At 72.9% G+C, this 57,145-nt stretch carries 49 protein-coding genes and 1 riboswitch; of the genes, 26 read left to right on the top strand and 23 right to left on the bottom strand.

Going from position 1 to position 57,145, the window contains the following annotated elements; translation table 11 throughout:
* Positions 1–2 precede the first annotated feature (2 nt).
* The 5 genes from ACGF5T_RS19865 (at position 3) to ACGF5T_RS19845 (ending at position 5,283) form a co-directional block, all read left to right on the top strand.
* Positions 3–317: a small secreted hydrophilic protein gene (locus ACGF5T_RS19865; RefSeq protein ID WP_356610603.1), complete on the top strand. Its 315-nt coding sequence runs from the start codon at positions 3–5 to the stop codon at positions 315–317.
* Complete coding sequence (locus tag ACGF5T_RS19860; RefSeq protein ID WP_392888617.1) at positions 238–1,728, top strand: ATP-binding protein; 1,491 nt, start codon at positions 238–240, stop codon at positions 1,726–1,728. Before ACGF5T_RS19865 ends, ACGF5T_RS19860 begins: the two co-directional genes overlap by 80 nt.
* 20 nt (positions 1,729–1,748) lie before the next feature.
* Positions 1,749–2,411 (top strand): response regulator transcription factor, encoded by a 663-nt coding sequence (locus ACGF5T_RS19855; RefSeq protein ID WP_121746593.1) that lies wholly within the window; start codon positions 1,749–1,751, stop codon positions 2,409–2,411.
* Positions 2,412–2,509: 98 nt separating this feature from the next.
* A complete protein-coding gene (locus ACGF5T_RS19850; protein WP_356610604.1) occupies positions 2,510–3,925 on the top strand; it encodes an SLC13 family permease in 1,416 nt (471 codons plus the stop codon).
* 131 nt (positions 3,926–4,056) lie between these two features.
* On the top strand, positions 4,057–5,283 hold the full coding sequence (locus ACGF5T_RS19845) for a glycerate kinase (RefSeq protein WP_356610683.1): 1,227 nt from the start codon (positions 4,057–4,059) through the stop codon (positions 5,281–5,283).
* Here ACGF5T_RS19845 and ACGF5T_RS19840 read toward each other — a convergent pair.
* From ACGF5T_RS19840 to ACGF5T_RS19815, 6 genes are all read right to left on the bottom strand, one after another.
* Entirely contained in the window at positions 5,217–6,605 is a 1,389-nt protein-coding gene (locus ACGF5T_RS19840) for an aminotransferase class V-fold PLP-dependent enzyme (RefSeq protein ID WP_361011611.1), read from the bottom strand. The genes ACGF5T_RS19845 and ACGF5T_RS19840 overlap by 67 nt on opposite strands.
* A 183-nt stretch (positions 6,606–6,788) precedes the next feature.
* A riboswitch (SAM riboswitch) is annotated at positions 6,789–6,905 on the bottom strand.
* 80 nt (positions 6,906–6,985) lie between these two features.
* The gene (trpD, locus tag ACGF5T_RS19835; RefSeq protein WP_366767890.1) at positions 6,986–8,050 is read right to left on the bottom strand and encodes an anthranilate phosphoribosyltransferase; all 1,065 of its coding nucleotides are present in this window, start codon (positions 8,048–8,050) and stop codon (positions 6,986–6,988) included.
* Between the two features lie 130 nt (positions 8,051–8,180).
* A complete protein-coding gene (locus tag ACGF5T_RS19830) occupies positions 8,181–9,818 on the bottom strand; it encodes a ubiquinol-cytochrome c reductase cytochrome b subunit (RefSeq protein WP_356610607.1) in 1,638 nt (545 codons plus the stop codon).
* Complete coding sequence (locus ACGF5T_RS19825) at positions 9,815–10,873, bottom strand: Rieske 2Fe-2S domain-containing protein (protein WP_356610608.1); 1,059 nt, start codon at positions 10,871–10,873, stop codon at positions 9,815–9,817. Before ACGF5T_RS19825 ends, ACGF5T_RS19830 begins: the two co-directional genes overlap by 4 nt.
* Entirely contained in the window at positions 10,870–11,679 is an 810-nt protein-coding gene (locus tag ACGF5T_RS19820; RefSeq protein WP_356610609.1) for a c-type cytochrome, read from the bottom strand. The genes ACGF5T_RS19825 and ACGF5T_RS19820 overlap by 4 nt, the downstream gene beginning before the upstream one ends.
* A gap of 65 nt (positions 11,680–11,744) precedes the next feature.
* A complete protein-coding gene (locus ACGF5T_RS19815) occupies positions 11,745–12,365 on the bottom strand; it encodes a heme-copper oxidase subunit III (RefSeq protein ID WP_029393865.1) in 621 nt (206 codons plus the stop codon).
* Positions 12,366–12,573: 208 nt separating this feature from the next.
* Between ACGF5T_RS19815 and ACGF5T_RS19810 the strand changes: the two genes are divergently transcribed.
* Positions 12,574–12,975 carry a hypothetical protein gene (locus tag ACGF5T_RS19810; RefSeq protein WP_356610610.1) on the top strand — a complete coding sequence of 134 codons (402 nt, stop codon included), beginning with the start codon at positions 12,574–12,576 and terminating at the stop codon, positions 12,973–12,975.
* A 70-nt stretch (positions 12,976–13,045) separates the two neighbouring features.
* Here the strand turns inward: ACGF5T_RS19810 and ACGF5T_RS19805 are convergent, their stop codons facing one another.
* The 4 genes from ACGF5T_RS19805 to coxB form a co-directional block, all read right to left on the bottom strand.
* On the bottom strand, positions 13,046–14,323 hold the full coding sequence (locus tag ACGF5T_RS19805; protein WP_361011605.1) for an Ig-like domain-containing protein: 1,278 nt from the start codon (positions 14,321–14,323) through the stop codon (positions 13,046–13,048).
* Between the two features lie 130 nt (positions 14,324–14,453).
* Entirely contained in the window at positions 14,454–14,852 is a 399-nt protein-coding gene (locus tag ACGF5T_RS19800) for a cytochrome c oxidase subunit 4 (protein WP_356610612.1), read from the bottom strand.
* On the bottom strand, positions 14,849–16,582 hold the full coding sequence (gene ctaD / locus ACGF5T_RS19795) for a cytochrome c oxidase subunit I (protein ID WP_356610613.1): 1,734 nt from the start codon (positions 16,580–16,582) through the stop codon (positions 14,849–14,851). The genes ACGF5T_RS19800 and ctaD overlap by 4 nt, the downstream gene beginning before the upstream one ends.
* A complete protein-coding gene (gene coxB / locus ACGF5T_RS19790; protein WP_053129593.1) occupies positions 16,579–17,538 on the bottom strand; it encodes a cytochrome c oxidase subunit II in 960 nt (319 codons plus the stop codon). Before coxB ends, ctaD begins: the two co-directional genes overlap by 4 nt.
* Positions 17,539–17,838: 300 nt before the next feature.
* Here coxB and ACGF5T_RS19785 point away from each other — a divergent pair, with 300 nt between their 5' ends.
* Positions 17,839–19,221, top strand: coding sequence for an aminotransferase class V-fold PLP-dependent enzyme (locus ACGF5T_RS19785; protein ID WP_366767889.1), 1,383 nt, complete (start codon positions 17,839–17,841; stop codon positions 19,219–19,221).
* A gap of 423 nt (positions 19,222–19,644) precedes the next feature.
* Here ACGF5T_RS19785 and ACGF5T_RS19780 read toward each other — a convergent pair whose 3' ends face one another.
* On the bottom strand, positions 19,645–20,619 hold the full coding sequence (locus tag ACGF5T_RS19780; RefSeq protein ID WP_361011597.1) for a carbohydrate kinase family protein: 975 nt from the start codon (positions 20,617–20,619) through the stop codon (positions 19,645–19,647).
* A gap of 135 nt (positions 20,620–20,754) precedes the next feature.
* On the opposite strand from ACGF5T_RS19780, the gene ACGF5T_RS19775 reads away from it, so the two are divergent.
* Together ACGF5T_RS19775 and ACGF5T_RS19770 are read left to right on the top strand one after the other, a co-directional pair.
* A complete protein-coding gene (locus ACGF5T_RS19775; RefSeq protein WP_356610616.1) occupies positions 20,755–20,964 on the top strand; it encodes a hypothetical protein in 210 nt (69 codons plus the stop codon).
* 94 nt (positions 20,965–21,058) lie between these two features.
* The gene (locus tag ACGF5T_RS19770) at positions 21,059–22,573 is read left to right on the top strand and encodes a hypothetical protein (protein WP_366767888.1); all 1,515 of its coding nucleotides are present in this window, start codon (positions 21,059–21,061) and stop codon (positions 22,571–22,573) included.
* Between the two features lie 94 nt (positions 22,574–22,667).
* On the opposite strand, the gene ACGF5T_RS19765 is transcribed toward ACGF5T_RS19770, so the two are convergent.
* Entirely contained in the window at positions 22,668–23,024 is a 357-nt protein-coding gene (locus ACGF5T_RS19765) for an iron-sulfur cluster assembly accessory protein (RefSeq protein ID WP_053129615.1), read from the bottom strand.
* Between the two features lie 265 nt (positions 23,025–23,289).
* Between ACGF5T_RS19765 and nadA the strand changes: the two genes are divergently transcribed.
* Positions 23,290–24,474: a quinolinate synthase NadA gene (gene nadA, locus ACGF5T_RS19760; RefSeq protein WP_366767887.1), complete on the top strand. Its 1,185-nt coding sequence runs from the start codon at positions 23,290–23,292 to the stop codon at positions 24,472–24,474.
* Between the two features lie 90 nt (positions 24,475–24,564).
* Here nadA and ACGF5T_RS19755 read toward each other — a convergent pair whose 3' ends face one another.
* From ACGF5T_RS19755 to ACGF5T_RS19735, 5 genes are all read right to left on the bottom strand, one after another.
* The gene (locus ACGF5T_RS19755) at positions 24,565–27,684 is read right to left on the bottom strand and encodes an efflux RND transporter permease subunit (protein WP_366767886.1); all 3,120 of its coding nucleotides are present in this window, start codon (positions 27,682–27,684) and stop codon (positions 24,565–24,567) included.
* 188 nt (positions 27,685–27,872) lie between these two features.
* Positions 27,873–28,556, bottom strand: a complete 684-nt coding sequence (locus tag ACGF5T_RS19750) for a response regulator transcription factor (RefSeq protein ID WP_356610620.1) — start codon at positions 28,554–28,556, stop codon at positions 27,873–27,875.
* Positions 28,553–29,797, bottom strand: coding sequence for a histidine kinase (locus tag ACGF5T_RS19745; RefSeq protein ID WP_366767885.1), 1,245 nt, complete (start codon positions 29,795–29,797; stop codon positions 28,553–28,555). Before ACGF5T_RS19745 ends, ACGF5T_RS19750 begins: the two co-directional genes overlap by 4 nt.
* 148 nt (positions 29,798–29,945) lie before the next feature.
* Positions 29,946–30,230 (bottom strand): hypothetical protein, encoded by a 285-nt coding sequence (locus ACGF5T_RS19740; RefSeq protein WP_356610622.1) that lies wholly within the window; start codon positions 30,228–30,230, stop codon positions 29,946–29,948.
* Positions 30,231–30,250: 20 nt separating this feature from the next.
* A complete protein-coding gene (locus ACGF5T_RS19735; RefSeq protein WP_356610623.1) occupies positions 30,251–31,042 on the bottom strand; it encodes a PspA/IM30 family protein in 792 nt (263 codons plus the stop codon).
* A gap of 271 nt (positions 31,043–31,313) precedes the next feature.
* On the opposite strand from ACGF5T_RS19735, the gene ACGF5T_RS19730 reads away from it, so the two are divergent.
* The 3 genes from ACGF5T_RS19730 (at position 31,314) to ACGF5T_RS19720 (ending at position 34,369) form a co-directional block, all read left to right on the top strand.
* A complete protein-coding gene (locus ACGF5T_RS19730) occupies positions 31,314–31,952 on the top strand; it encodes a DUF3043 domain-containing protein (protein ID WP_356610684.1) in 639 nt (212 codons plus the stop codon).
* Positions 31,953–32,035: 83 nt separating this feature from the next.
* Positions 32,036–32,773 (top strand): methyltransferase domain-containing protein, encoded by a 738-nt coding sequence (locus tag ACGF5T_RS19725; protein WP_356610685.1) that lies wholly within the window; start codon positions 32,036–32,038, stop codon positions 32,771–32,773.
* A gap of 528 nt (positions 32,774–33,301) precedes the next feature.
* A complete protein-coding gene (locus ACGF5T_RS19720) occupies positions 33,302–34,369 on the top strand; it encodes a trypsin-like peptidase domain-containing protein (RefSeq protein ID WP_356610624.1) in 1,068 nt (355 codons plus the stop codon).
* 42 nt (positions 34,370–34,411) lie between these two features.
* Here the strand turns inward: ACGF5T_RS19720 and ACGF5T_RS19715 are convergent, their stop codons facing one another.
* Positions 34,412–34,630, bottom strand: coding sequence for a hypothetical protein (locus ACGF5T_RS19715; RefSeq protein WP_053129646.1), 219 nt, complete (start codon positions 34,628–34,630; stop codon positions 34,412–34,414).
* Positions 34,631–34,813: 183 nt separating this feature from the next.
* Between ACGF5T_RS19715 and ACGF5T_RS19710 the strand changes: the two genes are divergently transcribed.
* Complete coding sequence (locus ACGF5T_RS19710) at positions 34,814–36,013, top strand: bifunctional adenosylcobinamide kinase/adenosylcobinamide-phosphate guanylyltransferase (RefSeq protein WP_366767884.1); 1,200 nt, start codon at positions 34,814–34,816, stop codon at positions 36,011–36,013.
* On the opposite strand, the gene ACGF5T_RS19705 is transcribed toward ACGF5T_RS19710, so the two are convergent.
* Positions 36,002–36,781, bottom strand: coding sequence for a class I SAM-dependent methyltransferase (locus ACGF5T_RS19705; protein WP_361011581.1), 780 nt, complete (start codon positions 36,779–36,781; stop codon positions 36,002–36,004). The two genes, ACGF5T_RS19710 and ACGF5T_RS19705, sit on opposite strands and share 12 nt — an antisense overlap.
* A gap of 147 nt (positions 36,782–36,928) precedes the next feature.
* Here ACGF5T_RS19705 and cobT point away from each other — a divergent pair, with 147 nt between their 5' ends.
* Entirely contained in the window at positions 36,929–38,026 is a 1,098-nt protein-coding gene (gene cobT / locus ACGF5T_RS19700) for a nicotinate-nucleotide--dimethylbenzimidazole phosphoribosyltransferase (RefSeq protein ID WP_361011578.1), read from the top strand.
* A 67-nt stretch (positions 38,027–38,093) separates the two neighbouring features.
* Here the strand turns inward: cobT and ACGF5T_RS19695 are convergent, their stop codons facing one another.
* The gene (locus tag ACGF5T_RS19695; RefSeq protein ID WP_361011576.1) at positions 38,094–38,846 is read right to left on the bottom strand and encodes a hypothetical protein; all 753 of its coding nucleotides are present in this window, start codon (positions 38,844–38,846) and stop codon (positions 38,094–38,096) included.
* A 60-nt stretch (positions 38,847–38,906) separates the two neighbouring features.
* On the opposite strand from ACGF5T_RS19695, the gene ACGF5T_RS19690 reads away from it, so the two are divergent.
* The gene (locus ACGF5T_RS19690; protein WP_361011573.1) at positions 38,907–39,692 is read left to right on the top strand and encodes an adenosylcobinamide-GDP ribazoletransferase; all 786 of its coding nucleotides are present in this window, start codon (positions 38,907–38,909) and stop codon (positions 39,690–39,692) included.
* 19 nt (positions 39,693–39,711) lie between these two features.
* Here the strand turns inward: ACGF5T_RS19690 and ACGF5T_RS19685 are convergent, their stop codons facing one another.
* Positions 39,712–40,494 carry an endo alpha-1,4 polygalactosaminidase gene (locus ACGF5T_RS19685; RefSeq protein WP_356610630.1) on the bottom strand — a complete coding sequence of 261 codons (783 nt, stop codon included), beginning with the start codon at positions 40,492–40,494 and terminating at the stop codon, positions 39,712–39,714.
* A 249-nt stretch (positions 40,495–40,743) separates the two neighbouring features.
* Between ACGF5T_RS19685 and ACGF5T_RS19680 the strand changes: the two genes are divergently transcribed.
* The 7 genes from ACGF5T_RS19680 (at position 40,744) to ACGF5T_RS19650 (ending at position 51,447) form a co-directional block, all read left to right on the top strand.
* The gene (locus tag ACGF5T_RS19680; RefSeq protein ID WP_361011570.1) at positions 40,744–42,282 is read left to right on the top strand and encodes a leucyl aminopeptidase; all 1,539 of its coding nucleotides are present in this window, start codon (positions 40,744–40,746) and stop codon (positions 42,280–42,282) included.
* Positions 42,283–42,581: 299 nt separating this feature from the next.
* A complete protein-coding gene (gene lpdA / locus ACGF5T_RS19675) occupies positions 42,582–43,970 on the top strand; it encodes a dihydrolipoyl dehydrogenase (protein ID WP_361011567.1) in 1,389 nt (462 codons plus the stop codon).
* A gap of 64 nt (positions 43,971–44,034) precedes the next feature.
* The gene (sucB, locus tag ACGF5T_RS19670) at positions 44,035–45,858 is read left to right on the top strand and encodes a 2-oxoglutarate dehydrogenase, E2 component, dihydrolipoamide succinyltransferase (RefSeq protein ID WP_366767883.1); all 1,824 of its coding nucleotides are present in this window, start codon (positions 44,035–44,037) and stop codon (positions 45,856–45,858) included.
* 208 nt (positions 45,859–46,066) lie between these two features.
* Positions 46,067–46,690 (top strand): GntR family transcriptional regulator, encoded by a 624-nt coding sequence (locus ACGF5T_RS19665; RefSeq protein WP_356610634.1) that lies wholly within the window; start codon positions 46,067–46,069, stop codon positions 46,688–46,690.
* Between the two features lie 404 nt (positions 46,691–47,094).
* On the top strand, positions 47,095–49,797 hold the full coding sequence (aceE, locus tag ACGF5T_RS19660; protein ID WP_356610635.1) for a pyruvate dehydrogenase (acetyl-transferring), homodimeric type: 2,703 nt from the start codon (positions 47,095–47,097) through the stop codon (positions 49,795–49,797).
* Between the two features lie 70 nt (positions 49,798–49,867).
* On the top strand, positions 49,868–50,869 hold the full coding sequence (locus ACGF5T_RS19655) for a WYL domain-containing protein (RefSeq protein ID WP_361011558.1): 1,002 nt from the start codon (positions 49,868–49,870) through the stop codon (positions 50,867–50,869).
* 56 nt (positions 50,870–50,925) lie between these two features.
* The gene (locus ACGF5T_RS19650; protein ID WP_356610686.1) at positions 50,926–51,447 is read left to right on the top strand and encodes a DUF4240 domain-containing protein; all 522 of its coding nucleotides are present in this window, start codon (positions 50,926–50,928) and stop codon (positions 51,445–51,447) included.
* A gap of 99 nt (positions 51,448–51,546) precedes the next feature.
* Here ACGF5T_RS19650 and ACGF5T_RS19645 read toward each other — a convergent pair whose 3' ends face one another.
* Positions 51,547–52,410, bottom strand: a complete 864-nt coding sequence (locus ACGF5T_RS19645) for a peptidoglycan recognition protein (RefSeq protein WP_392888593.1) — start codon at positions 52,408–52,410, stop codon at positions 51,547–51,549.
* 203 nt (positions 52,411–52,613) lie between these two features.
* Here ACGF5T_RS19645 and ACGF5T_RS19640 point away from each other — a divergent pair, with 203 nt between their 5' ends.
* Positions 52,614–53,798: a MarP family serine protease gene (locus tag ACGF5T_RS19640; protein ID WP_356610638.1), complete on the top strand. Its 1,185-nt coding sequence runs from the start codon at positions 52,614–52,616 to the stop codon at positions 53,796–53,798.
* On the opposite strand, the gene ACGF5T_RS19635 is transcribed toward ACGF5T_RS19640, so the two are convergent.
* Complete coding sequence (locus ACGF5T_RS19635) at positions 53,788–54,294, bottom strand: GNAT family N-acetyltransferase (protein ID WP_356610639.1); 507 nt, start codon at positions 54,292–54,294, stop codon at positions 53,788–53,790. The genes ACGF5T_RS19640 and ACGF5T_RS19635 overlap by 11 nt on opposite strands.
* Positions 54,295–54,365: 71 nt before the next feature.
* Here ACGF5T_RS19635 and ACGF5T_RS19630 point away from each other — a divergent pair, with 71 nt between their 5' ends.
* Both ACGF5T_RS19630 and ACGF5T_RS19625 read left to right on the top strand, forming a co-directional pair.
* A complete protein-coding gene (locus tag ACGF5T_RS19630; RefSeq protein ID WP_366769412.1) occupies positions 54,366–55,289 on the top strand; it encodes a TIGR01777 family oxidoreductase in 924 nt (307 codons plus the stop codon).
* Between the two features lie 320 nt (positions 55,290–55,609).
* Positions 55,610–57,013, top strand: a complete 1,404-nt coding sequence (locus ACGF5T_RS19625) for an NAD(P)/FAD-dependent oxidoreductase (protein WP_366769413.1) — start codon at positions 55,610–55,612, stop codon at positions 57,011–57,013.
* The last annotated feature ends 132 nt before the right edge of the window (positions 57,014–57,145 follow it).

Below are 57,145 nucleotides of genomic sequence, written 5' to 3'. Positions count from 1 at the left end.
ACATGGTCTTCTCACGCCGGATGGCGGCCCTGGCGGCCGTCGTCCTGATCCCGCTCGGCATCGCCGCGACCAGCTTCGCCCTCACCGACAGCCCGCGGGAGCCCAAGGTCCCGGCCAAGGTGGAGCTGGAGAGCGGCTCCCCCACCCCGTCGCCCACCTCCTCCTCGCCCCAGCCGACGCCCAGCGACCAGGTGGTGACCCGGCCACCGGTGACCGACAGCCCTCCGGATGACGACGATGACGACGACCGAGGCCAGGACACCGACGACGGAGCCACCGGCCCGGCCGCCGACGACGGACCCGGCGACGACGGCTGACCGCGAGCGCCGCCGGATCTCGGCCCGTGTCCGCATCCTGCTCTGGCTGCTGCTCGTGATGGCCGTCGCCCTCGCCTCGGTGGCCGCGACCACCCGCTCGATCCTGCTGCGCGACACCGACCAGCGGATCAACGGCCTGCTCGCGCAGGAGGCCGGCGAGTTCGCCAACTTCGAGGAGCAGGGCTTCGACCCGGAGACCGGCCGGCCCTTCACCGACCCCGGGCGGCTGCTGCGCGTCTTCCTGGAGAGGCAGTACGCCGACCTGGACGAGGAACTGATCGGTCTGGTCGGCGAGGTGGGCAGCAGGCCGACGCAGATCATCCAGCAGCGGGAGATCCCGGTCGCCCTGCCGCTGCACGAGGACGCCGACGCGCGGCGCCGCATCTACGCCTCGCCCGACGCCACCGGCACCCTGGAGCGGCCGGAGGGCGAGATCCGCTGGGCCAAGGTCACCGTGGCCCGGTACGGCGGCGAACCGGCGGCCGCGTTCGTGGTCGCCTTCCACCCGGGGCGCGAACAGGCCCGGGCCGACGAGGTGTTCCGCGTGCTGCTCGCCATCTCCGGCGTCGCGCTGCTGATGACGACCGGCATCGCCTGGGTGGTCGCCGGCCGCATCCTCAAGCCGGTGCGGCTGGTGCGCGCCACGGCCGCGCAGCTCACCGAGCAGGACCTGACCCGGCGCATCCCGGTGCACGGCCACGACGACGTGGCGGCCCTGGCCGAGACGTTCAACGCCATGCTCGACCGGCTGGAACGCGCCTTCGCCGTCCAGCGCCGGTTCGTCGACGACGCGGGCCACGAGCTGCGCACCCCGATCACCATCGTGCGCGGCCACCTGGAGCTGATGGGCGACGACCCGGCGGAGCGCGAGGAGACCGTCCGCCTGGTCACCGACGAGCTGGACCGGATGAGCCGCATCGTCGAGGACCTGCTGCTGCTCGCCAAGACCGAACGCCCCGACTTCGTCACCCCCGAGCCGGTGCAGCTGGCCGAGCTCACCGCCGACGTCTACGTCAAGGCCCGCACCCTCGGCGACCGCGACTGGGTGCTGGCCGAGGTCGCCGACCGGGAGGCCCACCTCGATCCCCAGCGGATCACCCAGGCCATGGTGCAGCTCGCGCAGAACGCCGTGCAGCACACCACCGCCGGCCAGACCATCCGCATCGGCTCCCGCGCCGACGGGACCCGCGTCGAGCTGTACGTCGCCGACTCCGGGCCCGGGGTGCAGCCGCAGGACGCCGAGGTGATCTTCGAGCGGTTCCGGCGCGGCACGGCCCGGCGCGGGGTGCGCGGGACCGGCGCCGGGCTCGGGCTGTCGATCGTCAAGGCCATCGCGGAGGGCCACGGCGGGCGGGTCGCCCTGCGCACCACCGAGGGTGGCGGCGCCACCTTCGTCCTGACACTGGACTGATTTCCGGAAGAGGCACGTCCATGAACCGCATCCTCATCGTCGAGGACGAGGAGCGCATCGCCTCCTTCGTCGAGAAGGGCCTGCGCGCCAACGGCTTCACCACCACCGCCGTCGCCGACGGCGACGCCGCCTACGAGTACGCGCTCACCGGCGGCTTCGACCTGGTCGTCCTGGACATCGGTCTGCCCGGCCGGGACGGTTTCACGGTCCTGCGCGAGCTGCGCGAGTCCCGGGTGACGACCCCGGTGATCGTGCTGACCGCCCGGGACTCCGTACGGGACACGGTGGCCGGCCTGGAGGGCGGCGCCGACGACTGGATGACCAAGCCGTTCCGCTTCGAGGAACTGCTCGCGCGAGTGCGGCTCCGGCTGCGTACGGCGGCCCGGGCGCCGGAGGTGACGGTGCTCAGGTCCGGCGACCTCTCACTGGACCTGCGCACCCGCCGGGCCCGGGCGGCGGAGCGGACGGTGGACCTGACGGCCCGTGAGTTCGTGCTGCTCGAGCTGTTCCTGCGGCATCCGGGGCAGGTCCTCTCCCGGGAGCAGATCCTCTCCCACGTGTGGGGCTACGACTTCGACCCCGGCTCGAACATCGTGGACGTGTACGTGCGGGCGCTGCGCAAGAAGCTGGGGGCGCAGCGGGTGGAGACGGTGCGGGGCATGGGGTACCGGCTGCCGGGCTGACGCACGTCCCGGTGGGGAGCGGTTGACCGGCTTTTGTGTGAAGTTTCCTTCATGTCAGGCTCATTGGGGACTCACCGCCCGGGAGAACCCTCGATGACGTGACGTTGAACCTCCGCCTCGCGGCGGCCCTGTGCGTGGCGCTGTCCCTGTGCGCGCTGCTGGCGGTCCCCGCCACCTTCCCGGCCCTCGGCGGCGACGCGCGCCTCACCCTCGCCGTGTTCGCGCTGGCCACCTGCGCCTGGATCGGTACGCCGATCGACGACACGTACATCGCGCTGGGCGCCGGTCTCGCGCTGACCGCGACGGGCGTGATCAGCAGCGACACCCTGTTCGGCACCCTCGGGGACGACACGGTGTGGCTGCTGATCTGCGCCTTCGTGCTGGCGGCGGCGGTGGCCCGGACCGGGCTCGCCGGGCGGGCGGCGGTGTTCCTGGTCGGCGGGGCGCGCAGCGTACGGCAGTTGGTGCACCTGACGACGGCCGCGCTGGTCGTGACCGCGTTCGCGGTGCCGGCCACCTCGGGCCGGGCGGCGCTCGCCCTGCCGGTGTTCCTCGCCCTCGCCAAGGCCCTCGCCGACCGGAAACGACTGGTCGTGATGCTGGCGCTGCTGTTCCCGACCGTGATCCTTCTGTCGGCGGTGGCGACCCTGATCGGAGCGGGGGCGCATCTGATCACGGTGTCGGTGCTGTGGGAGTCGACCGGCGACCGGATCGGCTTCACCCAGTGGCTGCTGCTCGGGCTGCCGCTGGCGGTGGCCTCCTCGCACCTGGCCGCCGAGACCGTCCTGCTGACGACGACCCGGCGCGCGGACCGCCGGGGCCCGGTCCACATCACCGCCGAGGAGATACAGCGGCACACCGAGAGCCCGGTCACCGGCCCCTGGACGCAGGCGGAGAAGCGCTGCGCCCTGCTGCTGGCCACGGTGGTGGCCCTGTGGTGCAGCGAGCCCGTGCACCACGTCTCCCCGGCGGTGGTGGCGCTGATCGGCGCGGTCGTCGCCTCCTCCCCCGCGCTCGGCACCGTACGGCTCAAGGACGCCCTGAAGACGGTGCCGTGGTCGCTCCTGCTCTTCATGGCGGCGACCATGGCGATGGGTGTCGCCCTCTCCGACTCCGGTGCGGCGAGGTGGCTGGTGTCGGGGCTGCCCGCGGACGTCACGCCGGGCGTCTTCCTCGGGGTCGTGGTCGCGGTGAGCACGGCCGCCCACCTGGTCCTCCAGTCCCGCTCGGCCCGCTCCTCCGTCCTGGTCCCGCTGGTGATCGCCGCGGCGGTGGGCGCCGGGGTCAACCCGGTCGCCGCCGCGCTCGCCTCCACCGCCGCGGCCGGCTTCTGCCACACGCTGCCGGCCTCCGCCAAGCCGGTCACGCTCTTCTCCGACCTCCCCGGCACCCCCACCTACACCCCGCGCGACCTGCTGCGGCTGTCCGCCGTCCTGGCACCGCTGACCGCCGCCCTCGTGCTGTTCTTCGCCGCCGCCGTGTGGCCGCTGCTCGGCGTACCCGTGACCCGATGAAGGAGCCCTCCATGCCCTCCCTGCCCGCCCTGTCCTCCGCGCCCGCCGCGATCCCCGCGGCCTCGGTGTCCTCCCGCGCTGCCTCCGCGGCTTCCGCGGCCTCCGTGTCCGCCGTGCCCGCCGTGCCCGCCGTGCTGCACCGTGTCGTCGTCGCCCCCAGCGGCTTCAAGGAGTCCCTGTCCGCGCAGGCCGCCGCCGACGCCATCGCGGCGGGGGTGCGCCGGGTGCTGCCGACCGCCGAGATCGACAGCATCCCGCTGGTCGACGGCGGCGAGGGCACGGCCGTGGCGCTGGCGGCGGCGACCGGGGGGCGGCTGGTGGCGCTGCCCGCCACGGGGCCGGTCGGGGAGCCCGTCGGCACCCACTTCGCGCTGCTCGGCGCCCAGGACACGGCGGTCGTGGAGATGGCGGCCGTCGCGGGACTGTCCCTGGTCCCGCGGGCCCTGCGCGACCCGGGTGCCACGACCACGTACGGCGTCGGTGAGCTGCTCCGCGCCGCGCTCGACACCGGGGTCCGGCGGATCCTGGTCGGCTGCGGCGACTCGGGCACCTCGGACGGAGGCGCGGGCGCGCTCCAGGCGCTCGGCGCGCGGCTGCTGGACGCCGACGGCTTCGAACTGCCGCCCGGCGGACGGGAGCTGACCCGTCTCGCCCGCATCGACCCGACCGGCCTCGACCCCCGACTGGGGGACACCGAACTGCTGGTGGCCTGCAACCCCTTCAACGTGCTGTGCGGCGAGCGGGGCGTCGCCCGGGTCTTCGGTCCGCAGAAGGGGGCGACGCCCGCGCAGGTGGAGCAGTTGTCGGCCGGCCTGGAGAACTGGGCGCGCGTCCTCACCCGCGACCTCGGTGTCACCGGCACCGACCTGCGCACCGGCCCCGGCACCGGCGCCTCCGGCGGGCTGGGCGCCGGGCTGGCCGCCGTCGGCGCCCGGCTGCTGCCCCGCTTCGAGGTGCTGCTGGACCACGTCGACCTGGACGCCCGCCTCGCCCGCGCCGACCTGGTGCTCACCGCCGAGGGCGCCCTGGACCACCAGACGCCGCGCGGCAAGGTCCCCGCGGAGGTGGCCCGGCGTGCCAAGCTCTCCGGCCGTCCCGTCCTCGCCCTGGCCGGCACGCTCGGCGAGGGCGCCCACGAGGTACCGGGGGTGGACGCCTGCCACGGGATCATGCCGGCCCCGATGGCGCTGGCCGACGCACTGCTGCGCGCCGCGGAACTCCTCACGGACGCCACGGAGCGGGCGCTGCGGATGATCCTGCTGGGGTCGCGGCTGCCTGCGGGCCGGACCACTCAGGCCGCGGGGGCCTCGGCGGCGGAGGTGGTGTCGGGGACGCACCGCCCGTCCTCGGTGCGGTAGTTCCACCGGGCGCCGTCGCTCACCAGCTCCTTGACGGCGTTCACGAACCGCTCGACGTGCTCGTCCGGCGTGCCCGCGCCGAAGCTCACCCGGATGGCGTTGAGGGACTTCTCCCCGGGCGCGGCCTCCGGGGCACCGCACTCGCCCTGCGTCTGCGGGTCGCTGCCCAGCAGGGTGCGGACCAGCGGGTGGGCGCAGAACAGGCCGTCGCGCACGCCGATGCCGTACTCGGCGGAGAGCGCGGCGGCGAAGTGCGAGCTGTTCCACCCCTCGACGACGAAGGAGAGCACGCCGACCCGGGGCGCGTCGTCGCCGAAGAGGGACAGCACCCGCACCTCGGGCACCTCGGCGAGGCCCTCGCGCACCTTGCCCACGAGGTACCGCTCGCGGGCGACCAGCGTGTCGAACCCGGCCTCCTCCAGCGCCTTGCAGGCGGAGGCGACGGCGTAGGCGCCGATGACGTTGGGCGACCCGGCCTCGTGGCGGGCGGCGCTGTCGTGCCACTGGACGTCCACGCCGCCGTCGGCGCGCCGGGAGACGCTGCGGCTGGCGCCGCCGCCGGCCAGGTACGGCTCGGCCTCGCGCAGCCAGTCGGCACGCCCCGCCAGCACGCCGGTGCCGAAGGGGGCGTACAGCTTGTGCCCGGAGAAGGCGACCCAGTCGACGTCCAGGTCGGCCACCGAGACGGGGTGGTGCGGGGCGAGCTGGGCGGCGTCCAGCACGATCCGGGCGCCGTGCGCGTGGGCGGCGGCGGCCAGTTCGCGCACCGGCCACAGCTCGCCGGTGACGTTGGAGGCGCCGGTGACGCAGACCAGGGCGGGCCCGTACGGCTCGCGGGCCGCGAGGGCGCGCTCCAGGGTCTCGACGGCCTGGGCCGGGGTGCGCGGGGCGTCGAGGTACGTCACCTCCGCGTCGCGCCAGGGCAGCAGCGAGGCGTGGTGCTCGGTCTCGAAGACGAAGACCCGGCAGCCGGCCGGCAGCGCGGCGGCGAGCAGGTTGAGGGAGTCGGTGGTGGACCGGGTGAAGACGACCTGGTCGGTGTCCCGGCAGCCGAGGAAGCCGGCGACGGTCGCGCGGGCGTTCTCGAACAGGTCCGTCGACAGCTGCGACAGGTACCCGGCGCCCCGGTGCACGCTGCCGTAGTACGGGGCGTAGGCCGCCACGTCGTCCCAGACCCGCTGGAGTGCGGGGGCGCTGGCGGCGTAGTCGAGGGCGGCGTAGGTGACCTCGCCGCCGGTGACGAGCGGAACGGTGACGTCCCGGCCCAGGACGGGCAGCGGGGCACAGACGGAGGGGTCGACGGCGACGGCGGAGACGGACATGGGTTCACTCCCGTGAAGGCATACGGCATCACCACGCGAACCACGGCGGGTCCGGGCAGGGGAAGGCCGGAACGGCGGAGAAGGGGGAAGAGGCGCTGCGGAGGCGGGGCTCTGCGGCCCTATCGCATTCGCTGATTCACGGGAGACTCCCTCGAACGACCCAGGACCCCTGGTTCCGCGAGGGGTCCGCGCTTGCCGAGGACCTTGCTGTCCACGACCTGGTCTTCACCCGGGGCACCCCGCCACGGACGGAGGGTTGCCGGACAGTCGGCCGGGGCCTCATGACTGTCACTCATGACCTGTCGAGAAATCTAGGGGAAGTGATCGGCGCCCCGCAACCCGGGTCCGGATCGCGGGACGCACGTCACACGAGCAGGCGGCTACGCGTTGCTGGCGGCCACCCAGCGCTCCAGCGCGCGGCGCGCGGCACCCGAGTCGATCGCCTCGGCGGCCCGGTCCATGCCGGCCCGGATCTGCGCGGTCAGCGGTGCGTCACCCGGCTCCAGGGCGACCAGGGCCGCCGCCGAGTTCAGCAGGACCGCGTCCCGCACCGGGCCCGTCTCACCGTTCAGCAGGCGGCGGGCGACGTCGGCGTTGTAGGAGGCGTCGGCGCCGCGCAGCGCCTCGACCGGCACCAGGTCGAGGCCGACGTCGCGCGGGTCGAAGGTCTCCTCGCTCACCCGGCCGTCCCGCACCACCCAGACCCGGGAGGTGGCGGTGGTGGTCAGCTCGTCGAGGCCGTCGTCGCCGCGGAAGACCAGCGACGAGTGGCCGCGTTCGGCGAAGACCCCGGCGATGATCGGCGCCATCCGGGCGTGGGCCACCCCGATCGCCTGGGACGTGACCCGGGCGGGGTTGGTCAGCGGGCCCAGGAAGTTGAACACCGTGCGGATGCCCAGCTGGCCGCGGGCCGCGGCCACGTGGCGCAGGGCGGGGTGGAACTTCACGGCGAAGCAGAAGGTGATGCCGGCCTCCTCGGCGACCTCAGCCACCCGCTTCGGCGTCAGCTCCAGGTTCACCCCGAGCCTCTCCAGGACGTCGGAGGCGCCGGACGCCGAGGAGGCCGCCCGGTTGCCGTGCTTGACGACCTTCGCGCCCGTGCCGGCCACGACGATCGCCGACATGGTGGAGATGTTGACCGTCTTGGCGCCGTCGCCTCCGGTGCCGACGATGTCAACCGTCTCGCCGGGCACCTCGATCACGTTGGCGTGGGCGTACATGGTGCGGACCAGGCCGGAGATCTCCTCGACGGTCTCGCCCTTGGACCTGAGGGCCACCGCGAAGCCGGCGATCTGCGCGTCGGTCGCCTCGCCGCGCATGATCACGTCCAGCGCCCAGGCGGTGTCGTCCGCGGACAGGTCCTGGCCGTCCAGCAGTCCGTTCAGCAGGGCGGGCCAGGAGCGGCCCGCCGCGTTGTCGCCTCCAGCGGGGGTCACAGCGCTCATGAGCCGCTCCTGTGTCGTGTGTGCTGCGGGAAGAAGTGCGCTCCCACCCTATCCAGCCCCGGGCACGGCGAAGGGCCCCGTCCGCGGAACGGACGGGGCCCTTCGACCGTGGTGTGGCGACGCTGGAGGGTCAGTGGTGGCCGTGGCCGCTCGTGATCTCCTTGTACTCCTCGACGGTCGGCTTCGGAATCTGCGACTCCTCGCCGTAGTACGACTTGCTGAGCTTGGCGCGGAGCTTCTCGGTGCTCTTCACCTTGCGCTCGACGCCGTTCTCGTCGACCGTCGGGCCGATCTCGGCCGGCTTGTACTGCTCGTGGGCCGTGAGGGTGTGCAGCTGCTCCTGGCTGAGCGGCTCGTGGACCTCGATGAACTCACCGTGCGGCAGGCGCTTGATGATGCCGGACTCGCGGCCGTGCAGCACCTTGTCCCTGTCCCGGCGCTGGAGGCCGAGGCAGATCCGCTTGGTGACGATGAACGCGATGACCGGGCCGACGAAGAACGCGATGCGGACGAACCAGGTGATCGCGTTGATCGACAGGTGGAAGTGCGTGGCCCAGATGTCGTTGCCGCCACCGATGAGCAGGATGAAGTACTCGGTGATCCAGGCGACACCGAACGCGGTCCGGGTCGGGGCGTTGCGCGGGCGGTCCAGGATGTGGTGCTCGCGCTTGTCGCCGGTGACCCAGGACTCGATGAACGGGTAGACCGCGATCGCGACCAGGACCAGCGGGAAGATCATCAGCGGGACGAACACGCCCAGGACCAGCGTGTGGCCCCAGAAGTTGATCTCCCAGCCGGGCATCACACGGATCAGGCCCTCGGAGAAGCCCATGTACCAGTCCGGCTGGGCGCCGGTGGAGACCATGTCCGGCCGGTAGGGGCCGATGGACCAGATCGGGTTGATCGTGGCGATCGCCGAGATGGCGGCGATCACGCCGAAGACCAGGAAGAAGAAGCCTCCGGCCTTCGCCATGTACACCGGCAGCAGCGGCATGCCGACGACGTTCTTGTTGGTCTTGCCGGGGCCCGCGAACTGCGTGTGCTTGTGGTAGAAGACCAGGATCAGGTGGCCGACCACCAGGCCGAGCATGATGCCCGGCAGCAGCAGGATGTGGACCGAGTAGAACCGGGCCACGAAGTCGTGGCCGGGGAACTCCCCGCCGAAGAGGAAGAACGACAGGTACGTGCCGACGATCGGCACGGACAGGATCGCGCCCTCCATGAAGCGGATGCCGGTGCCCGAGAGCAGGTCGTCCGGGAGCGAGTAACCGGTGAAGCCGGTGAACATGCCGAGGACGAAGAGCAGGAAGCCGAACAGCCAGTTGATCTCACGCGGCTTGCGGAACGCGCCGGTGAAGAAGACGCGCATCATGTGCACGAACATGCCGGCGAGGAAGATCAGCGCCGCCCAGTGGTGGATCTGCCGGATGAGCAGACCACCGCGGACGTCGAAGCTGATGTCCAGCGTCGAGGCGTACGCCTCGCTCATCAGCTGGCCCTGCAGCGGCACGTACGAGCCGTGGTACGTGACCTCGTTCATCGACGGGTGGAAGAACAGCGTCAGGTACACACCCGTGAGGATGATGATGATGAAGCTGTAGAGGCAGATCTCACCCAGCATGAACGACCAGTGGTCGGGGAAGATCTTGCGCATGTTGGCCTTGGCCAGGGAGTAGATCCCCAGCCGGCCGTCGGCCCAGTCGGCGACGCGCTCGCCGGCCGGTGCCTTCCCGCGAGAGCGGGGGGCTTCGTTCGCTGTAGTGCTCATCCGCGCTCCCAGAAGGCAGGACCGACGGGCTCTTCGAAGTCGCCGAGCGCTTCGAGGTAACCCTCGTCGTTCACGCCGATGCGCAGCTGCGGCAGGGCGTGACCGGCGGGACCGAAGATCACCCGGGCGCCGTCGGCAAGGTCGAAGGTGGACTGGTGGCAGGGGCAGAGCGCGTGGTGCGTCTGCTGCTCGTACAGGGAGATCGGGCAACCGACGTGGGTGCAGATCTTCGAGTACGCCACGATGCCCTCGTGCGACCACTCGAGCTCGCGCTTGTCCTTGATGGCCTCCGGCTCCAGCCGGATGATCATCAGGGCCGCCTTGGCGATCTCGGTCATGAACTCCTCGTCGTGCTCCTCCAGGCCCTCGGGCATGGCGAAGGTGAGGGAGCCCACCGCGACGTCGGAGGGACGCAGCGGCTCGTGGGTGTTCATGTTGACCAGCAGCTTGCCCTTGGACCACAGGGTGTGGCGGAGCTTGGTCTCGGGCAGCGGGCCGAGGTCGCGCAGCAGGACGACACCGGAGAGCGGGACCAGGGTCAGCGCGCCGAACATCGTGTTGCGGATCAGCTTGCGGCGCCCGATGACGGACTCCTTGGCACCCTGCTTGAAGTCCGCGTGGACCTTGGCACGGAGCTCGGGGTCGGCCTCGATCGGGTGGCGCTCGTCGGCGATCTCCTCGTCGGACATCAGGGTGCGGGCCCAGTGGACCGCGCCCGCGCCGATCGCGAACAGCGCGACGCCGAGCGTCATGCCGAGCGCGAAGTTCAGCGCACTGATGTGGCCGATCGGGAAGATGTAGACCGACTGGTCGACCGGGATCGTCACGAAGGCGGCGATGAAGCCCACGGTGGCCAGCATCGACAGCGTGAACAGCAGGGCGACCGTGCGCTCGGACCGCTTGGCGGCCCGCTCGTCGATGTCCTGGACACGGTGCTCGTGGGGCGGCAGCCCCGGGTCGGCGAACGGGTTCTTGTCGTCCGCGACCTTCACCGCGCCGTGCGCGGTGCCCTGCTCAGCGGGCAGGTTCTCTTCTGGAATGTCTTGGCTACTCATGACTTCTTGGCCTTTGCGGTCCGAGCGGCGACCCAGACGGCGACCGCGATCAGCGCGCCCAGTCCGAAGACCCACGCGAACAGACCCTCACTCACCGGGCCCAGCCCGCCGAGGCTGAGGCCGCCGGGGTTCTCGGTGTCGTCGCTGTTGACCGCGTGCAGGTAGGCGATGATGTCCTTCTTGTTCTGCTCGGACATCGTGGTGTCGGGGAAGGAGGGCATGTTCTGCGGGCCGGTCTGCATGGCCTCGTAGATGTGCTTGGGGTCGACATCCTCGAGGCTCGGCGCGTACTTGCCGTGCGTCAGCGCGCCGCCCTTGCCGGTGAAGTTGTGGCACTGCGCGCAGTTGTTGCGGAACAGCTCACCGCCCTTGGCGATGTCCGCGCCCTCCGGGCCGTACTTCTCCTCCGACGGGACGGCCGGACCGGCGCCCAGCGACGCCACGAAGGCGGCCAGCTGGTCGATCTCGGCCTGCGAGTAGATGTTCGGCTTGTCCGGGACCTGCGCGCCCGGCTGCTGGGCCGGCATACGGCCGGTGCCCACCTGGAAGTCGACGGCCGCGGCGCCGACGCCGACCAGGCTCGGACCGTCGGTGGTGCCCTGACCGCCGGTGCCGTGGCAGCTGGCACAGCCGACGGCGTAGAGCTTCTTGCCCTCCTCGATGGCGAGGGACTGGGCGGTTTCATCGGCCTGCGCCTTGCTCGCGGGTGCGAACGCGGCGTACAGCCCCCCTGTGCATGCCAGCGCGAGGAGTAGGACGACGAGCGCCGCCAGCGGGTGGCGTCGTCGTGCGGAGAGCTTTTTCACGGATTACCCCGGTGTCAGGATCTTCTGCGTCGATGCTTCTGGTATTGGGCGGGTGCGTGCCGCGACTACTTGATCATGTAGATCGTGGCGAAGAGGCCGATCCAGACGACATCGACGAAGTGCCAGTAATAGGACACGACAATGGCCGCGGTCGCCTGCTCGTGGGTGAACCTCCGGGCCGCGTAGGTGCGGCCGAGGACCAGCAGGAAGGCGATGAGGCCGCCCGTCACGTGCAGTCCGTGGAAGCCGGTGGTCAGGTAGAACACCGAGCCGTACGGGTCCGACGAGAGCGAGAGGCCCTCGTGCTTGACCAGTTCGGTGTACTCGAACACCTGACCGCCGATGAAGATCGCACCCATCACGAAGGTGACGATGAACCACATCCGGAGCTTCTTCACGTCACCGCGCTCGGCCGCGAACACGCCGAGCTGACAGGTGAGGGAGGAGAGCACCAGGATCGTGGTGTTCGTCGCGGAGAACGGGAAGTTCAACGCGTCGGCCTTCTCGGACCAGAAGTCCGGGCCGGTCACCGATCGCAGGGTGAAGTACATCGCGAAGAGGGCCGCGAAGAACATCAGCTCGGAACTCAACCAGATGATGGTTCCGACGCTGGTGAGGTTCGGCCGGTTGACCGACGGGTGCGCGTGCCCGGTTTCTACTGTCGTTGCTGTCGCCACGACCGACATTATGTCGGTCGCTTATCCCGCCCTCACCCCGGGGGGTGCCGTTCGGAGTGTCCGCCCCGTCTGGACTGCCCGTATGGCCCATCGAACGGCCCGTCGAAGCCCTGTCCGAACCAGTGTTGACGGGCGGGGCGAGGGAGTAGCATCCGGCGCACGGGCTACGACAGTCCTCAACGGGCTTCATCGGTCTTCACCGCGTATCGGAGGAAGCATGCAGGCGACCGCCACGGTGCTGGTCTACAGCGACGACTCCAACACCCGCGAGCAGGTGCGGCTGGCGACCGGCCGCCGGCCGGCTCCGGACGTGCCCGTGGTCGAGTTCGTGGAGTGCGCCACCCCGGCCGCCGTGATCAAGGAGCTGGACAAGGGCGGCATCGACGTCTGCGTCCTGGACGGCGAGGCCGTTCCCATGGGCGGCATGGGGCTGTGCCGGCAGATCAAGGACGAGGTCTTCCACTGTCCTCCGGTGCTGCTGCTCATCGCCCGGCCGCAGGACGCGTGGCTGGCGACGTGGAGCCGCGCCGAGGCGGCTGTGACGCTCCCGGTGGAGCCCGTCGAGTTCGCGGGCGCGCTGGCCTCACTGCTGCGGCAGAAGAGGCTGCAGGGCGTCTAGGGACGCGTGCGGGGCCCGGGCCAGGGGTTGCCCGGGGCCGGTGCGGCGTGCACCGGCCCCGGGGACGTCCTCACACGCCCTGCGGGCGCAGCCGGGCCTGCTCGGCCGTACCGCCGGCCTCCGGCGCGCCGCCCGTCAGGGCGCTTCCCGTGCGCCACCTGTTCCAGTCCAGGTTCCAGTCGCCGAAGCCGTTGCCGAAGGACTCCATCGTCTCGCCGCCGGAGTTGACCACCTCGACGAGGTCCCCCTCCTGGACGGCGCCGAAGAACCACTCCGCGTTGGCGGTGCTCATCCCGACGCAGCCGTGGCTGACGTTGGCGGAGCCCTGGGAGCCGACGGACCAGGGGGCCGCGTGCACGTACTCGCCGCTCCAGGTGACCCGGGTGGCGAAGTACACCGGCAGGTCGTACGACTCCGAGGAGCCCTCGGCGATGCCGACGGTGCTGCTGCGCATGCGTACGAAGGGTTCCTTGCCCAGGACGACCTTGACGCCGTTGCGGGTCTCGAAGCCGGGCTTTCCGGTGGTGACGGGGATCTGCCTGACCTCCCGCCCGTCCTGGAACAGCGTCAGCGTGTGCGTGGCGGCGTCGGTGACGGCCACCACGTGGTCCTCCGTGGTGATCCGCAGGGGCTTGGCGGCGCCGCCCCACATGCGGTCGCCGATCTTGATGCCCTCGAGGGCGCTGCTGACCTCGATCGTGGCGTGGGCGGGCCAGTACTCCCTGGGCCGGTAGTGGAGCTTCTTGTCGTCCACCCAGTGCCAGGCGCCCTCCACGGCGGGGGTGGACCGCACCTTCAGGGCGCGCTCCACTATGGCCCGCTGGGCTTTGTCCCGGACCGGCTGGTTCAGTTCCGCCGTGAGGGGCTGTCCGACGCCGTACGCGCCCGCCTCGGGGCCGAAGGCGACGTCCAGGGTCTTCTTGGCGCTGGGCCGTCCGGTCTCGAACGTGAGGACCTTGCGGCCGGGCGCGCCGTCGCCGTCCTCGGTGCTGACCCGCACGGTGTAGCGGGCGGCGGCGGCCAGCGGGGAGGTGCTGTGCCAGCGGGCCCCGTCGGCGGAGAGTTCGCCCGCCACGTAGCGGCCCGCCGCGTCCACGGCCGTGACGTCCGTGATGCGGCCGTCGGCGCCCTCCGCGACGACCTCCAGGGGTTTGTCGGGGTCGGCCTTCTTCCCGGCGTCCGTGGGGCCGTTGAAGGAGATCTGGCCGGCCGCGTCGTACGGCGCGGCCGTCAGCGGGTTGTCGTCGTCGCCGGTGCAGGCGGTGACGCTCGCGCCGAGGGCGATCACCAGCAGGGTGCAGCCGACGACCGTACGCCCCCGCGCCTGGAAGTGAACCGTGTTGCTCATGACCTCACGCTAGGGAGCGACGTCAAGGGCGGCACGGCGGGTAACCCGGACGAGTGAGGGCGGGTGCGGCAGACGAAGGGGCCCGGACGCTCCTGACGGAGTGTCCGGGCCCCTCGGCGTCCGACGTGTGCTACTGGGTGCGGTTCTCACCGCGGTAGTACTCGAAGACCCATCCGAACAGGCCCACGAGGATGACCGGCGCGGAGAAGTACATGATCCACCAGCCGACGGCCACGCCCAGGAAGGCGAGCGCGCCACCGAGCCCGAGCGCCAGCGGCTGCCAGCTGTGCGGGCTGAAGAAGCCGACCTCGCCGGCCTCGTCCGCGACGTCCGCTTCCTTGTTGTCCTGGGCCCCGGCGTCGACCCGCTTGGCCGTGAAGGCCAGGTAGAAGCCGATCATGAGGGCCAGGCCGAAGGCCAGGAAGAGGGCCGTGGTGCCGGCCGGCTCCATCGACCAGTAGCCGTAGACGATCGCGACGGCCAGGATGAAGACGCTCAGCCAGATGAAGAGCTGTCCCTGGATCTTCACTTGCCGGCCTCCTTGCCGCCGGCGAGGGTCTTCTCACCGTGACCGACGTTCTCGAGCTGGTCGATCGCCGAGACCTCCGGGTGGTGCAGGTCGAAGGCGGGGGATTCACTGCGGATGCGCGGCAGGGTGAGGAAGTTGTGCCGCGGCGGCGGGCAGGAGGTCGCCCACTCCAGCGAACGGCCGTAGCCCCACGGGTCGTCCACGTTGACCGGCTTGCCGTACTTGGCCGTCTTCCAGATGTTGTAGAAGAACGGCAGTATCGACATGCCGAGCAGGAACGAGCTGATCGTCGAGATCGTGTTCAGGGCCGTGAAGCCGTCGGCCGCCAGGTAGTCGGCGTACCGGCGCGGCATGCCCTCGGCGCCCAGCCAGTGCTGGACGAGGAACGTGCCGTGGAAGCCGATGAACAGCGTCCAGAAGGTGATCTTGCCCAGGCGCTCGTCCAGCAGCTTGCCGGTGAACTTCGGCCACCAGAAGTGGAAGCCGGCGAACATCGCGAACACCACGGTGCCGAACACCACGTAGTGGAAGTGCGCCACCACGAAGTACGAGTCCGAGACGTGGAAGTCCAGCGGCGGCGAGGCCAGGATGACACCGGTCAGACCACCGAAGAGGAAGGTGATCAGGAAGCCGGTGGACCACAGCATCGGGGTCTCGAAGCTGAGTGATCCCTTCCACATGGTGCCGATCCAGTTGAAGAACTTCACACCGGTCGGTACCGCGATCAGGAAGGTCATGAAGGAGAAGAACGGCAACAGCACGCCGCCCGTGACGTACATGTGGTGCGCCCACACCGTCACCGACAGACCGGCGATCGCGATCGTCGCCGCGATCAGGCCCATGTAGCCGAAGATCGGCTTCCGGGAGAAGACCGGGATGATCTCACTGACGATGCCGAAGAACGGCAGCGCGATGATGTACACCTCTGGGTGCCCGAAGAACCAGAAGAGGTGCTGCCACAGCAACGCTCCGCCGTTGGCCGAGTCGAAGATGTGGGCGCCGAACTTGCGGTCCGCCTCCAGCGCGAACAGGGCCGCGGCCAGCACCGGGAAGGCGAGCAGGACCAGCACACCGGTCAGCAGCACGTTCCAGGTGAAGATCGGCATGCGGAACATGGTCATGCCCGGCGCGCGCATGCAGATGATCGTGGTGATGAAGTTGACCGAGCCGAGGATGGTGCCGAAGCCGGAGAAGGCCAGACCCATGATCCACAGGTCACCGCCGATGCCGGGCGAGTGCACCGCGTCGGACAGCGGCGAGTAGGCGAACCAGCCGAAGTCGGCCGCACCCTGCGGGGTGAGGAAGCCGCCCACCGCGATCGTCGAGCCGAACAGGTACAGCCAGTAGGCGAACATGTTCAGCCGCGGGAACGCCACGTCCGGCGCGCCGATCTGCAGCGGCATGATCCAGTTCGCGAAGCCGGCGAACAGCGGCGTCGCGAACATCAGCAGCATGATCGTGCCGTGCATCGTGAACGCCTGGTTGAACTGCTCGTTCGACATGATCTGCAGACCCGGCCGGGCCAGCTCGGCGCGCATGAAGAGCGCCATCACGCCGCCGATCACGAAGAACGCGAACGACGTGGCCAGGTACAGCGTGCCGATCGTCTTGTGGTCGGTGGTCGTCAGCCACTTGACCACGATCTCGCCACGCCTCTGGCGCCGGACCGGCAGCTCGTCCTCATAGTGGGACCCTGCCGCGGCACCCTGGGGTTCGTTGAGGATGCTCACAGGATGTTCGACTCCCGGTTCTTCTCGTGGCCCGCCTGCTCGATGCCGGCGGGGACGTAACCGGTCTGCCCCTTCTTCACGAGGTCGTTCAGGTGCTGCTCGTAGCGCTCCGGAGAGACGACCTTCACGTTGAACAGCATCCGGGAGTGGTCCACGCCGCACAGCTCGGCGCACTTGCCCATGAAGGTGCCCTCCTTGTTGGGGGTGACCTCGAAGGCGTTGGTGTGGCCCGGGATGACGTCCTGCTTCATGAGGAACGGCACCACCCAGAAGGAGTGGATGACGTCACGCGAGGTGAGGACGAAGCGGACCGTCTTGCCCTTGGGGAGCCAGAGGGTCGGACCCGGGTTGTTGGTCTGCGGGTTCCGCGTGCTCGGGACACCGCAGTCGAAGGTGCCGCCGGCGTTCGCCGGGAAGTCCTCCTTGTACCGGTCCGGGATGCCGGCCAGTTCCTTGGAGGTCTTGGCGTCGCCGGTGGACCCGTCGACGTTCTCGACGTAGTTGAAGCACCAGCTCCACTGGAAGCCGACCACGTTGACCGTGACGTCGGGCTTCTTCTTCAGGGTCAGGAGCTCGGACTCGTCACGGGCGGTGAAGTAGAACAGCACCGAGACGATGACGAGCGGAACGATGGTGTAGAGCGCCTCGATGGGCAGGTTGTACCTGTTCTGCGGAGGTACCTCGACCTTGGTGCGGGTGCGCCGGTGGAAGAAGCAACTCCACAGGATCAGGCCCCACACCAGCACGCCGGTGGCCAGCGCGGCTGCCCAGGAGCCCTGCCACAGGGAGAGGATCCGCGGAGCCTCTTCCGTGGTGGGGGTGGGCATGCCGAGGCGGGGGAAGTCCTCGTATGTGCAACCGGTGGCGGTCGCCAGGACCAGGCCCGCGGTCAGTGCCTGCAGCAGCTTCCGCCGCATCGGGCGCCGCGGCGAGCGGTCGGAGCCGTTGGGACTCACGTAGCGCCTTCCCGAGAGTCTCGCCCGCGCTGTTCGGCTGCGGCCTTCTCGCTGGTCGGTCGCCGCCCTGCGTCGGGCAGGGGTTTGATGTTTATGCGGACCAAACCCTAGCCGACGCCCTCCGGGGGGTCGCGGGGAGGGTGGCATACGCGCCGGGGGGCACCCTGAAAGGGTGGGACGGGGCGCCCGCGGGAGGCCCGAACCGGGGGTGACGTGGCGGTTCGCGGCGCGTCGTGACCGGTCGCGGGGCTCCCCCACCCCTCAGGGGCGTTCGCGCGCCGGACGTCATAGCGTGGGTCTGTGGCCTACTTCGACGCTGCTTCCGCCGTTCCTCTTCATCCCGTCGCCCGGCAGGCGCTGTTGGCCTCCCTCGACGAGGGGTGGGCCGACCCCGCCCGGCTCTACCGGGAGGGGCGCCGGGCCCGGTTGCTGCTCGACGCCGCCCGGGAGGCGGCCGCGGAGGCCGTGGGGTGCCGGGCGGACGAGTTGGTGTTCACTCCTTCGGGGACGCGGGCGGTGCATTCGGGGGTCGCCGGGGCGTTGGCCGGGCGGCGCCGGACCGGGAATCACCTCATCGTGTCCGCCGTCGAACACTCCTCCGTACTGCATGCCGCCGAGGCGCACGAGGCCGGCGGTGGGGCGGTCACCCAGGTACCGGTGGGGCGGACGGGGGCGGTCGACCCGGCGGCGTACGCGGGGGCGCTGCGCGCCGACACCGCCCTGGCCTGCCTCCAGTCGGCCAACCACGAGGTGGGCACGGAGCAGCCGGTGGCGGAGGTGGCAGAGGCCTGCCGGGCGGCCGGCGTGCCGTTGCTGGTGGACGCGGCCCAGTCGCTGGGGTGGGGGCGCGTCGAGGGCGACTGGTCGCTGCTCGCGGCGAGCGCCCACAAGTGGGGCGGGCCGTCGGGGGTCGGGCTGCTCGTCGTGCGCAAGGGCACCCGGTTCGCGCCCGGGGCTCCGGCGGACGAGCGCGAGTCGGGCCGGGCGCCCGGTTTCGAGAACCTCCCGGCGATCGTCGCCGCGGCGGCCTCGCTGCGGGCGGTGCGGGCCGAGGCGGCCGAGGAGGCGGCCCGGCTCCGGGAGTTGACGGAGCGGATCCGGGCCCGGGTGCCGGCCCTGGTGCCGGACGTGGAGGTGGTCGGTGACCCGGCGCGCCGACTGCCCGGCCTCGTCACCTTCTCGTGTCTCTATGTCGACGGGGAGACACTGCTGCACGAGCTGGACCGCGCGGGTTTCTCGGTCTCCTCCGGGTCGTCCTGCACCAGCAGCACCCTGACGCCCAGTCACGTCCTGAAGGCGATGGGGGTGCTCACGGAGGGCAACGTCCGGGTGTCGCTGCCGCCGGGGACCGCGGCCGATGACGTCGAGCGGTTCCTCGAGGTGCTGCCGGGCACGGTGGCCGCGGTGCGGGAGAAGCTGGGGGCGCCGGTGGCCCCGGAGGCCGCCCCCCGGACGGGGGACGACCTCGTGGTGGACGCGATCGGGCGGCGCTGCCCCGTCCCGGTGATCGAACTCGCCAAGGTCATCGGCGACGTGCCCGTCGGCGGCACGGTCCGCGTCCTGTCCGACGACGCGGCCGCCCGGCTGGACATCCCGGCGTGGTGCGAGATGCGGGGCCAGGAGTACGTGGGCGAGGAGCCGGCGGCGGTGGGAACGGCCTACGTGGTCCGCCGCACCGGCTGAGCCGCCCGAGGGCTCGGGGCCGGTCCCGCTGCGGCTGAGCCGCGTGGGCCGCGAGCGGTGCCCCGGTGCGGCTGAGCCCCCCGGGGAGGGCTGGAACCGCTGAGCCGCGCGGGCCCGGAGCCGTGCCCCGGTACGGCTGAGCCCCGGGGGGGGGAACGCTGAGCCCCGCGAGCCCGGAGCCGTGCCCCGGCACGGATGAGCCCCGGGGGGCCGGAACCGCTGAGCCGCGTGGGCCCGGAGCCGTGCCCCGGCACGGCTGAGCCCCGTGAGCCCGGAGCTGTGCCCCGCTGCGGCTGAGCCCCGCGAGCCCGGAGCCGTGCCCCGCTGCGGCTGAGCCCCGTGGGCCCGGAGCCGTGCCCCGCTGCGGCTGAGCCCCGTGGGCCCGGAGCCGTGCCCCGCTGCGGCTGAGCCCCGTGGGCCCGGTCAGCCCAGGTGTGCCTGGACCTCGGTGGCCGCCTCGTCGCCGTACGCCTTGGTGAACCGCTCCATGAAGTGGCCCCGCCGCAGCTGGTACTCCTGGGTGCCCACCGTCTCGATGACCAGGGTGGCGAGCATGCAGCCGACCTGCGCGGCCCGCTCCAGCGAGACCCCCCAGGCCAGCCCCGACAGGAAGCCCGCGCGGAAGGCGTCGCCCACGCCGGTCGGGTCGGCCTTGCGCTCCTCGTCCGGGACGCCGACCTCGATGGTCTCCTCGCCGGCCCGCTCGATGCGCACGCCCCGCGCGCCGAGGGTGGTGACGCGGTGGCCGACGCGGCCGAGGATCTCCTCGTCGCTCCAGCCGGTCTTGGTCTCGATCAGCCCCTTCTCGTACTCGTTGGAGAAGAGGTAGGTCGCCCCGTCCAGCAGTATCCGGATCTCGTCGCCGTTCATCCGGGCGATCTGCTGGGAGAAGTCGGCGGCGAAGGGGATGGAGCGCGCCCGGCACTCCTCGGTGTGCCGGAGCATCGCCTCCGGGTCGTCGGCGCCGACGGAGACCAGGTCGAGGCCGCCCACGCGGTCGGCGACGGTCTTCAGCTCGATGAGGCGGGCCTCGCTCATGGCGCCGGTGTAGAAGGAGCCGATCTGGTTGTGGTCGGCGTCGGTGGTGCACACGAAACGGGCGGTGTGCAGCGTCTCGGAGATGCGCACCGAGTCGGTGTCGACGCCGTGCCGGTCCAGCCAGGCCCGGTACTCGTCGAAGTCCGAGCCGGCGGCGCCGACCAGGATCGGCCGGGTGCCGAGCTGTCCCATCCCGAAGGCGATGTTCGCGCCGACCCCGCCCCGGCGCACGTCGAGCTGGTCGACCAGGAAGGAGAGCGAGACCGTGTGCAACTGGTCCGCGACGAGCTGGTCGGAGAAGCGGCCGGGGAAGGTCATGAGGTGGTCGGTGGCGATGGAGCCGGTGACTGCGATGCGCACGGCGTGGACTCTCTCCTGTAAGGGGAGGGCGGGTTGACAGTTCACGCTACCCGGGAGTCCCGCCGACCCGAAGCAGGCAAAACTACCCGGTAGTACAACTTTCTTCGCGGTCCCGGACGTGCCTACGGTTCTGTTATGACGAACTCGAGGACCGCCGACCCCGCCCCGGCCGACCTGGACGGCGACCTGGCGTCGCTGCGCGGCGACTGCGCCCGCATGGCCCCGCGCTGGGAGATTCCGGCACACGTGTCGACCCGACCCGTCCCCGTCTCGCTGATCCACGGCGTGCGGGTGCCCCAGACGTCGGCGAAGCTGCTCGACGCGATGTCCGACTACGGCGACTGAGGGCCGTCCGGGTGGCGCGTGGCGTCGCCGGGAACCGGATCCCTCCCCACCGCGTCCCATCGCTGTCCCCAGTAACAGCCGAAGGAGCGATGCGGTGAACACCGAGCGACCCGACCACGACGACGCCACCGCCGCCCCCGCGGGCGAGGCCGGCACCGGGCGCCCCGCGCGGCGCCCCCGGGCGGTCGCGGTCGCGTCGGTCGCCGCGGCCGTGCTGCTGGTCGGGACGGGCGGGGCCTATCTGGCCGCGTCCGCCTCCGGTGATGACCCGAACGGCGGTACGGCGTCCGGGGCGTCCGGCGACGACACTCCCCCGCCGCTCGCCCTGGACGGGTACGGCGCCCCCTCCCAGGGCGGCGCGAACGGCATCGCGCCCGGCGAACCCGACCCCCGCGGCGTCACCTACCGGGCCGACGGCTCGCTCCCCGAGGGGCCCGGCTCGGCGCCCGTGTACCGGGCGAAGGGCGAGGTCGGCGAGGCGGAGGTGGCCCGGCTGGCCGAGGCGCTCGGGGTCGAGGGCGCGCCGCGCGTCCAGGGTGAGACCTGGAAGGCCGGCACCGCCGGGGACGGTTCGGGACCGCTGCTCACGGTGGACCGGCGGGCGCCGGGCACCTGGACGTTCCACCGCTACGCCCCCGGCACCGACGACTGCGGGAAGGGCCCGGCGTGCAAGACGCCGTCCGCCGACGGGAGCCCGCTCGACGAGGCGGCCGCGAAGAAGGCGGCGGCTCCGGTACTCAAGGCGCTGGGGCAGGACGACGCCAAACTGGACGCGGGGCAGGTCATGGGCGCCCGCCGGGCCGTCAACGCCGAGCCCGAGGTCGGCGGGCTGCCCACGTACGGCTGGACGACCGGCGTGGTCGTCGACGCGCGGGGCGAGGTGGTCGGCGGCAGCGGCCAGGTGTCGGCGCCGGTCAAGGGCGACACGTACCCGGTCCTGGGCGCCGCGCAGACGCTGGCGCTGCTGAACGCGCCGGGTGGCGGCACGGGGGCCGGCATCGGCGGCTGCGCGAGCCCCGTACCGCATCAGGACCGCGCGGACGCGCCGTGCGCGATGCCGACGGGCACCCCGGAGGAGCCCGGGAAGCGGACGGTCACGGTCGAGGACGCGGTGTTCGGGCTGGCCGCCCATCCGGTGCGGGGGCGGCAGACGCTGGTGCCGTCCTGGCTGTTCGAGGTGCGGGCGCCGGGCGCGCCGGACGCCGTCACGGTCACCTATCCGGCGGTCGACCCGAAGTACCTGGCCACCACCGCTCCCGACGCGCCCTCCCCGTCCCCCTCCGACGGGCCGACCTCGGCACCGTCGAAGCCGCGGGAGGTGCGGGCCGAGGGCTACACCTCCGCGGGCGGGGAGCTGACCGTGCACTTCACGGGCGGGGTCTGCTCCGACTACGAGGCGAGGGCGAAGGAGAGCGCGGGGAAGGTGACGGTCACGGTGACCGAGACACCGCACCCCGAGAAGGTCTGCATCCTCGTCGCGAAGGAGTACGAGCGGACGGTGCCGCTCGACGAGCCGCTCGGCGACCGGGCGGTCGTGGGCCCCGACGGCGAGAAGATCCCGGCGCACAAGCCGGGCGCGCGGCTGCCGGCCCCGTCCGGGAACCGGTGACGCGGACGCGCCGGGCACAACCGACAGGGCGGCGGCCCGGGGTGGATCCCCGGGCCGCCGCCCTGTGTACGACTGTGGCGCTCGGCCGCGCGGCTCAGCTGAAGGAGTCGCCGCAGGCGCAGGAACCCGTCGCGTTCGGGTTGTCGATCGTGAAGCCCTGCTTCTCGATCGTGTCCACGAAGTCGATGGTGGCGCCGCCCAGGTACGGGGCGCTCATGCGGTCGGTGGTGACCTTGACGCCGTCGAAGTCCTTCACCACGTCGCCGTCGAGCGAGCGCTCGTCGAAGAAGAGCTGGTAGCGCAGGCCGGAGCAGCCACCGGGCTGGACGGCGACGCGCAGCGCCAGGTCCTCGCGGCCTTCCTGGTCGAGCAGGGCCTTGACCTTGGCCGCGGCGGCGTCGGTCAGGATGATGCCGTCGGTGACGGTGGTGGTCTCGTCCGATACGGACATCTACATCTCTCCCGGGTTGTACGGAGACTGCTTGCCGACGGTTCCAACCGGCGGGGCCGCGGATTCATTCCGGGGTCGGTCCCGATTCTCGTTCCTCGGCCTTCCCTTCATGCTCGCACACGCCCCGGGGAGCGGACAGCGCCTGTGGACGGCGGCTCGGGCACCGGGATTCACGTCACACCGACACAATGGCCATCGTCAAACTGACGTGAACCGGTTATGATAGATAGCGTCAGTTCGACGAAAAGAAGAAAGGGTGCGTGTCGTGACCACCGCCCAGACCCAGGAGCTCGACGTACAGCCGTCGCCGCTCGCCCTGCTGCTGCTCGGCCGCGAGGCCGACCCGAGGAGCGAGCGCGGCGTGGAGTGCCCCGGCGACCTCCCCTCGCCCTCCGACCCGGACCTGGTGGCGCGCGCCCGCGCGGCCAAGGAGAAGCTCGGGGACAAGGTCTTCGTGCTCGGCCACCACTACCAGCGCGACGAGGTCATCCAGTTCGCCGACGTCACGGGTGACTCCTTCAAGCTGGCCAAGGACGCCGCCGCGCGCCCGGAGGCCGAGTACATCGTCTTCTGCGGTGTGCACTTCATGGCGGAGTCGGCCGACATCCTCACCACCGAGGACCAGAAGGTGGTCCTGCCCGACCTGGCGGCCGGCTGCTCCATGGCCGACATGGCCACCGCCGAGCAGGTCGCCGAGTGCTGGGACGTGCTGACCGAGGCCGGGATCGCCGAGCAGGTCGTGCCCGTCTCGTACATGAACTCGTCCGCGGACATCAAGGCGTTCACGGGCAAGCACGGCGGCACCATCTGCACGTCGTCCAACGCGAAGCGGGCCCTGGACTGGGCCTTCGAGCAGGGCGAGAAGGTGCTGTTCCTGCCCGACCAGCACCTGGGCCGCAACACCGCGGTGCGGGACATGGGGATGTCCCTGGAGGACTGCGTCCTCTACAACCCGCACAAGCCGAACGGCGGGCTGACCACCGAGGAACTGCGCGCCGCGAAGATGATCCTGTGGCGGGGCCACTGCTCGGTGCACGGCCGCTTCAGCCTCGACTCGGTGAACGACGTACGCGAGCGCATCCCGGGCGTGAACGTCCTGGTGCACCCCGAGTGCCGGCACGAGGTCGTCGCGGCGGCGGACCACGTCGGCTCGACCGAGTACATCATCAAGACGCTGGAGGCGGCCCCGGCCGGTTCCAAGTGGGCCATCGGCACGGAGCTGAACCTGGTCCGCCGCCTGGCGAACCGTTTCGCTCCCGAGGGCAAGGAGATCGTCTTCCTCGACAAGACGGTCTGCTTCTGCTCGACCATGAACCGCATCGACCTGCCGCACCTGGTGTGGGCGCTGGAGTCGCTCGCCGAGGGCACGCTCGTCAACCGCATCGAGGTCGACAAGGAGACCGAGGCCTTCGCGAAGCTGGCGCTGGAGCGGATGCTCGCCCTGCCGTAGCAGCGGGCGTCCGAGGACGGAACGGGGAGAGGCCCCGCACCACCACCTCGCGGTGGCGGGCGGGGCCCCTCCCCGTTCCGTTCCGGTCGCTCAGACCTGCGCGGGCTCCGGCTCGTCCGAGGCCGCGGCCTGCGGCGGTACGGCGCCGCCCTTCTTCGCCGCGCGCTTCTTCGCGCGGCGCTCCTTGCGCAGCTCCAGCATCGCGTAGAGCGTCGGGACCAGCAGCAGCGTCAGCAGGGTCGAGGTGATCAGACCGCCGATCACCACCACCGCCAGCGGCTGGGCGATGAAGCCGCCCTCGCCGGTGACGCCCAGTGCCATCGGGAGCAGGGCGAAGATCGTCGCCAGGGCCGTCATGAGGATCGGGCGCAGACGGTGCCGGCCACCCTCGATCACCGCCTCGACGACGCCGTAGCCCTGCTTGCGGTACTGGTTGATCAGGTCGATCAGCACGATCGCGTTGGTGACCACGATGCCGATCAGCATCAGCATGCCGATCATCGCCGGGACGCCCATCGGGGTGCCCGTGGCCAGCAGCAGGCCGATCGCGCCGGTCGCGGCGAACGGGATGGACACCAGCAGGATCAGCGGCTGGGCCAGCGACCGGAAGGTGCCGACCAGCAGCATGAACACGATCGCGATCGCGGCGAGCATGGCCAGGCCCAGGTTGACGAACGCCTCGTCCTGGTCGGCGGTGACGCCGCCGATCTCGGCCGTGGCACCGGCCGGCAGCTCCAGCCCGTTGATCTTCGACTGGAGTTCCGTGCCCACCGCGCCGGTGTTGTCACCGGTCGGCTTGGCCGTGATGGTCGCCGCCCGCTGCCCGTCGATGCGGGTCATGGACACCGGGCCGTCCACCAGCCGCACGGTGGCGATGTCGCCGAGCTTCGCCGGGCCCAGGTTCAGGGCCCTGAGCTGGGCGATGGTGGTGGCCGGCTGGGCCGACCTGATGACGACGTCGCGCTCGGTGTCGTCGAGGACCGCCTTGGCGGCCGGGGTGCCGCGTACCGCCTGGGCGACGGCCGCGCCGAGCGTCTGGTCGCTGAAGCCGGCCCCGGCCGCCTTCGCGTTGGCCTTGACCGAGATGCGCGGCACGCTCTGCGCCAGGTCGCTGGTGACGTCGGTGACGTCGTCGAGACCGGCGACGGTCCCGCGGACCTTCTCGGCGGCCTCGCGGAGCACCTGCGCGTCGGCCGCCTTGACGACGACGCTGAGGTCCTGGCTGCCGAAGCCGTCACCGGCGGCGACGGTGGTGGTGCCGATGCCGTCGAGCTTCGCGAGCCCGTCCTCGATGTGGTCCTGGACGGCCTCGGCGTCGGCCGAGTCCTCCAGCATCAGCTGGTACGAGGCCTGGTTGGTGTCCGTGCCGCCGCCGAAGGCGGCCATGAAACCGGACGAGCCGATGGTGACCTGGAAGTCCTTCACACCCTCGGTGTCGCCGAGCAGCTTCTCGACCTTCTCCGCCTGCTCGTCCGTCGCGCTCAGGCTGGTGCCGGGCTTCAGCTCCTGCTTGATGCTGAGGACCTTCTGGTCGCCCTGGTCGAAGAAGTTGGTCTTCAGCAGCGGCGCCATGCCGAACGTGCCGAGCAGGACGACGACCGCGATGGCCAGGCTGGTCAGGCGGCGGCGGGTGGCGAAGCGCAGCACGGGGACGTAGAGGCGCTGGAGGCGGCTCTTCGCCTCCTTCTCCTCGGCCAGCCGGCGGGCCTCGGCCGCGTCCTCGGGCGTGCCCTTGGGCGGACGCAGGAACCAGTACGACAGCACCGGGACGACCGTCAGCGACACCAGCAGGGAGGCCAGCAGCGCGGCGGTGACGGTGAGGCTGAAGGAGCCGAACAGCTCGCCGACCATGCCGCCGACCAGGCCGATCGGCAGGAACACGGCGACCGTGGTCAGCGTCGAGGAGGTGACCGCTCCGGCGACCTCGCGGACGGCCTTGAGGATGGCCTCCTGGCGCTCCTCGCCGTAGCCGAGGTGCCGCTTGATGTTCTCCAGGACCACGATCGAGTCGTCGACGACCCGGCCGATGGCGATGGTCAGCGCGCCCAGCGTCAGCATGTTCAGCGACAGGTCGCGCGTCCACAGGACGATCAGCGCCAGCACCACCGACAGCGGGATGGAGACCGCGGTGACCAGGGTGGAGCGGATCGACGCCAGGAAGACCAGGATGATCAGGACGGCGAAGAGCAGGCCGAGGGCGCCCTCGGTGGTCAGGCCCTCAATGGCCTTGGAGACCGCCGGGCCCTGGTCGCTGACGACGGTGAGCGTCGCGCCGGAGCCGAGCTGCTCGCGCAGGTCGGGAAGCTTGTCCTCGACGGCGTTCGAGATCGCCACCGCGCTGCCGTCGTGGTCCATCGTGACGGCGACGGAGAGGCTCGGCTCGCCGTTGGTGCGGGTGAGGGAGTCGGCCTTGGCCTCCTCCTCCTTGACGGTGGCCACGTCACCGAGGCGGACGGGCTCGTCGACGCCCTCGCCGGTGACCATGAGGTCCTGGATCTGCCGCAGCGAGGTGAAGCCGCCGCCGACCTGGACGGTGCGGTTGGCGCCGCCCTCGTCGAAGGAGCCCGCGGGGACGGTCGCGCCGCCGGCCTGGAGGGACTGGGCGAGGACCTGCGGGGCCACGCCGGCCTCGGCCAGCTTCGCCGGGTCCGGGACGACGGTGACCTGGAGGTCCCGCACGCCGTCGACCACGACCTGGGCGACGCCGTCGATGTCCTTCAGCTCGGCGACGACCGTCTTGTCGAGCTGGTCGGCCAGCGCCTGCTGGTCCTTGTCGGAGGTGACGGCGAGGACGACGGTGGGGATGTCGTCCGTCGAGCCGGAGATGACCTGCGGGTCGACGTCGTCCGGGAGCTGCGCGCGGGCCCGGTTGACGGCCTGCTGGACGTCGGCGACGAGCTGCTGGGTGCCGTTGCCGTAGTCGAAGGACGCCATGATGACGGCGTTGCCCTCACTGGCCGTCGCGGTGATGCCGGAGATCCCGTCGACGGCTTCGAGGCTGTCCTCGATCGGCTCGACGACCTGCTTCTCGACCACGTCCGGCGAGGCACCCTGGTAGGGCGCCAGCACGGACACCATGGGCAGTTCGATGGTGGGCAGCAGCTGCTGCTTGAGCTGGGGGATGGCGATCGCGCCGAAGACGAGCGCGACGATCGACATCAGGCCTATCAGGGCCCGTTGCGCGAGGCTGAATCTCGACAGCCAGGACATGGGTCAGGGTCTCTCTTCTGTGGCCGAGCGGGGGACGGAGCACATGTGAGCGCCGGACGCGGGCGCCACCGGCTCACGGGTGACCGCCCACCCCAACACCCTGGGCCATGAACGGCCCCGGTTCCCTAAGCCCCAGGTCCATTTCCTTATCCCGCGCATACTCCGGCCGCAGTACACCCGGGTCGGGGTCACTCCACCCTCGGACGTACCAGCCCGGACTCGTACGCGATGACGACGAGCTGGGCCCGGTCGCGGGCGCCCAGCTTGGACATGGCCCGGTTGACGTGCGTCTTCACCGTGAGCGGGCTGACCTCCAGCCGCTCGGCGATCTCGTCGTTGGAGAGTCCGCCGGCGACCTGGACCAACACCTCGCGCTCGCGCACGGTCAGCGTCTCCAGGCGCTCGGCCCGGGCGGGGTCGCGCTCCTCGCCCGCCGTGCCCTCCTGGGCCAGGAAGCGGGCGATCAGCCCCTTGGTGGCGGCCGGGGACAGCAGCGCCTCGCCGCCGGCCGCGACCCGGATCGCGCTGAGCAGTTCCTCGGGCTCGGACCCCTTGCCGAGGAAGCCGGAGGCACCGGCGCGCAGCGACTGCACCACGTAGTCGTCGACCTCGAAGGTGGTCAGTATGACCACGCGGACGTGGGCGAGGGAGGGATCGGCGCTGATCATGCGGGTGGCGGCGAGGCCGTCCGTACCGGGCATCCGGATGTCCATCAGCACCACGTCGGCCCGCTCCTCGGCGGCCATCCGTGCCGCCTGGGCACCGTCGGACGCCTCCCCCACCACCTCCATGTCGGGCTCGGAGTCGACCAGCACCCGGAAGGCGCTGCGCAGCAGCGCCTGGTCGTCGGCGAGCAGGACACGGATCGTCATACGGGGTCCTCCGCGGCATCGGTGCGGTGTCTGACCGGCAGGATCGCATGGACCCGGAAACCGCCCCCGTAGCGGGGACCGGTGGTGAGGGTGCCGCCCACGGCGGCGACGCGCTCGCGCATGCCGAGCAGGCCGTGTCCGCCGCCGTCGGCGCCGGTCCCCGCCGGAGCGCCCGGGGCGCCGGGCACGCCCGGGGCGCCGTCGTCGATCACGGTGACCTCGATGTCAGGCCCCACCCGCACGACGCTGACCTCGGCCTTCGCCCGCGTCCCCGCGTGCTTCTGCACGTTGGTGAGCGCCTCCTGGATGATCCGGTAGGCGGCCAGGTCGACCGCGGCGGGCAGGTCGGTGCCCTGGTCCGCGCGGGCCACCTCGACGTGCAGCCCGGCGTGGTGGAAGGTGGCGACCAGTTCGTCGAGGCGGTCCAGGCCGGGCGCGGGCTCGGTCGGTGCCTTGGGGTCGCCCGACTGACGCAGCAGGCCCACGGTCGCCCGCAGCTCGTCCAGTGCCGAGCGGCTGGCCGCCCGTACGTGGGCGAGGGCCTCCTTGGCCTGGTCGGGCCGCTTGTCCATGACGTGCGCGGCGACCCCGGCCTGGACGTTGACCAGCGCGATGTGGTGGGCGACGACGTCGTGCAGGTCCCGGGCGATGCGCAGCCGCTCCTCGGCGACGCGGCGGCGGGCCTCCTCCTCGCGGGTGCGCTCGGCCTTCTCGGCCCGGTCCCGGATGGCCTGCACGAAGGCGCGCCGGCTGCGCACCGCGTCCCCGGCGCTGGCGCCGATGCCGGTCCAGGCGAAGACGGCGAGGTTCTCCTGGGCGTACCAGGGCAGGGGCCCGGCCAGCATGGCGGCGCCGGTGAGCACCGTCATGGTGAGCAGGCCGGCCCGCCAGGTGGTGGGGCGGTCGGTGGAGGCGGCGACGGTGTAGAGGGCGACCACGGTGGACATGACGACCGGGGCGCGGGGGTCGCCGGTGACGCTCTCGACGACGGAGACGCAGCCGGTGACCGCGAGGACCACCAGCGGAGCACGCCGGCGGAAGACGAGCGCGGTGGCGCCGACGGCCATGAGGGCCAGGCTCAGCACGTCGGGGGTCCGCAGGCCCCAGGTGACGCCCTCGGGGCCGTGCGGGTCCACGAAGGAGCCGGCGACCATGCACAGCAGGACGGCCGCGGCGAGGGCGGCGTCCAGTGCCAGGGGATGGGCGCCGAGAGTGCAGCGGGCGCGGGCGAGGGTGCTCACGGCTGTTCACGGTAGCCGCAGTGGGCGCGGCCCACGGGCGGGGCCGGATGCGGGGCGCGCTGCCGGGGGCCTCCGCCCCCGGGTCCCCGCCTCGGCCGCGACGACCTCGCGCCCGGACGCCGGACGGGCCGACGGTGGAGGTCGGCCGTCACGCGCCGCCCGGGATGAGACCGTCGTCGCTCAGCAGCTCCCGGACCTCCTCCAGCGTCGCGTCAGGCGACGGGAGGATGAGGTCGGACGGCTCCAGGGTGTCGTCCGGGAGCGGCTCGCCCAGTTCGCGGACCTTGGCCAGGAGGGCCTGGAGGGTCGCGCGGAAACCGGGGCCGTCGCCGGTCTCCATCTCGGCCATCAGCTCGTCGTCCAGCTTGTCCAGCTCGGCGAGTCGGCCGTCGGCCAGCGTCAGCTGGCCCTCCCCCATGATCCGTACGATCATGTCGCCCTCCTAGGCGTGCCCTACTGCTTGTCGAAGCGCGGGGTGTCCTGCGGCTGCTGCTGGGACTGCTGCTGCCCCTGTCCCTGACCGCCCTCCAGGGCCTGCCGGTCGGAGGTGGGGCCGCCGGCCAGCTCGGCCTTCATCCGCTGCAGCTCCAGCTCTACATCCGTACCACCGGAGAGCCGGTCCAGCTCGGCCTGGATGTCGTCCTTGTGCATGCCGGACTGGTCGTCGAGGGCGCCGGAGGCGAGCAGTTCGTCGATGGCGCCGGCCCGGGCCTGGAGCTGGGCGGTCTTGTCCTCGGCACGCTGGATGGCGAGGCCCACGTCGCCCATCTCCTCGGAGATGCCGGAGAACGCCTCACCGATGCGGGTCTGCGCCTGGGCGGCGGTGTACGTGGCCTTGATGGTCTCCTTCTTCGTACGGAAGGCGTCCACCTTGGCCTGGAGGCGCTGGGCCGCGAGGGTGAGCTTCTCCTCCTCGCCCTGGAGGGTGGCGTGCTGCGTCTCCAGGTCGGTGACCTGCTGCTGGAGCGCGGCGCGCCGGGAGAGCGCCTCGCGGGCGAGGTCCTCCCGGCCCAGCGCCAGCGCCTTGCGGCCCTGGTCCTCCAGCTTGGACGACTGGGACTGGAGCTGGTTGAGCTGGAGCTCCAGGCGCTTGCGGCTGGTCGCCACGTCGGCGACGCCGCGGCGCACCTTCTGCAGCAGCTCCAGCTGTTTCTGGTACGAGTAATCGAGGGTCTCGCGCGGGTCCTCGGCCCGGTCAAGGGCCTTGTTGGCCTTCGCGCGGAAGATCATCCCCATACGCTTCATGACACCGCTCATGGGCTTCGCGCGCCCCCTTCTGACCGACTCCGGCTCCAGCACCTGCGACAGGACCCACAGTACGGGCCCTGCATCCATTACCGCACTGTTCGGGGACGGATGCGCTCATCCCCAAGGACGACTGCGTGCCCTCCCGGTCCGGCGTAGGGAGTAGGTGCTCCCCGGGGTCGCCCCCGATGGCCGGTGTCCGGGGCGGTACGCAACGTCCCGTCTGTCCCCCTTATGGACGACCGGCGTTGCCGGATCGTTCCCCACCGGGCTGGGGTCCACGCCCGTGCACCCCGTACCCTTGGGTTTTGTGTTCCGTAGCCGTGCCAAGGATGAGAAGGCCCAGAGCGCCGTCAGCGCGCCGGTGACCGACTCCAATCAGCCCCGCGACCCGCAGGCCCCGAAGGGCAGGCCGACGCCCAAGCGCAGTGCGGCCCAGTCCCAGCGCCGCAGCGTCGCCCAAACGCCGATGACGCGCAAGGACGCCGCCAAGCGCCAGCGCGAGGAGCGCCGGACCGCCATGGCGCGGCAGCGCGAAGCCCTGGCCAAGGGTGACGAGCGGTACCTGCCGGCCCGCGACAAGGGCCCGGTCCGCAAGTTCGCGCGCGACTTCGTCGACTCGCGGTTCAACATCGCGGAGTACTTCCTGCCGATGGCGGTGGTCATCCTCGTACTGAGCATGATCCGCGTGGCCTCGCTGCAGAACGTCGCGCTGCTGCTGTGGCTGGTCGTGATCGTGCTGATCGTGCTGGACTCGATCGTCACCGGCTTCCGGCTGAAGAAGCGGCTCGCCGAGCGCTTCCCCGACGACCGCAAGCGCGGCGCGGTCGCCTACGCGCTGATGCGCTCCCTCCAGATGCGCCGGCTCCGGCTGCCGAAGCCTCAGGTCAAGCGCGGGGAGCGGCCCTGAGCACGACGCCGTTGGCCGGCGGCGCCGCCGACGCCTGGCTCGGCTCACTGGGCGGTCTGCGGGACGTCGTACGGCAGGAGCTGGTGGCCCGGCACCTGGACGAGCAGATAGCCGGGCGCTTCCCGGTCGGCAAGCGGCTGCGGGTGCTCGACGTCGGCATGGGCCGGGGCGCCCAGTCGCTGCGGCTGGCGCGGGCCGGTCACCAGGTGACCGGCCTGGAGCGGGACGCCGTGCTGATCGCCGCGGCCCGCGAGGCCCTGGCCGGTCAGCCCGAGGGCATCCGGGAGCGGATGCGGATCGTCGAGGGTGACGGCCGGGACACCGGCGTGCACTTCCTGCCGGGCAGCTTCGACGTGGTGCTGTGCCACGGCGTGCTCATGTACGTCGAGGAGCCCGACCCGCTGCTTGCGGGACTGGCCCGGATGCTCGCCCCGGGCGGCCTGCTGTCGCTCCTGGTGCGCAACGGCGACGCGCTCGCCATGCGCCCCGGCCTGGACGGCGAGTGGGCGGGCGCACTGGCCGCCTTCGACACCACCCACCTGCTGCCCCGGTCCCGCAGCGAGTCGGACGGAGCGGCGCCCGCCCGGACCCGTCCCGGCGTCCGCGCGGACCGGCTGGCGACGCTGACGGCGAAGCTCGCGGGCATCGGCGCCCCGCTGCACACCTGGTACGGCGTCCGGGTCTTCACGGACACGGCACCCGACGACGCCCCGGTCCCGGACGACCTCGACGCGCTGCTGGCCGTCGAGGACCGGGCGGGCCGGACCGACCCGTACCGCGGGGTGGCGGCACTGCTGCACCTGTGCGGGGTGCGGGGCTAGGGCCGACGGCCCCCGTGCGGGCCGACGGCCTCCGCGGCGGGCCCGACGATCCCCGTGGTGGCCCGGCGGCCGTGGTGGCCCGACGATCCCCGTAGCCCCCGCGGCTCGGTAGCGGCCCCGCAGACCTCCGTGAGCGGCCCCGCGGCCCCCGTGGCGCCCGACGGACTCAAGCGTGGCCCGGCGGAGTCCACCGCGGCCCCGCAGACCCCCGTGAGCGCCCCCACGGCCCCGTGGCGTCCCACGGTCTCCAGCGTGGCCCGGCGGAGTCCACCGCGGCCCCGCAGACCCCCGTAAGCGCCCCCACGGCCCCGTGGCGTCCCCACGGTCTCCAGCGTGGCCCGGCGGAGTCCACCGCGGCCCCGCAGACCCCCGTAAGCGCCCCCACGGCCCCCGTGGCGCCGACGGTCTCCAGCGTGGCCCGGCGGAGTCCACCGCGGCCCGGCGTTCCTCCTCGCGGCCCCGCGGCCCCGCGCCCGTTCGGGTGTTCACCGGGGGCCGGTGTTCCGGCGCGCGGTGAGACTCGGGGGCATGGACGCTTCCCGTACCCGCGCGCCGCGGCCGTTCGGCCCGGCCGCCGCGGTGGCCTGCTCCCTGCTGTTCGCCGCCGGCTGCTCCGGTCCGGGCGCCGGTGCCGGCGAGGGCGACACGGCGCAGGCCGCCGCGCCCCGCGCGGCCAACGCCCTGCAGAGCGACTACCAGCGGGTGATCAACGACGTGCTCCCGTCGGTCGTGCAGATCCAGGCGGGCGACTCCCTGGGCTCCGGGGTCGTGTACGACGGCAAGGGGCACGTCGTCACGAACGCGCACGTCGTCGGGGAGAACCGGTCCTTCCGGGTGACGACCGCGCGGACCGAGGACACCCTCACCGCCGAGCTGGTCTCCTCCTACCCCGAGCAGGACCTCGCCGTCATCAAGCTGGACCGGGTGCCCGACGGCGTCAGGGCGGCCCGCTTCGGGGACTCCGCGAAGGTCGAGGCCGGGCAGATCGTGCTGGCGATGGGCTCACCGCTCGGCCTGTCCTCCAGCGTGACGCAGGGGATCGTGTCGGGGACCGGGCGGACCGTCACCGAGGGGCGTGCCGACGGCGGTACGGGCGCGACCATCGGCAACATGGTGCAGACGTCCGCCGCCATCAATCCGGGCAACAGCGGTGGTGCCCTGGTGAACCTCGACGGCCAGGTCGTCGGTATCCCGACGCTCGCCGCCACCGACCCGGGCCTCGGCGACGGCGCGGCGCCCGGCATCGGGTTCGCGATCCCGGCGTCGATGGTGCGGACGGTCGCCGACCAGATCGTCGCGGACGGCCGGGTCACCGACTCGGGCCGGGCCGCGCTCGGTGTCACCGCCCGTACGGTCGTCGACGACGGCAACCGGCCCGCGGGCGTCGCCGTCGTCGAGGTGAGTGACGGCGGGGCGGCCGACGAGGCGGGACTGCGTCCCGGTGACGTGATCGTCCGGCTCGGCGACACGGACGTCACCACGCTCACCTCGCTGGCCGAGGCGCTGGCGTCGCTGCGACCGGGCGACCGGGTGGAGGTGACGTACACCCGCGACGGCGACGAGCGCACCGCCGAGGTGACGCTGGGCGAGCAGTGACGGGAGCGGGGCCGGCCCGGTCGGGCGGGCCCCGCCGGCCCGTCAGGCCTCGGCGTCCTCCGCGTGCAGGCTCATCGGGCCGTAGATCTCGGTGGAGTCCTCGAACAGCCGGACCTGGTCGGTGCCGCCCTCCTTGAGGTCCTTCCAGTACTCACCGATCCAGGACTCGGCGTCCCCCTGGGTGGTGAACTCCTCGGGCTGCACCGCGGGCTGGACCTCCGTCCCGCCGGCCGTCTCGAACCGCCACGTCCATGCCGCCATGTACGCCTCCAAGATGTGAGCACATGCAGAGCGGAAGCCGGATCTTGGTCCGGCCTCCGCCCGCAGCCTATGCGCTCGGCCGGGCGTGCCGTGGACGACCCCGGAACACGCTCCGCGGCGCAGGCGCGCCGCAGGGGGGGTCTCGGGCGCGCACGTCGCCGGGTCACCGGGGAAGATCGGTGCGTGGACGTGACTCTGCTCGGCACCGGTGCCCCCGCGGGACTGCCCCGCCCCGACTGTCCCTGCGCGGCGTGTGCCGCGGCGCAGGGCGAGAACGCGCGCGCGGCGACCGCGCTGCTGGTGGACGGGGCGATGCTGCTCGACCTGACGCCGGGCGCCGCGTTCGCCGCCGCGCGCGCCGGGCACTCCCTGACCGGCGTGCGGCAGGTGCTGCTGTCGCACCCGCACGACGGGCCCGCCGTGGAGGTGCCGGCGGGACTGCCGCAGCCGGGGCGGGTGCCCGACGGGCGGGAGCTGGCGCTGCTCACCGGGCACCGGGTGCGGGCGGTGGCGATGGACTCGCCGGGTACCGGGTACGCCGTGACCGGCCCCGACGGGCAGCGGCTGCTGTACCTGCCGCCGGGTGGCGCGCCGGCCGGTCTGGAGGAGTCCCCCGAGTCCTACGACATGGTCCTCGCGGACGTCGTGGGGCGGCCGGACGCGCTGGCCCGGCTGCGGGCGGTGGGCGCCGCGGGACCGACGACGGACGTGGTCGCCGTCCACCTGGGCCACGACGTGCCGCCGGGCCGGGAGTTGGAGCGGCGGCTCGCGGCGGCCGGGGCGCGGGCCGTGCCGGACGGGACGACGCTGGCGGTGGGCGCCTACGAGGACGTGCCCGACGTGCCGCGGCGCACCCTGGTCCTGGGCGGCGCCCGGTCGGGGAAGTCGGTGGAGGCGGAACGGCGCCTGGAGGCCTTCCCGGACGTGCTCTACGTGGCCACCGGGGGTTCCCGGGCCGGCGACACCGAGTGGGCGTCCCGGGTCTGCGCGCACCGCGAGCGGCGCCCGGGGTCCTGGCGGACCGCCGAGACGTGCGACCTGGTGCCGCTGCTGAAGGACGAGGGTCCGGCACTGCTCGTCGACTGCCTGTCCCTGTGGCTGACGGACGCGATGGACGCCGTCGGGGCGTGGGACGACGCGGAGTGGGCCGACGGCGGCCAGCGGGCCCTCAGGGACCGGGTGCACGAGCTGACGGAGGCGGTCCGCGCCACCCGGCGCACGGTCGTCGCGGTGTCGAACGAGGTCGGCTCGGGGATCGTCCCGGCCACCGCGTCGGGACGCCGCTACCGGGACGAACTCGGGCGCCTGAACGCGGCCTTCGCCGCCGAGTGCGAGCAGGTACTGCTGGTGGTGGCGGGCCAGGCGCTGGTGCTACGGGGCTGAGGCGTCCTTGCGCGCGACGACCCGGTGGCTCCGGGCGCCGGTGAGCACCGTGCAGCCCCGGGCCGCCAGTTCGGCGCGGAGGTCCGCCGGGTGCGGGGCACCGGGCGGGAGGGCGAGCAGCCGGCGCGGGTCCGCCACGTCGACGAGCAGGTGGCCGCCGGGGCGCAGCGCGTGCAGGGCGGCGCGCAGTTCGGCGCGCGGGTCGGGGACGCGTTCCAGCTGCTGGAAGAGGCTCACCACGTCGTAGCGGGCCCGCAGCCGGGCCGCGATGTGCGGGTCGGTGAGGCGGCCGACGAAGGCCTCCTCGACCCGCTCGACCGCGCGGGCGCGCAGGACGCGGTGGGTGGGGTCCAGGCCGTCGAAGGACGTGTACGGGAAGTGGGCGCGCGCGGTGTGCGGGAAGTCGGCGTCGCCGGTGCCCACGTCGAGCCAGCTCTCCGGCTCGGGGCAGTGGCGCAGCAGCGCCCTGGCGGCCAGGCCGTGGCGCAGCCGTACGCCGGCCCGGACCAGCGGGTGGTCCGGCGGGCCGTCCGCGCGCGCGGGGTTGTGGAAGGTGTGCCGGCAGTCCCGGCACCGGACGAGGACGGACCGGCCGGGAGGAGGCGCGGACCGGCCCGGAGGAGGCGCGGACCGCCGCGGGTCCGCGCCGCGGGTGCGCAGCCGCCGCGAGCCGCACCAGGGGCAGTCCCCGCGGTGCGGCCCGTACCGCGGCACGGGAGGCACCAGGGGCACGGGGGGCGGCGTCGAGGGGGCGGGGGGTGCGGACACGGGCGACTCCCGACGCGAGAGGGGACGTACGACAAACCACGCAAAACGTTACGTAGGTGATCGCGTTCCGGAGCGCAACGACGCCGCCCGGGCGCGGTGCGGACGGGCCCGCCGTGGTGTTCGACCGGGGCCGGTACTGTTCGGCGAATGAGCTCGCTGAATCTCGACGACTTCACCGATCTGATCGAGCGGCCCGACGGCGGGGTGCGCCGCGACGCCGAGGCACGCCGGGAGCGTCAGGTCGTCCCGCCCGGATCGCTGGGCCGCCTGGACGACCTGGGCGAGTGGCTGGCGGCGGCGCAGTCGGCCGTACCGGTGCGGCCGGTCGAGCGGCCCCGGGTGGTGCTCTTCGCCGGTGACCACAAGATCGCCGAGCTGGGCGTCTCGTCCCGGCCCGCGGGCGGTGCGGGTGAACTGGTGCGCGAGGTCCTGGAGGGCGGCCGGCCCGTGTCGGTGCTCGCCCGGCGGCTGGGCGTGCCGGTGCGGGTGGTGGACATGGCCCTGGACTGCGACCCCGAGACGCTCCCGGCCGAGGTCGTACGGCATCGGGTGCGGCGCGGCGGCGGGCGCATCGACGTCGAGGACGCGCTGACCGCCGAGGAGGCGGAGGCCGCCTTCCGGGCCGGGATGGCGGTGGCCGACGAGGAGGCCGACTCCGGTACGGACCTGGTGGTGCTCGGCGACCTGAGCGTGGGCGGGACCACGGCGGCGGGCGCGCTGGTCGCCGCGCTGTGCGGGACCGACGCGTCGGTGGTCACCGGGCGGGGCGGGCTGGCCATCGACGACCTGGCCTGGATGCGCAAGTGCGCGGCGATCCGGGACGCGCTGCGGCGCGCCCGGCCGGTGCTCGGCGACCAGTTGCGGCTGCTCGCGACGGTGGGCGGCGCCGACCTCACGGCGATGACGGGCTTCCTGCTGCAGAGCGCGGTGCGCAAGGTGCCGGTCGTCCTGGACGGCGTCGTGACGGCCGCCTGCGCGCTGGTCGGCCAGCGGGTCGCCTTCCGGGCCCCCGACTGGTGGCTGGCCGCGCACGACAGCGGGGAGCCGGGCCAGGCCAAGGCGCTGGACCGGATGGCCCTGGAGCCGCTGCTGTCCCAGGGCGTGACCGTCGGCGAGGGCACGGGCGGCCTGTTGGCCCTCCCCCTGGTCCAGGCCGCGGCGGCCCTGGCCGCGGAACTGCCGGAGCGGCCGGAGGCGGCGGAGGACTCCGCCGAGGAGAAGGCGGAGGACACGGAGCGGGACTGACGCTCACGGCCGGCTGTGTGCGGGCCACCCGGGGGCAGTCGGGCCACCCGGACTCGGTGCCGCGCCGTCACCGCCGGCCCGGCACCGGGTCCGGGCGTCCCCCGATCCAGTCCTGCACGGCGCGGCTGGGGCCGGCCCAGCGGCGGTCGTGGTGGTAGGCGCGCAGCCGGGACTTCGCGCGGGCGCGCGGACGGCTCCCGTAGAAGCGGCGGGCCCAGGGGGAGCCGGGCCGGGCCAGGCGGACCGCGCCGACCAGGGCGACGACGGGGACGATCACGCCGAAGATCGCGAGCCGCCCCTTGCCCTTGGCGAGGGCGAGGAGCGCGAAGAAGAAGTTCCCGGCGACGGTCGCGATGACGTTGGCCCGGTCCTGTCTCTCGTCCGGGGAGAGGCCGTCGACGCCGAACGGCGTGAAGCCGGCGAGCACGAGCCCGACCAGGGCCGCGGTGACCACCACGACCTCCACGCTCTTGCGGCCGGCCTCGGTCCAGTACACGTCGTCGAGGTGCAGGATCAGCGCGAACTCGTCCAGCACGAGCCCCGCTCCGACACCGAAGACCACCGCGGCCAGGGCGGAGCCGATCCCGTGCCGGCCTCCCGCGACCGCGCAGAAGCCGCCGATGACGGTGAGGACGATCCCCGGGACGACGTGGTGGATGTGCACCCCGCCCGCCTGGACGTTGCCGAACGGCCCCTTGCCGGCCCGGATGAGGCGGGTGACGACCCGGGTGATCACGAAGGTCAGGACGAAGGCCCCCAGGGCGAGGAGCAGCGGCAGCTTGCCGGGTTCGATGATGTTGCGCTGCCACCAATCTCCCATATGCGCACTTTATCCCGAGGGGTCGCCGACGCCCTGGTGACCGCCGGGTAGTCTGCGCCGGTGCCCAGGACGCTCCCCTCCCCCGACGGTCTCCGTTTCGCCTTCGGCACGCTCACCGTCTTCCCGGTCGAGGTGACCCGCTGGGACCGCGAGGCCGCCCGCGGCGGCATGCTGTGCGCGCCGCTGGCCGGGCTGGCCGTCGGCGTCGCCGCCGCGGCCGCCGGGCTCCTGCTGCTGTTCCTGGGCGCGGGGAGCCTGCTCGCCGCGGTCGCGACGGCCGCCGTGCCCGCCGTGCTCACGCGGGGGCTGCACCTGGACGGGCTGGCCGACACCGCGGACGGGCTGGGCAGCGGGAAGCCCGCCGCGGACGCGTTGCGGATCATGAAGCAGTCGGACATCGGGCCGTTCGGCGTCCTCGCCCTGGTGTTCGTGCTGTTCGCCCAGGTGGCCGCGTTGGCGCAGGCCTACGACGGCTCCTGGACCCGGGGGGCGCTCGCCGCCGTGGTCTCGGCGACCGCCGCCCGGCTGGCGCTGACGCTCGCCGCCCGGGCCGGGGTGCCGGCCGCGCGCCCCGAGGGGCTGGGCGCGGCGGTCGCCGGGGTGGTGCCGGTGGGAGCCGCGCTGGCGGTCACCGCCGTCGTCACCGCGGCCGGTGCGGTCGCGGGCGCGTCCGGCGGGCCGTACGACGCGGTCCGTACGGCGCTCGCCGTGCTGTGCGCCGTCGCCGTGGCGGAACTGCTGCTGCGGCACTGCGTCCGCAGGTTCGGCGGCGTCACCGGCGACGTCTTCGGCGGGGTCGCGGAGACGGCGGCCACGGCCTCGCTGGTCGTGCTGGTCCTCGGCTGACCCCACCCGCGCGGGCGGCTCAGCAGGCCTCCCGCTCCGCCCCCAGCTCGTACTCCTTGCGCATCGAACTGAGCCGCAGCGCGCGGGACTCGGGGCAGAAGCGTTCCGTCGGCAGCTCGTACTCGACGTGGAAGACGGCCTTGTCCGCGTCGATGAACGGCTTGTTGTCGGCGCACTCGCCGTACTGGGCGCACTGCTCGTTGACCGCGAAGTCGAAGTCGTCCACCAGTTCCGGGATCTGGTCCAGGTCGTTCTTCAGGCCGACGGCCAGGCCGCGGTCGTGGGCGAGTCGGGCGATCAGCCGGTTGTAGCGCAGCTGGTCGTCGGCGGTGAGCGGGAAGCCGGTCTCGTTGCGGTAGCCGTCCATGTTGTCCGGCTCGACCGCGTCGAAGCCCTTCTCGCGGCACATGTCGAGGCGTTCGGCCATGAGCGGCTCCAGGACGTCCGTCGCGCGGATGTCCAGCCAGCGCTCGCCCTCCCAGCCGTTGCCCTCGCCCAGCACCGACTCCGGGAACGCGTCGGCGTCCGGCCGGAAGTCCTCCCAGGCGCCGGTGGACAGGTAGCAGATGACCTTGCGCCCGTCCTCGTGCAGCGCGGCCACGGTGGACGCGGGGTGGTCGAAGCCGTCGATGTCGTAGACCGGGACGTCGACGGACGTGTCGAGCCTGCCGCTGAGCTGCCACTGCCAGGCGGTGCCGGGCCGCGGCTGCCAGTGGCCGGCGGCTTCCCCGTCGTCGGGGGGCGACGACGAACAGCCCGCGAGCAGCAGGAGGAGGGCTGTCGACAGGACCGGGCGTCTCACGGGGTGCTCCAGGGTGTGGGGTGGGCGGGGGCGTACCCCGGGAATGATCTCCCACCCCGGGGGCGGCACGGGAAACGGCGGCCCCGCGGGAGGGAGCGGAGGCGGGCGCGAGCGTAGGCTCGTGCCCGGTGTTCGCCTGCCCGGGCGGAGACCGCGAATCAGGAGGGATCTAGGGTCGGTTGTCGGGCCCGGTCGACCCACCCGCATTCGGCCATACAAGACTTCATACGGAAGCGAGAAATCACCACCGTGACTGCTCTCACTCTCTCCACCGCCGCGGTGCCCGGCCTGCGGGCCGACGCGATCGTGATCGGTGTCGCCAAGGGCGCGGCATCCGGGTCCCAGGGCCTGGTCGTCGCACCGGGTGCCGAGGCCGTGGACAAGGCGTACGACGGCCGGCTCGCCGGCGTCCTGGAGACCCTCGGTGCCTCGGGCGCCGAGGGCGAGGTGACGAAGCTGCCCGCGCCGGCCGGCTTCAAGGCACCCGTCGTGGTGGCGGTGGGCCTGGGCGCCGAGCCCGAGAAGGACGCCGGGTTCGACGCCGAGGCGCTGCGCAGGGCCGCCGGTGTGGCCGCCCGCGCGCTGGCCGGCGCCAAGAAGGCCGCCTTCGCCCTGCCGCTCGCCGAGGCCGCCGACGCCGGCGCCGTCGGTGAGGGCGTGCTGCTCGGCGCGTACCTCTTCGACGCCTACAAGGAGTCCGGCAAGGACGCCAAGGCGAAGAACGGCAAGGCACCGCTGGCCGAGGCGACGCTGCTCGGCGGCAAGCCCCGCGACAAGGCGTTCAAGGCCGCGATCGAGCGCGCCACCGCCGTCGCCCAGGAGCTGAACCGCGCCCGCGACCTGGTCAACACCCCGCCGAACGACCTCGACCCCGAGGCGTTCGCGGCGGTCGCCCAGGCCGCCGCGAAGGAGCACGGCATCAAGGTGCAGGTGCTCGACGAGAAGGCCCTCACCAAGGGCGGTTACGGCGGCATCCTCGGCGTCGGCGCCGGCTCCGCGGCCGGCCCGCGGCTGGTGAAGCTGTCCTACACCTCGTCCAAGGCCAAGAAGTCGCTCGCCTTCGTCGGCAAGGGCATCACCTACGACTCGGGCGGCATCTCGCTGAAGCCGGCCGGGCACAACGAGACGATGAAGTGCGACATGGCCGGCGCCGCCGCCGTGTTCGCCGCGGTCGTCGCCGCCGCACGCCTCGGCCTGGAGGTCAACGTGACCGGCTGGCTGGCGCTGGCCGAGAACATGCCGTCGGGCTCCGCCACCCGCCCGGGTGACGTGCTGCGTATGTACAGCGGCAAGACCGTGGAAGTGCTCAACACCGACGCCGAGGGCCGGCTGGTGCTCGCCGACGCGCTCTGGGCGGCCTCGCAGGAGAAGCCGGACGCGATCATCGACGTGGCGACGCTGACCGGCGCGATGATGCTGGCGCTGGGCAGCCGGACGTACGGGATCATGGCGAACGACGACGCGTTCCGCGCCGCGGTGCACGAGGCGGCGGAGGAGGTCGGCGAGCCGGCCTGGCCGATGCCGCTGCCGGAGCACCTGCGCAAGGGCATGGACTCGGCGACCGCGGACATCGCCAACATGGGCGAGCGGATGGGCGGCGGCCTGGTGGCCGGTCTGTTCCTGCGCGAGTTCGTCGGCGAGGGCATCACCTGGGCGCACCTGGACATCGCGGGTCCGGCCTTCAACGAGGGCGGGCCCTTCGGGTACACCCCCAAGGGCGGCACCGGCACGGCCGTGCGGACGCTGGTGCGGGTCGCCGAGCTGACGGCCGCGGGCGACCTCGGCTAGCGACGCCCTCGGGGGTCGCGGGTGAGGTGCGGCGGGCCCGTCGCGGCCCGCCGCACCCACGCCGCACAGCCGCGGACGAGCACGGCCCGCGCCCCCGGGACGCCTCCGTCGGCCTTGTGACAGGAAAAGGTGCGACGTCTCACACACCGGCCCCACGTCTCGTCGGCCCCTTACAAGTGCGAAGATGGGGCTCGGCAGGACAGGGCCCCACCTAAGGGCCGAGAACAATGAGCGGCCGGACACCAGCCGCCGACCGGTCACTGGAGACCGGCGTGGCGCACATGCATGGAGGACGTGACGTGGCGAACGACGCCAGCACCGTTTTCGACCTAGTGATCCTCGGCGGTGGCAGCGGTGGTTACGCCGCGGCCCTGCGCGGGGCGCAGCTGGGCCTGGACGTCGCCCTGATCGAGAAGGGCAAGGTCGGCGGTACCTGCCTGCACAACGGTTGCATCCCCACGAAGGCCCTGCTGCACGCGGGCGAGATCGCCGACCAGGCCCGCGAGAGCGAGCAGTTCGGTGTGAAGGCCACCTTCGAGGGCATCGACATGGCGGCCGTCCACAAGTACAAGGACGACGTGATCTCGGGCCTGTACAAGGGCCTGCAGGGTCTGATCGCCTCGCGCAAGGTGACCTACATCGAGGGCGAGGGCCGGCTGTCCTCGCCGACCTCCGTCGATGTGAACGGTCAGCGGGTCCAGGGCCGCCACGTGCTGCTGGCGACCGGCTCCGTGCCGAAGTCGCTGCCCGGCCTGGACATCGACGGCGACCGGATCATCTCGTCCGACCACGCCCTGAAGCTCGACCGCGTGCCGAAGTCCGCGATCGTCCTGGGCGGCGGCGTCATCGGCGTCGAGTTCGCCTCCGCGTGGAAGTCCTTCGGCAGCGAGGTCACGATCGTCGAGGGCCTCAAGCACCTCGTGCCGGTCGAGGACGAGAACAGCTCCAAGCTGCTGGAGCGCGCCTTCCGCAAGCGGGGCATCAAGTTCAACCTGGGCACCTTCTTCGAGAAGGCCGAGTACACCCAGGACGGCGTCAAGGTCACCCTGGCCGACGGCAAGGAGTTCGAGGCCGAGGTCCTGCTCGTCGCCATCGGCCGCGGCCCGGTCTCGCAGGGCCTCGGCTACGAGGAGGCCGGCGTCGCCATGGACCGCGGCTACGTCCTCGTCGACGAGTACATGCGGACCAACGTCCCGACGATCTCGGCCGTCGGCGACCTCGTCCCGACCCTCCAGCTCGCGCACGTCGGCTTCGCCGAGGGCATGCTGGTGGCGGAGCGGCTCGCCGGTCTGAAGACCGTCCCGGTCGACTACGACGGCGTGCCGCGGGTGACGTACTGCCACCCGGAGGTCGCCTCCGTCGGCATCACCGAGGCCAAGGCCAAGGAGGTCTACGGCGCGGACAAGGTCGTCGCCCTGAAGTACAACCTGGCGGGCAACGGCAAGAGCAAGATCCTCAAGACCACCGGCGAGATCAAGCTCGTCCAGGTCAAGGACGGTGCCGTGGTCGGCGTCCACATGGTCGGCGACCGCATGGGTGAGCAGGTCGGCGAAGCCCAGCTGATCTACAACTGGGAGGCGCTGCCCGCCGAGGTGGCCCAGCTCATCCACGCGCACCCGACGCAGAACGAGGCGATGGGCGAGGCCCACCTGGCTCTGGCCGGCAAGCCCCTGCACTCCCACGACTGACCTCCCCCGGTCACTGGGCGCGACGACACAGACTTCCGCAATTCGTTAAGGAGCAACCGAAACCATGGCGGTTTCCGTAACCCTTCCGGCGCTCGGCGAGAGCGTCACCGAGGGCACCGTCACCCGTTGGCTCAAGGCCGAGGGTGAGCGCGTCGAGGCCGACGAGCCGCTGCTCGAGGTCTCGACCGACAAGGTCGACACCGAGATCCCGGCCCCCGCCTCCGGCGTGCTGTCCTCCATCAAGGTCGCCGAGGACGAGACCGTCGAGGTCGGCGCCGAGCTGGCGCTGATCGACGACGGTTCCGGCGCCCCGGCGGCCGAGGAGGCCCCGGCCGCCGAGCAGGCCCCGCAGGCCGAGCAGGTCGCCGAGCCCGCCCCCGAGCCGGCCCCGGCCGCCCCCTCCACCGAGCAGGCCGCCCCGGCGCCCGCCCCCTCCGCCGACGCGTCGGCGGGCGGCGGCGGTGCCGAGGGCACGGACGTGGTCCTGCCCGCGCTCGGCGAGTCCGTCACCGAAGGCACCGTCACCCGCTGGCTGAAGTCGGTCGGCGACTCGGTCGAGGCCGACGAGCCGCTACTGGAGGTGTCCACCGACAAGGTCGACACCGAGATCCCCGCCCCCGCCTCCGGCACCCTGCTGGAGATCGTGGTCGGCGAGGACGAGACCGCCGAGGTCGGCGCCAAGCTCGCCGTCATCGGCGAGGCGGGCGCGGCCCCCGCGGCCGCTCCGGCCCAGGAGGCCCCGGCCGCCCCCGCGCAGCCCGAGCCCGCCCAGGCCCCGGCTCCGGCTCCGGCTCCGCAGCAGGCCGCTCCGGCCCAGCAGGCCCCGGCCGCTCCGGCTCCGCAGGCCCCCGCGGCCCCGGCTCCGCAGCAGCCGGCCGCCCCGGCCCCGGCCGCCCCGGCGCCCGCGCCGGCCCAGGCTGCCGCCCCGGCTGCCGCCCAGCCGGTGGACGACGGTGCCTACGTCACCCCGCTGGTGCGCAAGCTCGCCTCCGAGAACGACGTGGACCTGTCCACCGTCAAGGGCACCGGCGTCGGCGGCCGCATCCGCAAGCAGGACGTCATCGCCGCCGCCGAGGCCGCGAAGGCCGCCGCTCCGGCTCCGGCCGCCGCCGCTGTCACTGCCGGAGGCCCTGCCGCGAAGAAGGCCCCCACCCTGGAGGCCTCCCCGCTGCGCGGCCAGACCGTCAAGATGCCGCGCATCCGCAAGGTCATCGGCGACAACATGGTCAAGGCGCTGCACGAGCAGGCCCAGCTGTCGTCGGTCGTCGAGGTCGACGTCACGCGTCTGATGAAGCTGCGCGCCCGTGCCAAGGACGCGTTCGCGGCGCGTGAGGGCGTCAAGCTCTCGCCGATGCCGTTCTTCGTCAAGGCCGCGGCCCAGGCGCTGAAGGCGCACGCGCCGATCAACGCCCGGATCAACGAGGCCGAGGGGACCATCACCTACTTCGACGCCGAGAACATCGGTATCGCGGTGGACTCCGAGAAGGGCCTGATGACCCCGGTCATCAAGAACGCCGGCGACCTCAACCTGGCCGGCATCGCCAAGGCGACCGCCGACCTGGCGGGCAAGGTCCGGGCCAGCAAGATCAGCCCGGACGAGCTGGCGGGCGCGACCTTCACCATCAGCAACACCGGTTCGCGCGGCGCGCTGTTCGACACGATCATCGTGCCGCCGAACCAGGTCGCCATCCTGGGCATCGGTGCCACGGTCAAGCGTCCGGCCGTCATCGAGACGGAGGACGGGCCGGTCATCGGCGTCCGCGACATGACGTACCTGACCCTGTCCTACGACCACCGCCTGGTGGACGGCGCCGACGCCGCCCGCTACCTGACGGCGGTCAAGGCGATCCTGGAGGCGGGCGAGTTCGAGGTCGAGCTCGGCCTGTAGTCCTCGGCCAGTGGGTCTGTTCGGTGCCCCCGCCCGGAGCTCTCCGGGCGGGGGCACCGTCATGTGCTGCCGCGCGCGTCGTGTAAGTCTCGTCTCACCTGCGTGAAAGCGCCCCCGTGCGCCCTGCCGGCTCGCGGTGACGGCCGTATTGTTTCTCAACGTCAGTCGCCCCAGGGGGCCACAGGGGCCCTCTCCCGAAGGAGCTCTCATGACCGCGCCCGTCGTCCACTCGCTGCGCGAACAGATCCGCGAGCACATCCTGGAAGGGATCATCAGCGGACGCTGGCAGCCGGGCGAGCGGATCGTGGAGCGCAGGATCGCCACCGAGCTGGAGGTCAGCCAGACGCCGGTGCGCGAGGCGCTGCGGGAGCTGGAGTCGCTGCGGCTGATCGAGTCGGCGCCGAACAAGGGCGTGCGGGTGCGCAATCTGACCGCCGCCGACCTGGAGGAGAGCTACCCGGTCCGGGCCGGTCTGGAGGCGATCGCCGCGGAGCTGGCGGCGGACCGGCTCGCCGAGGACTGCTCGGCGCTGGAGGCGCACGTCACCGCCCTGTACGAGGCCGACCGCGCCGCCGACGGGACCGCCCAGGTGCGGCACACGGTGGGCTTCCACCGGGAGCTGGTGCGGGCGGCCGGCAACTCGGTGCTGCTGCACACCTGGGAGGGCCTGGGCATCGAGGTGTTCACGGCGCTGTCGATACGGTGGCTGGGGACGGTGCAGCAGTCCTACGCGGAGGAGCACGAGGAACTGGTCGCGGCCTTCCGCCGCCGCGATCCCCGTATCCCGGAGATTGTCAAGGCTCACGTCCTGGGCTGCGCCCCCCGCGCCTAGTTCCTTCGCCCCCGCCGCCCCTTCCCTGCCCGTCCCTGGGGGCTACGCCCCCGGATCCCCCGGTCCGCGCAGTCCCCAGCGATCCTGAAGGGGCGCGGGGAACTGCGCGAACGGCCACGACGCACCGGCGGACGCCAACGCACCGAACCACCCGAGCCGCACCGCGCTCACCTGCACAAACCGCCGGTTTCATGGTCACCCCGTGCCACCGCCGGAGGCACCCCGTGCCGACTTTCTCGTGATCAAGAGGTTTTGGCCCTCAACCCTTTGATCGATCATCGATCAGGGAGTTACAGTCTCCGACGGGCTTCCACCCGAGCCCAAGCCCTGTCCTGCCAAAGACCTAGGGCACCCCCGAACCCTTGACGATGAGGGAACCCCCTTCGACTGAGGAAGGCGGCGACATGACCGACCCCAAAGCCATCCAGCCGAGCGAGCTCGACCAGCTCCCGGACCGCGACCCGGAGGAGACCGCCGAATGGCAGGCCTCCCTGGACGCCGTCACCCAGGCGGCCGGGCCGCACCGTGCCGCGTACCTGATGCGCCGCACACTGGAGCGCGCCGAGGGCGCCGGCCTCGCCCTGCCGAAGCTCCTGGAGACGGACTACGTCAACTCCATCCCGACCGCCGACGAGCCCACCGTGGACGGCGACGAGGACCTGGAGCAGCGGATCACCGCCTGGAACCGCTGGAACGCGGCGGCGATGGTCACCCGCGGCAGCAAGTACGGCGTCGGCGGCCACATCGCCACCTTCGCCTCCGCGGCCTGGCTGTACGAGACCGGCTTCAACCACTTCTTCAAGGGCAAGGAGGGTGACGGCTCCGGCGACCAGCTCTACGTCCAGGGCCACGCCTCCCCCGGCATCTACGCCCGCGCCTTCCTCGACGGCCGGCTGTCCGAGGAGCACCTCGACAACTTCCGCCGCGAGGCCGGCGGCAAGGGCCTGCCGTCCTACCCGCACCCGCGCCGGCTGCCCTGGCTGTGGGAGTTCCCCACCGTCTCCATGGGCCTCGGCCCGATCTCCGCGATCTACCAGGCGCGGTTCAACCGCTACCTGACCAGCCGCGGCATCAAGGACCTGACCGACTCCCACGTGTGGGCGTTCCTCGGCGACGGCGAGATGGACGAGCCCGAGTCCACCACCGCGCTGACCCTCGCCTCCCGCGAGGGCCTGGACAACCTGACCTTCGTCATCAACTGCAACCTGCAGCGCCTCGACGGTCCGGTCCGCGCCAACTTCAAGATCGTGCAGGAGCTGGAGGCCCAGTTCCGCGGCGCCGGCTGGAACGTCGTGAAGTCGCTGTGGGGCACGGCCTGGGACGAGCTGTTCCAGCTCGACACCACGGGCGCGCTGGTACGCCGGCTGCGCGAGGTACCCGACGCGCAGGTGCAGACGTACCAGACGCGCGACGCCGCCTACATCCGCGAGGACTTCTTCGGCAAGGACCCGGCGCTCGTCGAGATGGCGAAGCTGCTGTCCGACGACAAGATCCTCGAGTGTTTCCACTACTCGCGCGGCGGCCACGAGTCCCGCAAGGTCTACGCCGCCTACCGCGCCGCGCTCGCCCACAAGGGCGCGCCGACCGTGATCCTGGCCCAGACGGTCAAGGGCCACACCCTCGGCACCGGCTTCGCGTCCAAGAACGCCAACCACCAGATGAAGAAGCTCTCGGTGGACGAGTTCAAGGACATGCGCGACCTGCTCGGCCTGCCGATCAAGGACAGCGACTTCGTCGACGGCGTGGTCCCCTACGGCCACCCGGGCGCCGACTCCCCCGAGGTCCGCTACCTCCAGGAGCGGCGCGCCGCCCTCGGCGGTCCCGCCCCGGCCCGCCGCGTCCACCCGGTCGCGCCGCTGCCCGCGCCCTCCGAGAAGGCCTTCGCCTCCTTCGACAAGGGCTCCGGCTCGCAGAACGTGGCCACCACCATGGCCTTCGTCCGCCTGGTCAAGGACCTGGTCCGCGACAAGGAGACCGGCAAGCGCTGGGTGCCGATCGTCCCCGACGAGGCGCGCACCTTCGGCATGGAGAGCCTCTTCCCGTCCCTGGGCATCTACTCGCCCAAGGGCCAGACGTACGAGCCGGTCGACCGCGACCAGCTGATGTACTACAAGGAGGCCAAGAACGGCCAGATCCTCAACGAGGGGATCACCGAGGCCGGCTCGATGGCCGACTTCATCGCCGCCTCGACGTCGTACGCGACGCACGGCGAGACGATGATCCCGTTCTACATCTTCTACTCGATGTTCGGCTGGCAGCGCACGGCCGACCAGATGTGGCAGCTCGGCGACCAGCTCGGCCGCGGCTTCCTGGTCGGCGCCACCGCCGGCCGGACCACGCTGACCGGTGAGGGCCTCCAGCACGCGGACGGCCACTCCCCGGCCATCGCGGCGACCAACCCGGCCGCGCTGACGTACGACCCGGCCTTCGCCTACGAGGTCGCGGCGATCGTCAAGGACGGTCTGCGCCGGATGTACGGCGAGGCGGCCCCGGGCGAGGACCAGGACGTCTTCTACTACCTGACCGTCTACAACGAGCCGATGCCGCAGCCGGCCAAGCCGTCCGCCGCAGGCGTGGACGAGGGCATCGTCAAGGGCCTGTACCGCTTCAACACGGCGGAGTCGGCGGGCCTGACCCCGGCCGCCAACGCCCCGCGCATCCAGCTGCTGGGCTCCGGCACGGCGATCCACTGGGCGCTGAAGGCGCAGAAGCTGCTCGCCGAGGAGTGGGGTGTGGCCTCCGACGTGTGGTCCGCGACCTCCTGGACGGAGCTGCGCCGCGACGCGCTGGACGCCGACGCGGCCCTGCTGCGCGGCGAGGAGCGGGTGCCGTACGTCCGCCGGGCGCTCCAGGGCGTCGAGGGCCCGGTCCTCGCGGTGTCCGACTACATGCGCCAGGTCCCGGACCAGATCGCGCAGTGGGTCGAGCAGGACTGGTCCTCGCTGGGCGCCGACGGCTTCGGCCTGTCGGACACCCGTGAGGCCGCCCGCCGCCACTTCGGTGTCGACGCCGAGTCGATCGTGGTCGCGTCCCTCGCCCAGCTCGCCCGGCGCGGCGAGGTCAAGGCGACGGCCGTGAAGGAGGCGCGCGAGCGCTACGGCCTGTAGGAACACCTGCAGGAACAGCGGACACAGGAGGCCCCCCGCCGCGGCGGGGGGCCTCCTGCATGATGGGGGGATGCGCGCTGCCCGCCTCATCAAGATGGTGCTGCTCCTCCAGTCCCGCCCGGCCATGACCGCCGCCGAGCTGGCCCGGGAGCTGGAGGTCTCGGAGCGCACGGTCACGCGGGACGCGCAGGCGCTGTCGGAGGCGGGGGTGCCGGTGTACGCGGAGCGGGGGCGGGCCGGGGGTTACCGGCTGATCGGCGGCTACCGCACCCGGCTGACCGGGCTGGCCCGGGGTGAGGCCGAGGCGCTGTTCCTGTCCGGGGTGCCGGGGGCCTTGCGCGAGATGGGGCTGGAGGACGCGGCGTCGGCGGCCCGCCTGAAGGTGTCGGCGGCACTGCTGCCGTCCCTGCGGGACGCCTCCCGCACGGCGGCGCAGCGCTTCCACCTGGACGCACCGAACTGGTTCCGGGAACCCCGGACGCCCGAACTGCTGCCGGTGGTGGCGGACGCCGTCTGGGACGACCGGCCCGTCACCGCGCGCTACCGGCGCGGGCGGGAGGAGGTCGTACGGGAGCTGGAGCCGTACGGGCTCGTGCTGAAGGCGGGCGTCTGGTACCTGTGCGCGAGGGTGGCGCGGGCCGACGGCGGCGGCGCCTTCCGCGTGTACCGCGTCGACCGGTTCACGGCGGTGGAGGCGGGCGAGGAACGCTTCACGCGGGACGACGGCTTCGACCTGCCCGCGTTCTGGGCGGAGCGGGCCGAGCAGTTCGCGCGGTCGATCCTGCGGGCCCAGGTCGTGGTGCGGCTGTCGGAGCAGGGCGTGCGGGCGCTGCCGCACGTCGTCGACGCGCCGATCGCCCGGGAGGCGCTGGAGGCGGCGGACGAGCCGGACGCGGACGGCCGGGTCACGGTGACGCTGCCGGTGGAGTCCGAGGAGGTCGCGCACACCCAGCTGGCGGGGCTCGGGCCGGAGGCGGAGGTGCTCGCTCCCCGGACGCTGCGGGACCGCTTCGCCCGGGACGCGCGACGGCTGGCCGGCCTGTACGCCGACGCAGGCCCGGCCGGGACATAACGATCCGCCGCACTCCACGTGCGTCCCGTCCCCGAAGGGTCGATGCTGGACCCGTGATGGACGAGACGGAGTTCTGGGAGCTGATCGACGCCACCCGGCAGGGCGCCGACGGCGACCCCGAGGACCAGGCCGACCTGCTCGTGGACCGGCTCCTCGGGATGGACCCGGACCTGGTGCTCGACTTCGCCCGCCACTTCGAGGCCCGCTACAACCGCGCCTGCACCTGGGACCTGTGGGGTGCCGCCTGGGTGCTGCTCGGCGGCGCGAGCGACGACGCCTTCGACTACTTCCGCTGCTGGCTGATCGGCCAGGGCCGCGAGGTGTACGAGGGCGCGGTGCACGATCCCGACGCGCTCGCCGAACTGCTGGACGACTTCGACGAGGAACTGGACGGCGACGGCGAGGAGCTGGGCTACGCGGCCGACGAGGCCTACGAGCAGCTCACCGGTACCGTCGCCCCCGACCTGGGCATCGCGCCCGCGCCGGCGGAGCCGCTGGGCACCCCGGTCGACCTGGAGGACGACCGGGCCGTCGCCGAGCGTCTGCCGCGCCTGTGGGAGCGGTTCGGCCGGGACTGACGCGTCCCCGTCCGCCCACCCGCCACGGCGCCGGCCGGCGTCCCCGTACGGCCCGGCCCGGGTCGCGGCGGGCCTCGGCGCTGTGCGGCCCCCGAGGGGTCAGCCGGACGGGCGCCCCTGGAGCCGCGCCGCCCGGTCCCTGATGTCGGGCAGGCGGGCGGTGAGGGCCGCGCCGGGGCAGCTGGTCTGGTAGCCCTCGTCGTGCCCCGCGACGGCGGGCAGGGTGGCGGTGGCGCCGGCGGCGTACCGGCTGAGGCCGTTGCTGGAGACCAGGGTGACCTCCGCGCGCGGGTCGGTGTCGGTGGGGCCGAGTTTCCAGGCGGCGAGCGCGGCGATCGCGTCGCTCAGCGCGTCGGGCACGGGCACCCCCGCGGTGAAGGTGCCGAGGGCGGCGATGCCGGTGGTGCGGTGGTTGAAGCCCTGGGTGTGGGCGCCGGTGACGGGGCGGGTGATGCCGCCGGCCCGGCCCTCGTAGATGGTGCCGCAGCGGTCCACGACGAAGTTGTAGCCGATGTCGTCCCAGTCCCGGCCGCCGGTCTGCCCCGAGTAGACACCGCGGAGGATGTCCGGCACGTCGGCGCAGTCGTAGCCGTTCGGGGTGTCGGTGTGGTGGACGAAGACCGCGAGGATCTCGTCGTCGTAGCGCGGGGGCGGCTGGGTGCGGGCGGCGTCGCCGAGCCAGGCGGACCGGGGCACGATGGGCGGCCGGGGCGCGGAGTGCCGGTCGGCGGCGGCCGGCCGGGCCTGGGCCGAGGCGGAGCGCTCCACGCCGTTCGCGCACAGCGCCAGCGCGGCGACGGCGGCCAGGCCGGGCAGACACCCGAGCAACGCCCGGGCCGGGGCCGGTATGCGGGCCGCACGCCGTCGCCGGGCCTCGCGCGGTCCTCGGAAGACACGCATGGTCCCACTGTCCGGCGGATCGGGTCCGGCCGCGACGTGGGCTGTGCCACCCGGTGGAACCATCGCCCCGGTCCGGGACGTTCTTCCGGTCGATCGCCCTCACTACCGCACCCACCCGTACCTGCTCGGTCGCCGGTTCCCGGGCGGTCCGGGACTGCTGGGTGGCCGGTTCCCGGACGGTCCGGGCCCCGGGCTGATCACCGGGCCGGCCGGGCACGTACTGAGGGACCCGGGCCGCAGGGGTTCCGGACGGAAAGGCGGCTCGTGTGGACCTGCTCGACATCCTGCTGGTGCTGGTGGCACTGGCCTACGCGGCGTCCGGCTACCGCCGCGGGCTGGTGGCCGGCTGTGTCTCGCTGGCCGGCTTCGTGGGCGGCGCGGTGATCGGCGTGTGGCTCCTGCCGTGGGTGATGGAGCTGGTGGCCCCCCGGTCCACGGCGGCGACGGTGACCGCGGTGCTCACGGTGCTGCTGCCGGCGGTGGCCGGGCACGAGCTGGCGGGACGGCCCGCGCTGCGGCTGCGCCGGGAGCTGGACGCGGGGCCGCTCAGGGCGGCCGACGGGGTCGGCGGGGCGGTGGCCAACGCGGCGGCCGCGCTGATCGTGGCGTGGGTGGCCGCGAGCGTCCTGGCGGCGTCCTCGTCCTCGCTGCTGACCTCGGCGATCCGCGACTCGACGGTGCTGGGCTCGGTGCAGCGGGTGATGCCGGACACCACCCCGGCGTGGTTCTCCGGGGCGACGTCCGCGCTGACCGAGGCGGGGTTCCCGCAGGTCTTCAACCCCTTCGAGAACGAGTCGACCGCCGAGGTCGCCGAGCCCTCCGGTGACAGCGTGACCCCGGCCGCCACCGAGGCGGCCCGGCGCAGCACGGTGAAGGTCGAGGGCGTCGCCGGCTCCCAGGGCCGGGAGGGCAGCGGTTTCGTCTACGCGCCGGAACGCGTGATGACCAACGCCCACGTGGTGGCCGGCATCGACGACCCGACCGTGCGGATCGGCGGGGTGGGGCCTTCGTACGAGGCGCGGGTGGTGCTGTTCGACCCGGACAAGGACGTGGCCGTGCTGTACGTCCCGGACCTGTCGGCGCCCGTCCTGCGGTTCGACGGCGACGCCGGACGCGGCGATGCGGCGGTGGTCGCGGGCTATCCGCAGGACGGCGACCTCGATCTGCGGGCGGCGACGGTGGCGAACCGGACCCGGGCGACCGGGCAGAACATCCACAGCGACGCCAACGTCACCCGCGAGATCTACTCCGTGCGCTCCACCGTCCGCCCGGGCAACTCCGGCGGGCCGCTGCTGACCACCGACGGCCGGGTGTACGGCGTGGTCTTCGCCCGCTCCACCTCCGACGCCCGGACCGGTTACGTGCTGACGGCGGACGAGGTGGCCGACGAGGCGCGGCGCGGGGCCGGCGCGACGGCGGCGGTGGACACGGGCGAGCCCGTCAGGTCGTAGCGCCCGGCATGGTGAACGACTGTCCCATCAGGATGTCGTCGACGTACCGGCCGTCGAGGAAGAACTCCTCGGGCTGCACGCCCTCGACGGCGAAGCCCCCGGACTCGTAGAGCCTGCGGGCGGCGGTGTTGTGGCCGAGGACGCGCAGGGTGATGCGCCGGGCGCCCAGCCGCCGGGCCTCCTCGACGGCCGCTCGGACCAGGGCACGGCCGACGCCCTGGCCGCGGGCCGCGTCGGCGACGGCCAGGCCGCGGATCTGGCGCACGTGGGCGTTGGAGGCCAGCGGGGTGGGGAAGCCGAGGCGGACGTAGCCCACGACGGCGCCGTCGAGTTCGGCGACCAGGTGGTCGGCGGGGCCCGAGGTGTCCCGGAAGAACGGGTCGTCAGGTCCCGGCGGGGGCGAGACGGCGTGCTGGTAGGACCAGGTCTCCCGGTCGAGGCGACGCAGCGTCTGCTCGTCCTCGGACCTGGCCTGGCGTATGTGCGGAGCGGGCATGACGGTCACTGTACGACGCGGGCGCACCGCCCGGTCCAGCGCTTTCCCGGGCGTCGGTGCAGGATGGGCGCATGGACGGTGGACGCAGGGACGGGGAGCGGCGACGCTCGCGTGTCGTGGTGGCCGGCGCGTCCGGCCTCATCGGCGGCGCGGTGGCGCGGTCGCTGGCCGCGGACGGGCACGAGGTGGTGCGCCTGGTGCGGCACGCGCCCCGGGGCGCGGACGAGGTCCGGTGGGACCCGGAGGGCGGACGCGTGGACGCGGCCGGGCTCGAAGGGTGCGACGCCGTGGTCAATCTGGCCGGGGCCGGGGTGGGCGACCGCCGCTGGACCGACACGTACAAGACCCGTATCCGCAGCAGCCGGGTGCACGGCACGACGGCGCTCGCGGAGGCCCTCGCCGCGCTGGACCGGCCGCCGCGGGTCTTCGTGAACGGCAGCGCGATCGGTTTCTACGGCGAGACCGGCGACCGGCCCGTCGACGAGAGCGCGCCCGCGGGAGAGGGGTTCCTGCCCTCCGTGTGCGTCGAGTGGGAGGCCGCCGCGGCTCCCGCCCGGCACGCGGGCGTGCGGACGGTCCTCGTCCGGACCGGGCTGGTCGTGTCCCGGCAGGGCGGCGCCTGGGGCCGGCTCTTCCCGCTGTTCCGGGCGGGGCTCGGCGGGCGGCTGGGCGACGGGTCCCAGTACTGGTCCTTCGTGGCGCTGCACGACGAGGTGGCGGCGATCCGGCACCTCATGGACCGCGACGACCTGTCCGGGCCCTTCAACCTGACCGCCCCGCAGCCGCTGACGAACCGTGAGATCACCGCGGCCATGGGGCGCGTACTGCACCGCCCGGCGCCCTTCGCGGTGCCCGCGCCGGTCCTGCGCGCGGCGCTCGGCGAGATGTCCGGCGACGTCCTGGGCAGCGCCCGGGTCCTCCCGGCCCGGCTGCTGGAATCGGGCTTCCGCTTCGCCTTCCCGGAGATCGACGGGGCGATCAGGGCCGCGCTGTGAGGTGAGGTGCGGGGCGGCACGGCGATCCGCGGGCCGCATGCCGCCGGTCTTCACGGGCGCCGTCCCCTCGCACGCCTGGCGGGCGCGCGCCGCCGCGTCGCGCCCGCCCCTCGGCGACCGCGTGAGCGTCGCGTTCCGACCGGACGACGGCGTATGCCGACCGTACGGCGCCCTCATGCGACCGCCGTGCGACCGTGCCCTGCCCCCGTGCGACTCCCTCCGACCACGGCGGGCCCTAACCTCGAAGCGAACTCGGGTATCCCTCAAGGCGGTTGGGGGCATGACGTCTCCAGCGGCCGCGCAACCTCGAGGAGGGGCACGTGCTTGAGCCCGCGTACCAGGCGGACGTCGTCGTCGTGGGGGCCGGAATCGCCGGCCTCGCCGCGGCGCATCGGCTGACCAGCGCAGGAGTGACGACCACGGTCCTGGAGGCCGCCCATACGGTGGGCGGTCGGATGGCGACGGAGAAGGTCGACGGTTTCCGGCTCGACAGAATCGGACCGTTGCTGTCCACCGCGTATCCCGAACTGCGCCGCACCCCCGGACTGGACGGCCTCGCACTGCGGCCCTTCGACCCCGGGGTCCTGCTGCACAGCGAGGGCCGCCGCCACCGCGCGGGCGCCCCGGCGGGCACACGGAGCGCGAGGAGCGCACTCCACGCCGTGCGCGCCCTGGCGAGCGCCCCCCGCTCGATTCCCGCGCCCCGGCGCCCGGTCTCGGCGGCCGGGGCCCCCGGGCGCTCCGCACCGGTGCCCCGCGCCCGCGTGGGCGCCCCCCTCGGCACCACCGTCGACCAGGCCAGGCTCGGCGCCGCGCTGACCCGCCTCGCGAGCACGCCCGCCGAACGGCTGCTGGCCCGCCCGGAACTGTCCGCGGCCCGGGCGCTGGCGGTCCGCGGGCTGCCGCCCCGGACGATCGACGGCTTCCTGCGCCCGCTGCTCGCCGCCCTGCTGTGCGACCCGGACCTGACCACGTCCAGCCGGTGCGCCGACCTCGCCCTGCGCTCCTTCGCCGCCGGACGGCTCGCGCTGCCCGAGGGCGGCGCGGAGGCGCTGCCGGAGCTGCTGGCGCGGGCCCTGCCGCCGGGCACGGTGCACACCGGCGTCCGGGTCACCTCGGTCGCCACCAACGCCGTGACCACCGCCGAGCACGGCGTCATCCGCTGCCGGGCCGTCCTGGTGGCGACCGACGCCCGCGCCGCGGGCGAGCTGCTGCCCGGCCTGCGGGTGCCGGCCTTCCACCCCGTGACGGTGGTGCACCACACGACGGACGAACCGCCGACGACCGGCGCCTCCCTCCTGCTCGACGCGGACCGCGGCGGGCCGGTCGCCCACACGGCCGTCTCCAGCCACGTGGACCCGTCCCGCGCGCCGGCGGGGCGCGCCCTCGTCTCGTCGACGGTCCTCGGGCCGCTGCCGCCCGACGTCGACACGGCCGTACGCATCCACCTCTCCCGCCTCTACGGCACCTCGACCACCCGCTGGGAGACCCTCGCCGTCCACCACACGCCGGAGGCGGTCCCCGCGATGCGCCCACCGCACGACCCGCGCAGGCCGGTGCGGCTGCTGGCCGGCCTGTACGTGTGCGGCGACCACCGCGACACCAGCTCCGTCCAGGGGGCCCTGCACTCCGGCCACCGGGCCTCCTCGGCGATCCTGACGGACCTGGGGGCCGGGCGGCCGATGCACGCGGCGGAGCCGTTGCCGACGGCCCGCGCCGCGTAGGGCCCCACCGGGCGGACCGCCACCCCAGCGGCGGTCCGCTAGCTGTTCTGTCCGGGGAGGTTGTGGACAGGTGAGCCAGGTCTCGGCTGAGGGATCTTGAACGGGTGAGGGCCTTCCGGGTTCGGTGTGGAT

The organism is Streptomyces sp. NPDC047853, from assembly GCF_043204535.1.
GTDB lineage: Bacteria > Actinomycetota > Actinomycetes > Streptomycetales > Streptomycetaceae > Streptomyces.
The sequence above is the reverse complement of the archived record's forward strand: the minus strand, read 5'-3'. Positions and strand labels throughout refer to the sequence as shown.

Coding starts and splice junctions, on each gene's coding strand:
- ACGF5T_RS19645 (WP_392888593.1), bottom strand. CDS start 52,410: ATGGTTCCACCGGGTGGCACAGCCCACGTCGCGGCCGGACCCGATCCG.
- ACGF5T_RS19865 (WP_356610603.1), top strand. CDS start 3: ATGGTCTTCTCACGCCGGATGGCGGCCCTGGCGGCCGTCGTCCTGATC.
- ACGF5T_RS19635 (WP_356610639.1), bottom strand. CDS start 54,294: ATGCCCGCTCCGCACATACGCCAGGCCAGGTCCGAGGACGAGCAGACG.
- ACGF5T_RS19715 (WP_053129646.1), bottom strand. CDS start 34,630: ATGGCGGCATGGACGTGGCGGTTCGAGACGGCCGGCGGGACGGAGGTC.
- cobT (WP_361011578.1), top strand. CDS start 36,929: ATGAGCTCGCTGAATCTCGACGACTTCACCGATCTGATCGAGCGGCCC.
- sucB (WP_366767883.1), top strand. CDS start 44,035: ATGGCGGTTTCCGTAACCCTTCCGGCGCTCGGCGAGAGCGTCACCGAG.
- ACGF5T_RS19735 (WP_356610623.1), bottom strand. CDS start 31,042: ATGAAGCGTATGGGGATGATCTTCCGCGCGAAGGCCAACAAGGCCCTT.
- ACGF5T_RS19665 (WP_356610634.1), top strand. CDS start 46,067: ATGACCGCGCCCGTCGTCCACTCGCTGCGCGAACAGATCCGCGAGCAC.
- ACGF5T_RS19765 (WP_053129615.1), bottom strand. CDS start 23,024: ATGTCCGTATCGGACGAGACCACCACCGTCACCGACGGCATCATCCTG.
- ACGF5T_RS19805 (WP_361011605.1), bottom strand. CDS start 14,323: ATGAGCAACACGGTTCACTTCCAGGCGCGGGGGCGTACGGTCGTCGGC.
- ACGF5T_RS19755 (WP_366767886.1), bottom strand. CDS start 27,684: ATGTCCTGGCTGTCGAGATTCAGCCTCGCGCAACGGGCCCTGATAGGC.
- ACGF5T_RS19855 (WP_121746593.1), top strand. CDS start 1,749: ATGAACCGCATCCTCATCGTCGAGGACGAGGAGCGCATCGCCTCCTTC.
- ACGF5T_RS19720 (WP_356610624.1), top strand. CDS start 33,302: ATGGACGCTTCCCGTACCCGCGCGCCGCGGCCGTTCGGCCCGGCCGCC.
- ACGF5T_RS19810 (WP_356610610.1), top strand. CDS start 12,574: ATGCAGGCGACCGCCACGGTGCTGGTCTACAGCGACGACTCCAACACC.
- ACGF5T_RS19815 (WP_029393865.1), bottom strand. CDS start 12,365: ATGTCGGTCGTGGCGACAGCAACGACAGTAGAAACCGGGCACGCGCAC.
- ACGF5T_RS19630 (WP_366769412.1), top strand. CDS start 54,366: ATGGACGGTGGACGCAGGGACGGGGAGCGGCGACGCTCGCGTGTCGTG.
- ACGF5T_RS19750 (WP_356610620.1), bottom strand. CDS start 28,556: ATGACGATCCGTGTCCTGCTCGCCGACGACCAGGCGCTGCTGCGCAGC.
- ACGF5T_RS19840 (WP_361011611.1), bottom strand. CDS start 6,605: ATGTCCGTCTCCGCCGTCGCCGTCGACCCCTCCGTCTGTGCCCCGCTG.
- ACGF5T_RS19775 (WP_356610616.1), top strand. CDS start 20,755: ATGACGAACTCGAGGACCGCCGACCCCGCCCCGGCCGACCTGGACGGC.
- ACGF5T_RS19655 (WP_361011558.1), top strand. CDS start 49,868: ATGCGCGCTGCCCGCCTCATCAAGATGGTGCTGCTCCTCCAGTCCCGC.
- ACGF5T_RS19830 (WP_356610607.1), bottom strand. CDS start 9,818: ATGAGCACTACAGCGAACGAAGCCCCCCGCTCTCGCGGGAAGGCACCG.
- trpD (WP_366767890.1), bottom strand. CDS start 8,050: ATGAGCGCTGTGACCCCCGCTGGAGGCGACAACGCGGCGGGCCGCTCC.
- ACGF5T_RS19695 (WP_361011576.1), bottom strand. CDS start 38,846: ATGGGAGATTGGTGGCAGCGCAACATCATCGAACCCGGCAAGCTGCCG.
- ACGF5T_RS19650 (WP_356610686.1), top strand. CDS start 50,926: ATGGACGAGACGGAGTTCTGGGAGCTGATCGACGCCACCCGGCAGGGC.
- aceE (WP_356610635.1), top strand. CDS start 47,095: ATGACCGACCCCAAAGCCATCCAGCCGAGCGAGCTCGACCAGCTCCCG.
- ACGF5T_RS19740 (WP_356610622.1), bottom strand. CDS start 30,230: ATGATCGTACGGATCATGGGGGAGGGCCAGCTGACGCTGGCCGACGGC.
- ACGF5T_RS19825 (WP_356610608.1), bottom strand. CDS start 10,873: ATGAGTAGCCAAGACATTCCAGAAGAGAACCTGCCCGCTGAGCAGGGC.
- ACGF5T_RS19860 (WP_392888617.1), top strand. CDS start 238: ATGACGACGACCGAGGCCAGGACACCGACGACGGAGCCACCGGCCCGG.